Source organism: Micromonospora fulviviridis, from assembly GCF_014648395.1.
Classification (GTDB): domain Bacteria; phylum Actinomycetota; class Actinomycetes; order Mycobacteriales; family Micromonosporaceae; genus Micromonospora; species Micromonospora fulviviridis.
In genome coordinates this window covers 236676-292137 of the sequence record NZ_BMRA01000008.1, presented here as the reverse complement: position 1 = coordinate 292137, position 55462 = coordinate 236676, and the positions used below count along the sequence as shown (strand labels likewise).

Sequence of the window (55462 nt, the reverse complement as noted above, 5' to 3'; positions counted from 1 at the left end):
GCCGGATCGTCGACGGCGCCGCGGAACTGGACGAGTCGATGATCACGGGGGAGTCGCGGCCGGTGCCGCGCGCCGTCGGGGACCGGGTGGTCGCCGGCACGGTGGCCACCGACTCGGCTCTGCGGGTACGCGTCGACGCCGTGGGCGAGGACACCGCGCTCGCGGGCATCGGCCGCCTCGTCGCCCAGGCGCAGGCGTCCGGCGGACGCGCCCAGGTGCTCGCCGACCGGTTCGCGGCGCTGCTGTTCTACGTGGCGGCCCTCGCCGGCCTGGCCACGTTCGTGGCCTGGCTGGTGCTCGGCAACACCGACCAGGCCGTGATCCGGACCGTGACGGTGCTGGTGATCGCCTGCCCGCACGCCCTCGGGCTGGCCATCCCGCTCGTCGTGGCGCTCTCCACGGCGCTCTCCGCCCGCGCCGGCATCCTGGTGAAGGACCGGCTGGCCCTGGAGCGGATGCGCACCGTCGACGCGGTGCTGTTCGACAAGACCGGCACCCTCACCAAGGGGCGGCACACCCTCACCGGGGTGGCCGCCACGGGCGGGCTGGACTCCGACGGCGCGCTGCGCCTCGCCGGCGCGGTCGAGGCGGACAGCGAGCACCCGCTCGCCCGGGCGCTGGTCACCGCCGCCCAGGACCGGGGCCTGCGGGCGGCGGCCCGGGACTTCCGCTCGCTGACCGGCCGGGGCGTACGCGCCACGGTGGACGGCGCCGACTGGGCGGTGGGCGGCCCGGCTCTGCTGCGTGAGTTGGGCGCCGACGTCCCCGCCGAGCTGGCCCGGGCGGCCGAGGGCTGGTCCCGGCGGGGCGCCGGGGTGCTGCACCTGGTCCGGCTTCCCGAAGGCGGCCACCCGGAGGTGGTCGGCGCGTTCGCCCTGGAGGACGAGGTCCGTCCGGAGGCGCGCGCGGCCATCGCCGAACTGCGCGAGCAGGGGGTGAAGAAGATCGTCATGATCACCGGGGACGCCCGGCCGGTGGCCGAGGCGGTCGCCGCCGACCTGGGCTTCCGCCCCGGCGTGGACGAGGTCTTCGCCGAGGTCCTCCCGGCCGACAAGGACAAGGCCGTCACCGAACTCCAGTCCCGCGGGCTGACCGTGGCGATGGTCGGCGACGGGGTCAACGACGCCCCGGCCCTCGCCCGCGCCGACGTGGGCGTGGCCATCGGCGCCGGCACCGACGTGGCGATCGAGTCCGCCGGGGTGGTGCTGGCCAGCTCCGATCCGCGCGGGGTCACCGGCGTGATCCGGCTGTCCCGGGCGTCGTACCGGAAGATGCGGCAGAACCTGGCCTGGGCGGCCGGCTACAACGTGGTGGCCATCCCGCTCGCGGCCGGCGTGCTGGCCTGGGCGGGGGTCGCGCTCAGTCCGGCGGTGGCCGCGGTGCTGATGTCCGCCTCCACCATCGTGGTGGCGCTCAACGCCCAGCTGCTCCGCCGGGTCCAGCTCGCCCCGGCAGACTGACGCGCCGCAGCTACGACCGGCCCGGCCCCTCGCTCCTGGCGGATGCGAGGGGCTGGGCCGCTTCACACCCGCACCTGCGGGCCGCTAGGGTGGCCGTCGTGACCGTGTTCCGGATCGGCGAGGCCGCCGAACTGCTCGGGGTCAGCGCGGACACGGTCCGCCGCTGGATCGACGCCGGGCGCCTGCCCGCCACCCGCGACGAGCACGGCCACCGGGTGCTCGACGGGGCCGACCTAGCCGCGTTCGTCCGCGCCCCGGGCCACCCCGAGCTCTCCTCGGCCCGCAACCGGCTGCGCGGCATCGTGACCGCCGTCGTCAAGGACACCGTGATGGCCCAGGTCGACATCCAGGCCGGGCCGTTCCGGATCGTGTCGCTGATGAGCCGCGAGGCGGTCGACGACCTCGACCTCCAGGTCGGCTCGGTCGCCGTCGCCGTGATCAAGTCCACCACCGTCGTGGTGGAGCGCGCGCCCGCGCCGAAGGGAAGGACCAACCCGTGACCGTACGGTGGATCCGCGCCGTCCTGGCCGGGGCGGCCGCGCTGAGCCTGTCCCTGACCGCCTGCGGCGGCGCGGGCGACGGGTCGAGCGCCGACACGGGCGGCACGGTGACCGTGTTCGCCGCCGCCTCGCTCACCGAGACCTTCACGCAGCTCGGCAGGGACTTCGAGTCCGCACACCCCGGCACCCGGGTCGTCCTCAACTTCGCCGGCAGCTCGGCGCTCGCCACCCAGATCACCCAGGGCGCGCCGGCCGACGTGTTCGCGGCCGCCTCGCCGGCCACCATGAAGACCGTCACCGACGCGGGTGACGCCGCCGGGGCGCCGGCCGTCCTGGTCCGCAACCAGCTCGTCGTCGCCGTGCCCGAGGGCAACCCCGACCGCGTCGGTGGCCTGGCCGACCTGGCCCGCCCCGGGGTGAAGGTGGCGCTCTGCGCCGAGCAGGTGCCGTGCGGCGCGGCAGCGAGATCCGCCCTCGACGCGGCCGGCGTGCGGCTCACCCCGGCCACCCTGGAGCAGGACGTCAAGGGCGCGCTGGCCAAGGTGAAGCTCGGCGAGGTCGACGCGGCGCTGGTCTACCGCACCGACGTGCGCGCCGCCGACGGGCTGGCCGCCGTCGAGTTCCCCGAGTCCGCCCGGACGGTCAACGACTACCCGATCGTGGTGCTGAAGCACGCCGGCAACCCGGACGGCGCCCGCGCCTTCGTCGACCACGTCCGCTCCGACGCCGGCCTGGCCGTGCTCACCGCGGCCGGGTTCCAGGCCCCGCCGAGCCGGTGACCCGACCCGCGCGCCGCCGGCAGCGGGTGCCGCTGCCCCTGCTGCTCCCCGCCGGTCTCGGGCTGCTCTTCCTCGTCCTGCCGCTGGCCGGGTTGCTGGTGCGGACGCCCTGGACCACGCTGCCCCGGCGGCTGGCCCAGCCCGGCGTGCTCACCGCGCTGCGGCTGTCCCTGGAGACCGCCACGGCCGCCACGCTGCTCTGCGTCGCGCTCGGCGTACCCCTGGCCTGGCTGCTGGCCCGGGTCGAGTTCCCGGGCCGGCGGCTGGTCCGCGCGCTGGTCACCGTGCCGCTCGTGCTGCCGCCGGTGGTCGGCGGGGTGGCGCTGCTGCTGGTCTTCGGCCGGCGCGGGCTGCTCGGGTCGTGGCTGGACGCCACCTTCGGGGTGACCCTGCCGTTCACCACCGCCGGGGTGGTGCTGGCCGAGGCGTTCGTCGCCATGCCCTTCCTGGTGATCGCCGTCGAGGGCGCCCTGCGCGGCGCCGACGCCCGCTACGAGGAGGCGGCGGCCACCCTCGGCGCCGGGCGCTGGACCACCTTCACCCGGGTCACCCTGCCGCTGGTCGCCCCCGGGGTGGCGGCCGGCGCGGTGCTCTGCTGGGCCCGCGCGCTCGGCGAGTTCGGCGCCACCATCACCTTCGCCGGCAACTATCCGGGACGGACCCAGACCATGCCGCTCGCCGTCTACCTGGCCCTGGAGACCGACGTGCAGGCCGCCATCGTGCTCAGTCTCGTCCTGCTCACCGTCTCCGTGGCCATCCTGGCCGGGCTGCGCGACCGCTGGGTCGGTGTGACGTGACCGCCCCGCCCCTGCTCGACGCGCACCTGGTCGCCGACCGGGGCGCCTTCCACCTCGACGCGCGGCTGCGCATCGGGGCCGGGGAGGTGGTGGCGCTGCTCGGCCCGAACGGGGCCGGCAAGACCACCGCCCTACGGGCCCTCGCCGGGCTGCACCCGCTCAGCGCCGGGCACCTCACCCTCGACGGCGTCGACCTCGACCGCCCCGACCGGCGGGTGTGGACCCCGCCCGAGCGGCGCCCGGTCGGCGTGGTGTTCCAGGACTACCTGCTCTTCCCGCACCTCAGCGCGCTGGACAACGTGGCGTTCGGGCCGCGCCGGCGGGGCGCCGACCGGCGGGCCGCCCGGGCCCGGGCGCGGGGCTGGCTGGACCGGGTCGGCCTGGGCGGGCAGGCCCGGCACAAGCCGCGCCAGCTCTCCGGCGGGCAGGCCCAGCGGGTCGCGCTGGCCCGCGCGCTCGCCGTCGAGCCCACCCTGCTGCTGCTCGACGAGCCGCTCGCCGCGCTCGACGCCCGGACCCGGCTCGACACCCGCGCCGAACTCCAGCGGCACCTCGGCGCGCACCCCGGCGCCACCCTGCTGGTCACCCACGACCCCCTGGACGCCCTGGTGCTCGCCGACCGGCTGGTCATCGTCGAGCAGGGGCGGGTGGTCCAGGAGGGCGACGCGGCGACCGTCACGGCCCGCCCCCGTACCGACTACGTGGCCCGGCTGGTCGGGCTCAACCTGCACCGCGGGCACGCCGACGGGCACGCCGTCACGGTCGGCGGGCTCACCCTCACCACGGCGGACACCGTACGCGGGGACGCGTTCGTCGCCTTCCCGCCGGCCGCCGTCGCGCTGCACCCGACCCGCCCCGACGGCAGCCCGCGCAACGTCTGGCCGGCCACCGTGACCGGGGTGCAGCGGCACGGGGACAACCTGCGGGTCCAGCTCGCCGGGCCGGTCGCCGTGGCCGCCGACGTCACCCCCGCCGCGGCGGCCCACCTCGGGCTGCGCCCGGGCCAGCCGGTCTGGGCGGCGGTCAAGGCCGCGGAGACCCGCGCGTATCCGGCGTGACGCACGCCGCTGGCCGGCCCACCGTCCCCGGTGGGAGGTTTGATCCCGGGCCACCCGGTCACTGAACAGGGGAGCCACCACGAAGGGGGGAGCGGGGTGCCCGACACGACACCATTCCGGTCCAGTCAGGACGCCGTCCTGCCGGACGACGTCACCGATCCGCTGCTGTGGCGGGCCGCGTACGACGTGGCCGCCGCCCACCAGCCCGACGCCACGGGACGCTGTCCCAGCCTGCTCTGCGCCGGGCGGAGCGCGCCGTGCGAGCCGATGGTCAACGCGCGGCGGGCGATGCGGCTGGCGCGGGGCGGCGCGCGGCGCGCCGGGTTCCGGGAGACCACCGGCCGGACGGCCCGGGGCCGGCGCCGGGCGGCCTGAGCCCGTCGGGGACGCGGCCCGCGTGCCGCGTCCCCGGTCCGTCGGGTCGGCTCAGTGGGTGGGGGAGAAGGCGACGAGGAAGCGGTCCCGGAAGGTGTCCATCCGCCACACCGGGGCCTGCGGGCCGGGGCGCAGCCCGTCCTGCCAGCCCCAGCCGGCGACCCGGTCCAGCACGGCCGGATCCTTCGCCACGATGGTGATCGGCACGTCCCGGCCGGCGCCCTCGCCGGTCACCGAGGACGTCGGCTGGTGGTCGCCCAGGAAGACCAGCACGAGGTCGTCCCCGCCGTAGGTCAGCACGTACGACACGAGCGTGCCGAGGCTGTACTCGATGGAGTGCCGGTAGTCGTCGCGGACCTGGGCGGCGTCCCGCTGCACCACGTCCCGGCTGCCGCCCGTGCTGGTGGACTCGGTGTGGAAGATGCTGCCGTCACCCACCGCGTCCCAGGGCACCGGCTTCGGGATCGCCGACCAGGGGGAGTGGCTGGAGACCAGCGGGATCTCCGCCATGAGCGGGGCGTGCGGCCGGTCCCGCTCCAGCCGCTGGAAGGTGGCCAGGGTGTACTGGTCCGGCATGGGCGCGTAGCTGAACTTCGGGCCCTGGTAGGCCAGCCGCTCCGCGTCGTAGTACCGGTCGTAGCCGAAGAACTTCCCCTCCGGCCAGGGCTGGGTGGCGGCGGGCAGCACCCCGACGGTCTGCCAGCCGGCCCGGTGGAACGCGCCGTTGAGGGTGAGCCGGTCCCCGGCCAGCAGGTCCCGGTGGCGCTGGTCGTTGTCGATCCACAGGCCGGAGAGCAGGGTGGCGTGGGCCAGCCAGCTGCCGCCGCCGAAGGTGGGCGAGGTGAGGAAGCCGCTGCGGGCGTCGAAGCCGGCCACGCGCAGCCGCCGGTAGCCGTCGTCCAGGACCTCGTTCACGCCCGGCGCCAGCGCGGGGTCCTCCACCGCGTCCCGTCCGTAGCTCTCCACGAATGTGACCAGCACGTCCTTGCCGCGCAGCCCGGTCAGCAGCCGGTCGCCCGGCACGTCCCGGTACGCGTCGGCCGTCATCTCCCCGGCGAACGCGGCGCGGTCGCGCAGGCCGGCCCGGACCTGGCCGACGTGCGCCGCGACCAGGCCGGACGTCGTCCGGTCGGCGACCGGCACGCCGGCGGCCAGGCGCACCCCGAACAGGGCGCAGCCCAGCCAGAGCACGGCCAGCGCGGCGACCACGCGGACGGCCCCGGTGCGGTGCCGCGCCAGGAGCCGGTCCAGCCGCCGCACGGCGAGCGCCACCAGCACCGGCAGGCCGACCACGAGCAGCACCACCCCGACCGCCGCGGCGACGGCGCCGGCCCGGCCGACCGAGTCGGTCAGGTAGCCGAAGCCGTCGTCGAACAGCCCCCAGTCGAGCAGCACGTCGAAGGGCCGGTCCCGGGCCACCCGGAAGCCCGTGTCCAGCAGCTTGACCACGGCCAGCAGACCCAGCACGAGACCGAGCGCCACGGCGACCGGCCGGCGGGCCCGGGCCGGCAGGACGAGCAGCAGCGCCGCCGCGACCAGGGCCTCCACCGGGATCCGCAGCACGGCGCCGGGCCCGACCTCGGCCAGCCGGTCCGGCGCGACCAGCGCCGCCACCACCAGCAGCGCGGCCAGCCCGGTGAGGACCCCGGCGGCGACCCGACGGGTACGCGACCGCGCCGTCGGCGGCGCGGCGTCGCCCGCCGGGTCCGGGCGGTCCGGGTCGGTGGCGGCCGGCCGGTGGAGACGGATACGCAGTGACACGGCGGCGTCCTTCGTCGAGGGGGAGGGGTCAGACCGGCTGGTGGGCGACGATCCGGACGGCCACGGGCACCGGACGCGCGGGCGGGTCCAGCGGTCGCGCGCCGGCCGGACCGTTCGCGCCGACGGTCGCGCGCCGGACCGCACCGGCCGGGGCGGGTCCGGCCACGTGGGCGGGGAGGTCCGCCGGGCCGGTGCCGGCGGACCAGGACGGGACGGCGCCCGTGCCGGACGTGACGCCCAGCGCGGGGAGTGCGGTCGCGGCGGGCCCGATGCCCAGCACGGGGAGCGCGGTCACGCCGGGCACGGCGGGCCCGACCGCCGGGACGAGCGCGACGGCCGGGGTGGGCCGGGCCGCCGGGGCGGCCGGGCGGTGCCGCCACAGCCAGGCCACGTCGCGGCCGAACGACTCGACCAGCAGGGCCAGCGCGCCCGCGACCAGCGCCACGGTCGCCGCCGGCGGCAGCAGCCCGCTCGCGGCCGCCGCGAGCACCACGCCCTGCGCCGCCGCCACCACCTTGCGCCAGTACCGGGGCGGCAGCGTGCCGCGCATCCAGGGCAGCGGCCAGGCCGCCGCCACGAAGGCGTACCGCATCCCGCCGATGACCAGCACCCAGGCCCCGACCGACGGGGCCAGGTGGACGCTGAGCACCAGGAGCAGGAACGAGTCGACCTCCATGTCGAAGCGGGCGCCCAACGCGCTCACCGTGCCGGTGCGCCGGGCCACCTGGCCGTCCACCGCGTCCAGCGCCAGCGCCACCACGGTGAGCGGGACCAGCACGGCCACCGGCGCCGGCCCGCCGTCCACGACCAGGGCGAGCACCCCGCCGACCAGCAGCGCCCGGGCCAGCGTCACCCGGTCGGCCGGCCCGAGCCGCTCCGCGCCGGCCGCCCGCAGGCCGCGCCGGAGCAGCCCGCAGAGCACCCCGGCGTACGCCAGGCCGGCGAGCCAGCCCGCCACGCCGACGCCCACCGTGCCGGCGAGCGCGGCCAGCAGGACGAACTGCACGATCAGCCCGACCAACGGGCCATTTCGAACGGTGGACACCCTGCCTCCGTGTCTATGATCGACAACCCTGCCAGTCATCACGGGAAATTCGGCCGTCCGGTTCGGTCCGGATGCGGAAAAGAGGAGATTTCGTGACCGGTGAGGCCCGCGCCTTCTGGCTCCGCGCCCCAGGCGAGGGTGAGCTCCGCCCGGTCGCGCTCGCCCCGCCCGGCCCCGGCGAGGTGCTGGTCCGCGCCCGCTACTCCGGCGTCAGCCGGGGCACCGAGACCCTGGTCTTCACCGGTCGGGTCCCCGCCGACCAGCACGCCTCGATGCGCGCCCCGTTCCAGGAGGGCGACTTCCCGGCCCCGGTGAAGTACGGCTACCTGAGTGTCGGCACCGTCGAGGAGGGGCCGGCGGAGCTGCGCGGGCGTACCGTCTTCTGCCTGCACCCGCACCAGACCGCGTACGTGGTGCCGGCCGGCGCCGTGGTGGTCGTACCCGATCGGGTGCCGGCGGCCCGCGCGGTGCTGGCCGGGACCGTGGAGACCGCGGTGAACGCGCTCTGGGACGCCGCGCCGCTGGTCGGCGACCGGGTCACCGTGGTCGGCGGTGGCATGGTCGGGTGCTGCGTGGCCGCCGTGCTGGCCCGCTTCCCGGGGGTGCGCGTCGAGCTGGTCGACGCCGACCCGGCCCGGGCCGGGGTGGCCGCGGCGCTCGGCGTCGACTTCGCGCTGCCCGCCGACGCCGCCGGCGACCGGGACCTCGTGGTGCACGCCAGCGCCACCGCAGAGGGGCTGCAACGCGCCCTGGAGCTGCTCCGCCCGGAACGCACCGTGCTGGAGCTGAGCTGGTACGGCGACCGGCCGGTCACCCTCGCCCTGGGCGGGGCGTTCCACTCGAAACGGCTCGGCATCCGTAGCAGCCAGGTCGGCACCGTGTCGCCCCGGCGCGCCGACCGGAGCTACGCCGACCGGCTGGCGCTGGCCCTGGACCTGCTCGCCGACCCGGCGTTCGACGCGCTGATCACCGGCCGGTCCCGCTTCGCCGACCTGCCCGACGTGCTGGACCGGCTCGCCTCGGGCCGCCTCCCCGCGCTCTGCCACCTCATCACCTACGACGAGGAGTGACCATGTTCAGCGTCACCGTCCGCGACCACATGATGGTCGCCCACAGCTTCCGCGGCGAGGTGTTCGGTCCGGCCCAGCGGCTGCACGGCGCGACCTTCGTCGTCGACGCCACCTTCCGCCGGCCGGAGCTGGACGCCGACGGGATCGTGGTCGACATCGGGCTGGCCACCGAGCAGCTCAAGGCCGTGCTCGGCGCGCTCACCTACCGCAACCTGGACGACGAGCCGGACTTCGCCGGGGTGAACACCACCACCGAGGTGCTGGCCCGGTCGGTGGCCGACCGGCTGGCCGAGGCGGTGCACGCCGGGCGGCTCGGCGAGGGGGCGCGCGGCCTGGCCGGGATCACGGTCACCCTGCACGAGTCGCACGTCGCCTGGGCCAGCTACGAGCGGTCGCTGTGACCGGATGACCGTCGTGCACGTGGTGCTGCCGGGCGACATCGACGACCCGGCGAGCCCCAGCGGCGGCAACGGGTACGACCGCCGGGCCTGCCACGAGCTGGCCGCGCTCGGCTGGACCGTGCGGGAACACCCGGTGCCGGGCGGCTGGCCGAACCCGGGTGCGGCGGACCGGGCTGCGCTGGCCGGCGTGCTCGCCGCGCTGCCCGACGGCGCGACCGTGCTGCTCGACGGGCTGGTCGCCTCGACCGTGCCGGAGGTGCTGGCCCCGCACGCCCGGCGGCTGCGCCTCGTCGTGCTGGTGCACCTGCCGCTGGAGGACGACGTCGAGGCCCGCGCGCTGGCCGCCGCGACCGCCGTGGTCACCACCAGCGAGTGGACCCGCCGCCGGCTGCTCGATCGCTACCCGCTCGCCGCCGACCGGGTGACGGTCGCCCCGCCCGGGGTGGACCCGGCGCCGGTCACGCCCGGCTCGCCGGCCGGCGCCCGGCTGCTCTGCGTCGCGGCGGTCACCCCGCTCAAGGGGCACGACGTGCTCGCCGCCGCCCTCGCACGGGTCGCCGACCTGCCCTGGACCTGCGACCTGGTCGGCCCGCTCACCCGCGACCCGGACTTCGTGGCGCGGCTGCGCCGGCAGCTCGCCGACACCGGCCTCGTCGACCGTGTCCGGCTGGCCGGCCCGCGCACCGGCGCCGACCTGGCCGCCGCGTACGCGGCCGCCGACCTGCTGGTGCTGCCGTCCCGCCGGGAGACCTACGGGATGGTGGTCACCGAGGCGCTCGCGCGGGGCGTACCGGTGCTGGCCAGCGACACCGGCGGCCTGCCCGGGACGCTCGGTCGCGGCCCGGACGGCGAGCGGCCCGGCCTGCTGGTCCCCCCGGCGGACCCGGCCGCGCTGGCCGGCGCGCTCCGCCGCTGGCTCACCGACCCGGACCTGCGGGACCGGCTGCGCCGCGCCGCCCGGCAGCGGCGGGACACCCTCACCGGCTGGCCGGTCACCGCGCACCGGCTGGCGGCAGCCCTCAAGGAGGCCACGGCGGCATGACCACCTCACTGCTACCCCCCGACTTCGCGGACTGGCTGCGGCGGCGCGAACCCGCCGACGCGGCCGCCCGCTCCGCCGAGCTGCTCGACGCGGTCCGCCGCCGGCTGCCCCCCGACCGCCCGCTCGTCGTGCACGACCTGGGCAGCGGCACCGGGTCGATGGCCCGATGGCTCGCCCCGCGGCTGCCCGGCCCGCAGTGCTGGGTGCTGCACGAGCGGGACCCCGACCTGCGCGCCCGGGCCGCCGCCGAGCCGGTCGTGGCCGCCGACGGCAGCCCGGTCACCGTGCTGGTCCGGGGCTCCGACATCACCCGGTTGGGTGCCGCCGACCTGGCCGACGCCCACCTCGTCACCGCCTCGGCGCTGCTGGACATGCTCACCGCCGAGGAGGTCGAGCGGACGGTGGCGGCCTGCGCCGGCCACCTCACCCTCTTCGCGATCACCGTGGTTGGCCGGGTGCGGTTCACCCCCGCCGACCCGCTCGACGCCGAGTTCGAGGCCGCGTTCAACGCCCACCAGCGGCGTACGGCCGGCGGGCGCGCCCTGCTCGGCCCGGACGCCGTGGACGCCACCGTGGCGGCCTTCCGCCGCCGGGGCGTCGAGGTGGCGGTCCGGCCCAGCCCGTGGCGCCTCGGCCCGGAGTACGCCGCGCTGACCGCGGAGTGGCTGGTCGGCTGGCTCGACGCGGCCGTCGAGGAGCGGCCGGAGCTGGCCGGGGTGGTCGACGCGTACCGGGAGCGGCGGCTCGCCGAGGTGGCCGACGGCCGGCTGCGGGTGGTGCTGGAGCACGCCGACCTGCTCGCCGGATGAACCGTAGCGGCCGCTCGTACGTGACAACGGGTGGACCGAGGGAGGACCGCTCTTGTCACACGCCGCCGTCGCCGGGCCCGTCCCGGCCGCCGCGCCCGCGCCGCCCCGGTCGTTCTGGACCTGGGCCCGCCCGCTCGCCGGCCTCGCCGTGCTCGCGGCGCTGGTCTGGTCGGTGGGCACCGGCCCGTTCCTGGCCGGGCTGCGGCTGATCGACGCGCCGGCGCTCGCCGCCGCGCTCGGCATCGGCGCGGTCACCACGGTCTGCTGCGCCTGGCGCTGGTCGCTGGTCGCCGGCGGGCTGGGCGTACGGCTGCCGCTGCGGGCCGCGGTCGCGCACTGCTACCGGGCGGTCTTCCTCAACTCCACCCTGCCCGGCGGGGTGCTTGGCGACGTGCACCGGGCGGTCCGGCACGGCCGGGACGCCGGGGACGTGGCCCGGGGCGTCCGCGCCGTGGTCTGGGAGCGCGCCGCCGGACAGGTGGTGCAGCTGGTCATCGCGGTGGCCGTGCTGGCGGCGCTGCCGTCCCCGGTCCGGCCGTACCTGCCGGCGGTGGCCGCCGGGCTGGCCGCGGTCGCGCTGGCGCTGGCGCTGCTGGCCCGGGCCGTGCCCCGCTCCGGGGCGTCCCGCTGGGCCCGGGCGGTGCGCACCGCCGTCGCCGACGTCCGGGCCGGGCTGCTCGCCCGGCGCACCTGGCTCGGCGTGGTGGCGGCCTCGGCCGTCGTGGTCGCCGGCCACCTGGCCACCTTCGTGGTGGCGGCGCGCACCGCGGGCGCCGACGCGCCGCTGTCCCGGTTGGTGCCGCTGACCCTGCTGGCCCTGCTTGCCATGGGGCTGCCGGTGAACGTGGGCGGTTTCGGGCCGCGCGAGGGGGTGGCCGCCTGGGCGTTCGCCGCGGCCGGCCTGACCGCCGCGCAGGGCGTCGCCACCGGCACGGTCTACGGGGCGCTGGTCCTGGTGGCCAGCCTGCCGGGCGCCGCCGTGCTGCTGGTCCGCCGGCGTGCGGCTCGGGAGCCCGGCGACTGTCGGTGATCCCGCCTACGGTGAGGGTGCGAGGTGTGCGTTGCCGGCGCGTCCGGCAGCCGGGACTGAGGAGAAGCATGGACGAAACGCTGCCCGCCGCGACGGTCCGGACCCAGGTCACGGTCCCGCTGCGGTTCCCCGACGGGTATGTGACCACCGCCCGTGTGCACTCCTTCCACGGCCTGGTCGACGGCCGCGAGCACCTCGCCATCGGGCTCGGCGAGCGGCGGGACCCGGACGCCTCGCCACCGCTGGTCCGCCCGCACAGCGAGTGCCTGACCGGGGACGTCTTCGGCAGCCAGCGCTGCGACTGCGGCCCGCAACTGCGCGAGGCGGTCGAGCGGATCGCCGACGCCGGCGGCTACCTGCTCTACCTGCGCCAGGAGGGCCGGGGAATCGGCCTCTACGCCAAGCTGGACGCGTACGCCCTCCAGGACGGCGGGCTGGACACCTACGAGGCGAATGTGGCGCTGGGCCGGGGCGCCGACGAGCGCGACTACACGGTGGCCGCGCAGATGCTCGCGGCACTGGGCGTGACCCGGGTGGCCCTGCTCAGCAACAACCCCGACAAGGCCGCGCAGCTGGAGCGGCTGGGCGTCACGGTGGTCGACCGGGTGCTCACCGGGGTGCACCTGTCCCCGACCAACGCGGGCTACCTGGCCGCCAAGGTGACCCGCGCCGACCATGCCCTCGACCTGCCCTTCGTGCCGTGACCGGCCGGCCGTACGTGCTGCTCAGCTGTGCCATGTCGATCGACGGCTACATCGACGACGCCACCGCCGAGCGGCTGCTGCTGTCCAACGACGTGGACCTCGACCGGGTCGACGCTGTCCGGGCCGCCGCCGACGCGATCATGGTGGGCGCCGCCACGGTCCGCCGCGACGACCCCCGGCTGCTGGTGCGCAGCGAGCGGCGGCGGGCCGAGCGGGTGGCCCGCGGCCTGCCCCCGTCCCCGGTGAAGGTCACCGTCACGGCCAGCGGCGACCTCGACCCGACCGCCCGGTTCTTCACCACGGGCGACGGGCCGAAGCTGGTCTACTGCCCGAGCGGCGTGGTGGAGAAGGCCCGGGAGCAGGTGGGCGCGGTGGCCACCGTGGTCGACGCGGGCGAACCCGTCACCCCCCACGCGGTCCTCGCCGACCTGGCCGGGCGCGGGGTCGGCCGGCTCATGGTGGAGGGTGGCGGCACCGTGCACTGCCAGTTCCTCACCGCCGGTGTCGCCGACGAGCTGCACCTGGTGGTGGCGCCGTTCTTCGTGGGCGACCGCCGGGCGCCCCGGTTCGTCGGGGACGGCCGCTTCCCGTGGCACCCGGGCCGCCGCGCCCGGGTGGTCGAGGTACGCCAGATCGGCGACGTGGTGCTCACCCGATACGCCCTCTCCGACCGCTGCGAGGTGTAGCAGCGCGCGTCCGGTGGCCTGGTCCGGGGCGCCGGGACAGCTCGTCGATGCGCGGCCGGACGGGCCGCCGGCCGGTCAGGACGCCGGTGTCGGCAGGCCGAGCGCCTCGTCGACCCGGTTGAGCACCGCCCCGCCATCCTCGCCGACCCCGCGCAGCAGGTCGATCGCGGTGGCCCGGATCTGCCCGACGATCATGACGACGGGCAGCGGCGGGCCGGACTCCAGCAGCTCCGCGCCGATGCGCACCGCGGCCAGCGCGGCCTCCTCGGCCCGTCCCGCGTGCCGGTCGGCGTCCTGGCCGGTCAGGTCGGTGGCCAGGGCCGCGCCGGCGGCGCGTACCGCCTCGGCGAGGGAGCGGATCGCCGCGCCCAGCTCGGGCGGGCTGGCGGTGTGCAGCCGGGCCAGGGTGGCCCCGTTGCGGGCCAGCACCCGGATGTTGCGTACCGCGTAGTCGAGTTGCCGGGCGGTGGCCTCGACCTGTTCGAGCTGGCTGAGGTGCCGCCGCCGGCGGACCCGCAGCCGCAGCGTCTCGGCGCACGCCCGCACCGCGGACCGCAGGCGTTCCACGCAGCCGTCCACCTCCCGGGCCCGGTCCAGCGCCGCCTGGGCGGCCTCGGCGTCGCAGCGGTCCAGCGCGGCGTTCACCCGGTCGAGCAGGTCGGCGAGGTCGGCGTACGTCTGCCGGGCCTCGGCCACCAGCGGGGCCAGCGGGTCCCGGGCCACCACGAGCTGGCTCGCGGCGAGGGCGACCGCCCCGCCGATCAGCGCGTCGACGAACCGGAACGGGGTGAACTCGCCCTTCGGTGCGGCCACCACCACGAGGTAGAGCGCGGAGACCGTGGTCTGGATGACCAGGGTGCTGCTGGCCCCGGCCGCCACCGTGACGCCGAGGGTGAGCAGCAGGACGAGGAGCATGGTCGCCGTGCCGGGGCCGAGGGCGTGCACCACCAGGTCGGCGACGAGCACCCCGCCGGCCACCCCGAGCACCAGCTCGATGGTCTGCCGTACCCGCTGGCCCCGCGACTCGCCGAGCACGATCAGCGCCGCGCTCGGCGCGAAGAACGGGTCCGGATGGCCGATCAGCCGCGCGGCGATCAGCCAGGCCACGGTCGCGGCGAGCGCGGCCTCCACCACGGGCACCCACGCCTGCCGCAGCCGCCCCACGGCGGCCTTCCACCAGTTGCGCACCGGCGCCGTCCTCCCCTGACGACCGGCGCACCCACGGAATCTCCGTTCCGGCCGTAGGGGCTCCTACCCTTGAAGTTGATCGTCGTAACCCGACCGTCCACGCCGATGACGACCTCGGCTTGTCGGGCGCCGCTACCGTCGCCGCATGTCGCTGCACCACAACGGGGTCCTGCGGATCTATCCCGCGGTCCCGCTCGCCTTCCTGCTGCCGTGCGCGGCGATGGCGCTGCTGGGGCCGTTCATGGACCCGGAGCCCCACCCGCCGGCACCGGCCGGCGTGCTGGCCCCGGCGCAGGTCCTGGAGGTCCAACGGGACGGGGCGGGGCGGGCGACCGGCGTGCTGCTGCGGGTGGACTCGCCCGACGGCCCGGTGATCTGCGGCATCCCGAGGGCGTCCTTCGCCGACGGGAGGCTGCCCGACCGGCACGAGCGGATCACGGTCGACTACACGCCGACCGACTGCGCGCCGCCGCCGTCCGCTCCCGACCGGTTGCCGCCCTGGGGGGTGAGCGCCCTGGGCGCCGCCGGCCTGGCGCTGGCGATCTACTGGCTGTGGGCCGGCTCGGACCGGGCCGCCCGTCCCCGCTACCGGAGGACGAGGGAGCGGGGCCGGGCCGCCGGGGTCAGAGCACCTGGGACAGGAACCGCCGCAGTCGCGGGTGCTCCGGCGCCTCGAACACGGCGGACGGCGGGCCGGCCTCCAGCACGACGCCGGCGTCCATGAAGGCCACCGTGTCGGCCACCTCGCGGGCGAAGCCCATCTCGTGGGTGACCACGACCATGGTCATGCCGGCGGACGCGAGGTCGGCCATCACCCCGAGCACCCCCTTGACCAGCTCCGGGTCGAGCGCCGAGGTGGCCTCGTCGAAGAGCATCACCTGCGGTCGCAGCGCGAGGGCGCGGGCGATGGCCACCCGCTGCTGCTGGCCGCCGGAGAGCTGCGCCGGCCGGACGTCGGCCTTGTGGGCCAGCCCGACCAGGTCGAGCTGGGCCCGGGCGACCTGCACCGCCTCGTCCTCGGGGAGTTTCTTGAGCTTGCGCAGCGCGAGGGTGAGGTTGCGCAGCACCGTCATGTGCGGGAAGAGGTTGAACTGCTGGAACACCATGCCGATCCGCTGGCGCAGCGCGTCCGGGTCGTCGCCGAGCACGCTGCGCCCGTCCAGCAGCACGTCGCCCCGGTCCGGCTCGATGAGCCGGTTGATCGTCCGCAGCAGCGTCGACTTGCCGGAGCCGGACGGGCCGATGACGCAGGCGGTACCACCCCGGGCCACCTCCACGTCGGCGCCGCGCAGCACCTGGTGCCGCCCGAAGGCCAGGTGCACGTCGCGGACGGCCAGGCTCACCGAGGTGCCGGTCGCGGTGGCGGTGCTCATCGCGGGTCCTTTCCGGTCGGGGCCGGCGCGCCGGCGGGGTCGAGCTCGACGTCGAGATCGGGGGCGGCCACCGCCCGGCCCTGCCGCAGCCGCCGGTCGATCCAGTTGACCGCGTGGGTCAGCGGCACGGTCAGCACCAGGTAGAACAGGCCGGCCAGCAGCAGCGCCGACTCGTTGCCGGTGGTGGCCGCGTAGTCCTGGCCGATCCGGAACAGCTCCCGCTGGCTGGCCACCAGGCCGAGGAAGTAGACCAGGCTGGAGTCCTTGATCAGCGCGATGAGCTGGTTGACCCAGGCCGGCAGCACCCGGCGTACGCCCTGCGGGACGATGACCAGGCGCATGGCCTCGCCCCAGGAGAAGCCGAGCGCCCGGGCTCCCTCCAGCTGGGCGGCCTCCACGCTCTGGATGCCGGCGCGGAAGATCTCTCCGATGTAGGCGGCGGCGATCAGCGACAGCGCCAGCACGCCCAGCGGGTAGGGGTTCGGGCCCCACACCTGCATCCCCAGTGGCGCCAGGCCGACGCCGATGAGCAGGATGGTCGCCGCCGCCGGCAGGCCGCGGAACACGTCGGTGTAGACCCGTGCCGGCCACCGCAACCATCGGGTGCGCGAGATGCCCGCGACGGCCAGCAGCATGCCCAGCACCGAGCCGAGCAGGGCGGCGGAGACCGCCAGGATCAGCGTGTTGGGCAGCCCGACGGTCAGCATCTCGGGCAGCGCCTCGCGCATGGCGTCCCAGTCGAAGAAGGTCTCCCACAGGGTGCTCAGTGGATCCATGTCTCCGTCCGCCCCGCTCGTCTCGATCGTTCGTCAGGAAGCCGCCGACGGCGACGGCACGGCGACGGTGCCGCTGCCCGGCTTGAAGTCGGCCGGGATCGGCCGGCCCGGGTAGTACTGCGCCTGGAGCCTGCTCCAGGTGCCGTCGGCGATCACCTCGTCGAGGCCCTTGTTCAGCGCCTCGCGCAGCTTGTCGTTGCCCTTGGCCACCGCGTACGCGGTCGGGGCCGGGCTGAGCTGCTTCGCGGCCACCGTGATCTTGCCGTTGCTGTCCGCGGCGGACTTGTCGCCGATCTCGGCCGGGGCGATCCAGGCGTCGGCCGTGCCGGCCTTGAGCTGGTTGACCGCGCCGTTGTAGTCCGGCACCCGGACCGGGTTCAGGTTCTCCCGCGTGGCGTAGTCGTCCTGCACGGTGCCCTGCACGACCACGACCCGCTTGCCGGCGAGCTGGTCGAAGCCGGTGATCGGGGAGCCGGCCGGCACGTCCAGCCCGAAGTAGCCGAAGTCGTAGCCGTTGCCGAAGTCGACGGTCTTCTTCCGGGCCTCGGTGATGGTGATGGAGGAGCTGCCGACGTCGAACTTGTGGTTGTTGACCTGGGCGAGCAGGGCGGAGAAGTCGGTGCCCACGAACTCCACCTTCAGGCCGGCCTTCGCGGCGACCGCGGTGAGCAGGTCGTTGTCGAAGCCGGTGAACTTGCCGTCCTTCAGGTACACGTTCGGCGGGGCGTCGGTGAGCGTGCCGGCCCGCAGCACGCCGGCCTGGAGCAGGCCGTACGGGTTGGCGGCCTCGCTGGTGGCGCCGTCGTCGCCGCAGGCGGTGAGGGCGGTGGCGGCGAGCACGGCGGCGGCGCCGAGCGCGGCGGCGCGGGTCAGGGCGGAACGGATTCGCACAGGTGTCTCCAGGGTCCGGGGCGGCGTGGGCGCACGCCGCCGACGGCGCGCCCGGGGCGGGCGAGCCGGAAGGGATGGTGCGGAAGTGGGGGAGTGGCCCTCAGCGCGCGTCGGAGCGGCGACAGGCGTCGCTGCACACCCGCATCAGGTCGACGTGCCGCCGCTTGACCAGCGCGAAACGCGCCGGATAGGCGATGCCGTCGGCGGGCGGGGTGCGGAGCTGAGCAGACATGGTTCCCTCTGGTCGGTGATGACCTGGGTGCCAGGCCACGCTTGCACCGGCGGCTGCCGGTGCCTGGTCCTCACCCGGGGCACCCCACCGCGGAGGAGGGTTGCCGGCCAGCGAGCCGGGGCTTGACGCTGGCGCTCATGACCTGCCGAGAAGGCTAGCAGGAGGGCGGCCCGGGCCGTCCAGCCGTTATGACCACCCTCACGCCGGGGCCTTACCGCCGGGCGGGCATGACCGGGGCGTCCCGGCCGGTGCCGTGCCGCGACGGCGTCCGCTGCTCGTGGTAGTCCTGCTCGACGTTTACCGTCCAGACGTCGTGGTCGGCGCCGTGGGCGATGTTCTCGGCGGCCAGCATCGCGGTGAGCATCGAGTGGTCGGCGTTGTTGTAGCGGTGCATCCCGTTGCGCCCCACCGGGTGCACGTTCGGCACCTCCCGGGCCAGCCAGCCGCGGATCACGTCCACGTTGTGCTGGTAGCGCTCGTCGTAGACCGGGTACGCCTTCGGCATCCGGACCACATAGCCGGCCTCCACGCAGCCGGGCCGGACCAGGCCCAGCCGCTCCAGTTCGGCGGTGGCGAAGGCGACCAGGTCCGCGTCCGGCGTCCGCCACATCTCGTCGTCCTCGAAGACGAAGTACTCCAGGCCCAGACAGGTCCGCCCGTCCTTGACCAGGTACGGCGACCACGAGCCGAAGTTCTGGATCCGGCCCACCTTGGCGGCCGGGTCGTGCACGTAGATCCAGTTGTCCGGGAAGGAGAACTCCTCCGGCACCACCAGCGCGACGGTCAGGAAGTCCCGGTAGCGCAGGTCGTCGGCGGCGGCCCGTACCTCCGGCGGGGCCTCCGGCCGCATGGCCCGCACCAGCGCGGAGATCGGCATCGAGGAGATCACGTGGTCGGCCGGTTCGGTGCGCTCGCCCCCGACGTCGACCACCGTGACGGCGGTGGCCCTCCGCTGCGCCGGGTCCCGGTGCACCTCGGTCACCCACGTGTTGGTGCGGACCGTGCCGCCCCGCTTCTCCACCTCCTCGGTGCAGCGCTCCCACATCATCCCGGGGCCGTGCTTCGGGTACTGGAACTCCTCGATGAGGCTGGTCACGTCCTTGCGGTTGCGCCGGGGCAGCAGCGCGTTGAGCACCGCGGTGGACAGCGACAGGTTCTTGATCCGCTGGGCGGCCCAGTCGGCCTGCAACTGGTCGGCCGGCATCCCCCAGACCTTCTCCGTGTAGGTCTTGAAGAAGATCGAGTAGAGCCGCCAGCCGAACCGGGCCGACACCCAGCCCTCGAAGTGCGACTGGTCCTTCGGCGGGCGCAGGCGGGCCCGCCCGTACGAGCCGACGCAGCGCAGCGCCTCCAGCAGGCCGAGGTTGCGCAGCGCGTTCCCGGCGTTGAGCGGGTAGTCGTAGAGCGCGCCCCGGTAGTAGATCCGGCTCATCCGCGGCCGGAGGAGGAAGTCCTCGGCCGGCAGGATCTCGTGCCAGAAGTCCTCCACCCGGGAGACCTTGGTGAAGAACCGGTGCCCGCCGATGTCGAACCGCCAGCCGTCCCGCTCCACCGTGCGGCTGATCCCACCGACCACGTCGTCGGCCTCGTACACCCGGACCGGCTCGCCGTGGCGCAGCAGCTCGTACGCGGCGGTCAGCCCCGCGGGCCCCGCCCCGATGATCACGGTCCCGTTGCCGTCACCCATGCCGTCCGCGCCCCCCGCCGCCAGCCTGCCGATGCGGCAGCGCCCTTACCCGTCCTGCCGCCCGACTCACCTGCTCCCGCGATCCGCGACGCCGGGTCACCCGTTCGGGGTCGGGCGGGTGTGAACCGGGGCGGAACGGGGATGCCGGGCCGGTTTCCCGGTCCGGGGGTCGGTCGCGGGGCGACCGGTGGGAGCGGGATGGCGGAGGAGCGGCGGGCCGGGACGGCGGACGTACCCGGCCCCGACCTGCGCCCGAGCAGACGCGCCCGGCTGGTGTCGACGGGCCGGCTGCTGGCCGCCCGGATCCCGGCGCCCTGGGGCTTCGTGCTCGCCGTCTTCGCCGGCTCGAAGCTGGTGCTCAGCCTGGTCGGCGTGCTGGTGCTGACCGCCTGGGACGGGGTGCCCGGCGCGCCGCCCGCCGACGAGACGATGATGCGGCTCCAGCAGGACCGGATCTCGTCGCACCGCTGGGTCTCGCTCTGGTTCGCCTGGGACTCGTTCCTCTACGACCACCTGGCCCGGCTGCCGCTGGACCGGCCGTGGAAGGACTTCGGCTTCCCGCTGCTCTACCCGTTCCTGGCCCGGCCCCTCGCGCCGCTGCTCGGCGGGCACACCGCCTGGGCGCTGCTGCTGGTCGCCAACGTGGCGCTGCTGTTCCAGCTCTGGTTCGCGTACCGGCTCGGCGCCCGGCTGCTCGGCGCCGGCGACCCGGGCGACGCCGCGGCCGACGGCCGCCGATCCGTGCGGTACCTGCTCCTCCTGCCGACCGCGTTCCTGTTCCAGGCCGCGCTGACCGAGTCGCTCTTCGTCTGCCTCGCCCTGGCCGCGTTCTGGTACGCCGAGCAGCGCCGCTGGCTGGTGGTCGGGATCGTCGGCTACTTCCTGGCGATGAGCCGCTCGGTCGGCTTCGTGGTGGTGGTCCCGCTGGCCCTCGTGCTGCTGCGCCAGCACGGCTGGCGCCTGGGTCTGCGCAGCCTGCCGCGCTACCTGCGGGAGGGCTGGCCGCTGCTGCTGGTCCCGGCCGGCTGGCTGACCTTCATGGCGTTCTGTCGCTGGCAGAGCGGCGACTGGTTCGCCTACCAGCACGCCCAGGAGAAGGGCTGGGGGATCAAGGTGCAGAACCCGCTCGGGGTGGCCGGGTCGGCGCTCGTCGGCGACAACTCGGCGAACGCGCTGCGGGTCTGGATCGCCGTGGCGATGCTGCTCGTGGCGGCCGTCGGCCTGCGCCGGCGGGCCGACTGGCCGTACCTGGCCTACACGCTGATCGTGGTGCTGGTGCCGCTGTCGATGGGCCCGCCGGTCTACAAGAGCCTGCTGCGCTACCTGCTGGCCGCGTTCCCGGTGGCGCTGGTGCTGGCCCGCTGGGCCCGCCGGCCCGGCCTCGACCCGTGGCTCACCGCCGGGCTGGCGCTGCTCCAGGGCGCGCTGTTCGCGGTCTGGCTCACCTACTGGACCCACCTCATCATCTGACTCTTGCTATGCAACGAGTTGCATAGCAAGATGGCCGGCATGTCGCTGGAGCACGCCATCCTCGTCTCGCTCCTGGAGCAGCCCGCCTCCGGCTACGAGCTGGCGCGGCGCTTCGACCGCTCGATCGGCCGCTTCTGGACCGCCACCCACCAGCAGATCTACCGGGTGCTCAAGCGGATGGAGAGCGACCACTGGCTCACCGCCGAGGAGATCGGCCAGGAGGGGCTGCCGGACAAGAAGATCTGGTCGGTCACCCCCACCGGGCGCTCCGCCCTGGTCACCTGGCTGCGCGCCCCCGTGCAGCCGGAGGCGGTCCGGCACGAGCTGGCCGTCAAGATCCGCGGCGCCGCGTTCGACGACGCGGCCGGCCGCGCCACCCTGGTCGCCGAGGTCGAGCGCTACCGCGCCGACCACGAGGCCACCCTCGCCGGCTACCTGGCCGGCGAGCGCCGCGACTTCCCCGACCCCGCCGCCCGGGACGCCCGCACGGCGCTCCAGCACGTCGTGCTGCGGGGCGGCATCGCGTACGAGCGGATGGTGCTGGCGTGGCTCGACGACGTCCTCGACACCCTCCGCGACCTCGACCCCTCCGCAGAAAGGCGACCGGCGTGACCGACCCGCTGCTGTTCCACCCCCACCGCTACGACCCGGCCCACCTCGACGAGACCTCCCGGCGGCTGCTGCGCGCCACCATCGACTGGTTCGAGTCCCGCGGCAAGCAGGCCCTGGTGGACAGCTACAACCACCACGAGTGGTACGCCGACTTCCTGGCCTTCGCCGCCAAGGAGGGGCTCTTCGCCACCTTCCTCACCCCGGCCGCCGACGGCGGCGGCGACCCGGACAAGCGCTGGGACACCGCCCGCAACGCGGCGCTCAGCGAGATCCTCGGCTTCTACGGCCTCGGCTACTGGTACACCTGGCAGGTCACCGTGCTCGGCCTCGGGCCGGTCTGGCAGAGCGGCAACGCGGCCGCCCGGGCCCGCGCCGCCGCGCTGCTCGACGAGGGGCACGTCATGGCGTTCGGCCTCTCCGAGCGGCCGCACGGCGCCGACATCTACTCCACCGACCTGCTGCTCACCCCCGACGGGGAGGGCGGCTTCCGGGCCACCGGCGGCAAGTACTACATCGGCAACGGCAACGTCGCCGGTCTGGTCTCCGTCTTCGGCCGCCGCGCCGACGTCGAGGGCCCCGAGGGGTACGTCTTCTTCGCCGCCGACAGCCGGCACCCGGCGTACCGGCTGGTCCGCAACGTGGTCAACGCGCAGATGTACGTCAGCGAGTTCCGCCTGGAGGACTACCCGGTGCGCGCCGAGGACGTGCTGCACACCGGCCCGGCCGCCTTCGACGCCGCGCTCAACACCGTCAACGTCGGCAAGTTCAACCTCTGCACCGCCTCCATCGGCATCTGCGAGCACGCCATGTACGAGGCGGTCACCCACGCCCACCAGCGGATCCTCTACGGCCGGCGGGTCACCGACTTCCCGCACGTCCGCCGCGAGCTGACCGACGCGTACGCCCGCCTGGTGGCCATGAAGCTGTTCAGCGACCGGGCGGTGGACTACTTCCGCTCGGCCGGCCCGGACGACCGGCGGTACCTGCTGTTCAACCCGATGACCAAGATGAAGGTCACCACCGAGGGCGAGAAGGTGATCGACCTGCTCTGGGACGTGATCGCCGCCAAGGGCTTCGAGGCCGACACCTACTTCGACAAGGCCGCCAAGGACATCCGCGGCCTGCCGAAGCTGGAGGGGACGGTGCACGTCAACCTGGCGCTGATCCTCAAGTTCATGCCCAACTACCTGTTCCGGCCGGCCGAGCACCCGCCCGTGCCGACCCGGCAGGACCCGGCCGACGACGAGTTCCTCTTCCGGCAGGGGCCGGCCCGCGGCCTCGGCGCGATCCGCTTCCACGACTGGCGCGCCGCGTACGACGCGCACGCCCACCTGCCCAACGTGGCCCGGTTCCGCGAGCAGGCCGACGGGCTGACCGCCCTGCTCGCCGCGCACGCCCCGGACGAGGCCCAGCAGCGGGACCTGGACTTCCTGCTCACCGTCGGCCAGCTCTTCGCCCTGGTCGTCTACGGCCAGCTGATCCTGGAGCAGGCCGAGCTGACCGGGCTCGACGCCGACCTGCTGGACGAGATCTTCGACCTGCTGGTCCGGGACTTCTCCGGGTACGCCACCGAACTGCACGGCAAGGCGGCCACCACCGAGGCGCAGGCCGCCTGGGCGCTCGCCCACCTCCGGCGCCCCGTCGTCGACGCCGACCGCGCCGCCCGGGTGTGGCAGCGGGTGGTCGCCCTCGCCGGCGCGTACGAGATGCACCCCTGACCTGATCGACCGGGCCGGCCCGCCCCGGGGCCGGCCCGATCCACCGCCCTGTCAGGCCAGTGCGGCGGCGAGCCGGCGGGCCTCGGTCACGAGGCGGCTGCCACCGCCCCGGGCCACCACGTCGGCCAGGCCCGGCACCTCGATCGGTACCCCGGTCGCCCGGGCCGTCTCGGCGGCGAGGGTGAGCAGGTCGGGGGTCCCCCGGGGCGGCGCCGGCGCGGCCAGCAGCGCCGGGAGGGCCCGGGCGAGCAGGCGCCAGGTGCTCAGCGGGGCGCCGGCCGCGACCGCGTCCCGCAGCGGGGTCGCCGCCCGGGACAGCGTCACCTGGCCGTCCGCGGCCAGCGCGCCCAGGTGCGCGCCCACGGCCGGCGCATCCAGGTCACCGGCGGCCGCCAGCGTCAGCAGGGCGTCGAGCGCGGCGACCCGGTCCACCTCGTGGCGGGCGCACAGCCCGTAGGCCAGCGCCAGGTCGAGCGCCGGGCCGCCCGGGCCGGCGCACTCGGCCAGTGCCGGCAGGACCGTGGCGGCCTCCCGGACGTCCTCCTGCGCGGCCCGGGCGATCCCGGGCAGCAGGTGCGCGGCGACCAGGCCCCGGTGCCCAGGCAGCAGCGCCGGCCACAGGTCGGTCCAGGAGCCGTGCCCGCGGCCGACCAGCTGCGCCGGCACGGTGAGCAGCCCGAGAGGGTCCGCCGCACCCTCGGGCGGGGCGCTCGCCACCACGGTGCGTCGAACGGGCAGCCGGTCGTAGCCGTAGTCGTAGCCGCCCACCCGGTCCCGCCGGCCGGCCGTCACGACCCGCTGGACCGGCGCGGGCAGGGCGTCCCCGCGCAGCCAGCCGGCGAGCTCGTCGCCGGCGGTCGTGCCGAGCGCCGCCGCCTTCGCCGCGAGCGCCTCGTCCACGCCGGCGGGCAGCCGCAGCAGCGCCTGCGCCAGATCCCACCGCCACACCGGGCGGTCGCCGAGGGCGGCCAGCCGCTCGTAGAGCGCGGTCGGGTCGACGGCGCCGGTGGCCGAGGTCGGCGCGGCCAGCAGCCCCGGGTCGTCCCGCCCGTCCAACCGCTGGCCGATCTCGGCGAGCCGGGAGCAGTAGACCAGCGTGAGGGCGGACCGGCGCGGTGCCTCGACGGCGCGACGGCGCCAGAACGGGCGCAGCTTGCGCGTCAGCGACTCGCTGAGGATCGCGACCCACTGGTCCCGGCGGGTGGCCGCCTCGTCGGCCGCGGCGGCGGCCAGCAGGACCCCGTGCAGCTGGACCGGCACGTTGAACACCGCCCACGGGTGGTCGTAGGCCCCGACCTGCTGGCGGCGCAACACCGGCGACAGGGCCGCCTGGAGCCGTTCCCGGTCGGTGCTGCCCAGCCGGACCAGGCCGTCGAGGACCCGCTCGAGCGCCGACGCCGGCCAACCCCGGCCGATCAGCGCCGACACCTCCTCGACCAGCTCGTCGACCTCGGTGATCGGGGGCAGGGCGGCGGCCGCCGGCGACGGGGGTGGCAGCTCGTCGCCGACCACCGTCACGGCGGCGGACCGGACGGGCCGGTGCCCGTGGCGTTCCGCCAGCGCCACCGCGCGGTCCCGGAGGTCCGCCGACGGGTGGTCGGCCCCCGCCGCGAGGACCGTCGCAATCTCGGCCGCCCGGTCCGGGCGCTGCCGGGCGAGCGCGTCCAACCAGGACAGCTGTGCCCGCACCAGGCCCTTCTCGGGCCGGGTCAGCACCGCCCGCGCGGCGTCCGCCAGGGCCTCCAGCTCCACGGCGTCGCCGAGCCCGCGCAGCGCCCGCTGCGCCGTCGTGGCGACCGGGCCGGGCGCGTCGGCGAGCAACCTCAGGTACGCGCCCGCCCGCGCCGCGACCTCATCCGGCGTCGGTGCCAGCAGGTCGTGCAGGGCGAGGAACGGGCGCAGCGCGGCCGCCCGGTCCCCGCGCAGCAGCCGCCCGAGGACCCCGTCCAACAGGGTGACCCGGTCGAGCCGGCCCTCCGCCGCGAGCGCGACCAGCGCGCGGGGCACCGCCTGCCCGTCACCGCCGACAGACAGGTCGGCGCCGACCCCGTCCACCTCGAACAGCCGGGGCAGCAACGCGTCCAGGAACGGATCGTGGCGCAGCCGGTCGAGCAGCGGCTGCTGCTGCCGGCCGTGCAGCGGCTGCCACCACATCGCGTTGGCCCAGCCGGCGACGAACGCGTCCCCCGTCGGCGGTGGTGCCTGCTCCGCCCGCAGCAGCGCCGCCGTGAAGTGCCAGCCCTCCCACGGCTCGCCCCGGCGCATCCGCTCGGCCAGCCGGTACGCCAGGTCCGCCAGCCAGGTCACGCCCCGCTGCCGCGCCGCGGCGACCACCGGCTCCGGGTCGGCGTCCCGCAGCCACACCGACCGCCGGCCGAGCAGCGCCGCGGCCTTGGTCGCGGTGCTCTGCGTGCCGACCGCGGCCACCGCCAGCGCGGTCGCCTCCTTCCCCCACCACCAGTTGTCGCGCCGCCGCCGGACGTGGGCGACCAGTTCCTCGCCGAGCGCCCGGCGGGCCGGCTCGTCAAGCGCGTGCAGCACCGACCGGACGGCGGTCACGTCGCCCCGGATCAGGGATTCGAAGAAGTCGGTCACGCCCCCACCTCTGCCGGCGCCGCGACCATCGACACGGCCAGGGCGTGCTTGCACGGCCCGCGCTCCCCGCGGTGCCGTGCCCACCAGCGGCAGGTGCAGGCGTACCCGCCGTCGGGCAGCCGGCGCACCCGGTAGACCTCATCGTCGCTGCCGACCGTGGCGTGCTCGCCCTCCCGGACGACGGCGCCCCGCTCGACCAGCACCCGGGCACCGACCAGGCGGGGGTTGTCCCGCTCGGCCCGGCCCGCGTCGTAGGGCATGACGCGGTGGAAGTAACCGGCGTCCGCCACGTCGTAGCCGACCCGCCCGGCGGTGCCGAGCTGGGCCAGCGCCGCGCGGACCCGGTCGTCGGGCAGCGCTGCCGCATCGGCGAGGGCGGCGACGTCGATCGTCGGGTCCCAGGAGAGCAGCGCCGCGACCAGCTCGGCGTCGTCGACCACCTCGTCACCGGCGAGCGCGAGCAGGGCCGCCCCCTCACCGGAGAAGCCCCGGTAGGGCTCGGGGGAGCAGGTCAGCGACAGTCGCAGCGCCCCGGTGTCGAGTTCCCAGGTGCTCGGCACGGCCGGCGAGCCGGGCCGCACGGCCGGCCCGTACACCCGCAGGACCCGCGCATGCCGGAGCAGTCCGCGCAGCGCCGCGAGCCGGCCCGCGCCGGCCAGGCAGACGGCGCCCGGGACGGGCCGCGAGGTGAGCCGGAGCGTCCGCCCGGCGGGCACCGCCCAGAGCACCGAGCGGTCGGTGCCGCCGGGCAGCCGGCGCAGGAAGGCGGCGGCCTCCACGGCCGGGATCTCGGCGCGCGGCTCGAACCCCGCGGTGAGCACCTGCACCTCCGCGAAGCCGCGCAGCCAGCGACCCGGCAGCGGGACCTTCTTCTCCACCACCGCGCCGTCCATCGTGGAGACGGTCAGGTCGTCCGGGCCCACGGCGGCGTGCAGCGGTTCGAGCCCGCCGACCCGGGCCAGTGCCTCCCGCAACGGCGGGTTCACGTCCACGTTGGTGGTGCCGTGCCCGACGATCTCGCCGTCGAAGCCGGCCGGCAGCACGTCCATGCGGGCGTACACGCCGCAGCAGCCGGAGAAGGACTCGAAGCGCAGCCGGTCGCGGCTGCCGGTCACCACCGGGTCCAGGCTGGCCGGGCTGACCGGCTGGTGATAGCGGGTGCGGGCCACCTCGGCGACGGCCAGCAGGCCGGCGGCCGCAGCCGCGGGGGTGGTGAGGAACCCGGAGAAGAACCGCGGATTCGCCGCCGGGCCACCGCAGGTCTGGAGGTCGAGACCGGCGGCGCCCAGCGCGGACGGCTGGAGGTATCGGTACGTCTGGACGGCGTTCACGGCGCACACGGTAGAGAGACCGACCGACATCCCGGTCCCGGGGAGTGGATCGCAGCGTCCCGAACGGCGGAGACGTCACGCCCCAACACCGGACCGTCACCACCCGGGAGGTCCGGCTCGTGGCCCGCTGACGGGCGGCCCGCAATTCCGGTGCGGCGCCACCGGCGATCGCACTAGGTTGCGGGGATGTTCACCCTTCCGCTGACCGACGACGCCGAGCTGCGACAGCTGATGCCGTGGCACGCCGACGAGTTCCTCGCCAACCTCGACCGCTGCCGGGAGCACATCGCCCCCTGGGTGGGCGCCTCCTTCGTGGCCACCGACGCCGAGTCCGCCCGCCGGGTCCTGCAGAACTACGCCGACCGGTGGGCCCGCGACGACGGCGGGATCTGGGGCATCTGGCAGCGCGGCACCCTGGTCGGCGGGGTGCTCTTCGTCTCGCTCAGCACCACCACCGGGGTCTGCGAGGCCGGCTGCTGGCTGGAGCAGGGCGCCGAGGGGCAGGGCCTGGTCACCCGCGCGGCCCGCGTCATCATCGACTGGGCGGTCCGGGAGCGCGGCATCCACCGCGTCGAGTGGGTCACCAAGGCCGGCAACGACCGCAGCATCGCGGTCGCCCGGCGGCTCGGCATGAGCCGCGACGGGGTGCTGCGCGGGGCCGCCGCCGCGCCGGAGGGCCGGGCCGACATGGAGGTCTGGTCGGTGCTGGCGCCGGAGTGGACGGCCGCCGGCTGACCCCGGGCCGGTCACCCGGCGCGGTTCTGTCGTACCCGGACGTCAATATGTGTCCATGGCTGTCCCCGCACTGGCCGACCGGTCCCCCCAGCCGCGCGCCCTGCCGCTGCGCGAGGTCCGCACCCGGCTCACCCAGCTCGTCTCCCTCGCCGAGCTGACCGACACCGTCACCGTCGTCACCCGCGACGGCGATCCGCGCCCGGTCGCCGCGATCGTGCCCGCCGCAGCGGCGCGCACCGCGGCGCAGGCCCGGGCCGACGCCGACCGGATCGCCGCCATCAGCGCCGGCTGGTCCCGGCGGCTGGAGGAGCTGCACCGGCAGAGCAGCCGGCGGCACGCCGCCGAGCTGCGCGCGCTCACCGACGCCCTCGCCGAGGTCTGGGCCGAGCTGGACCGCCGCGCCCCGGCCGGCGACCCGGCGCTCGCCCGGCTCCGCGCCGCCCACGCCGACCTGCTCCGCGGCTGACGCCCGCGGCCTCCGACCACCTCGGGCCGGAGGCCGCGGGCGTACGTCAGTCCCGGCCGCGCTGCCGGCGGTAGCGGCGGATCAGCGCGGCGGTGGAGGAGTCCACGTCGCCGAGGTCCGGCCCGCTCCCGGTGAGCTTCGGCGCGAGCTGGTTGGCCATCACCTTGCCCAGCTCCACGCCCCACTGGTCGAAGGCGTTGATGTCCCAGACCGCGGCCTCGGTGAAGACGATGTGCTCGTAGAGGGCGATGAGCTGGCCCAGCGTCGTCGGGGTCAGCTTCGGCGCGATGATCGACGTGGTCGGGTGGTTACCCGGCATGACCCGGTGCGGCACCACCTCCGCCGCGGTGCCCTCCGCCTCGACCTGCTCGCGCGTGCGGCCGAAGGCCAGCGCCGCGGTCTGCGCGAAGAAGTTCGACATGAACAGGTCGTGCATGTCGCCCAGGTCGTGGTTGGGCTGGCTGAACGCGATGAAGTCGGCCGGGATCAGCCGGGTGCCCTGGTGGATGAGCTGGTAGAAGGCGTGCTGCCCGTTGGTGCCCGGCTCGCCCCAGAAGATCTCCCCGGTCGGGTACGTGACCGGCCGGCCGTCCCGCGTCACCGACTTGCCGTTGCTCTCCATGGTGAGCTGCTGCAGGTAGGCCGGGAACCGGTGCAGGTACTGCGAGTAGGGCAGCACCGCGTGGGTCTCCGCGCCGAGGAAGTCGGTGTACCAGACGTTGAGCAGGCCGAGCAGCGCCGGCACGTTCCGCGCCACCGGCGTGGTCCGGAAGTGCTCGTCCACGGCGTGATAGCCGCCCAGCAGCTCCCGGAACCGGGCCGGCCCGACCGCCAGCATCACCGACAGCCCGACCGCGGAGGGCAGCGAGTAGCGCCCGCCCACCCAGTCCCAGAAGCCGAACATGTTCTCCGGGTCGATGCCGAAGTCGCGGACCCGCTGCTCGTTGGTGCTGACCGCGACGAAGTGCCGGGCCACGGCGTCGTCGTCGGCGTCCAGCCCGGCCAGCAGCCAGCGCCGGGCCTGGTCGGCGTTGGCCAGCGTCTCCTGGGTGGAGAAGGTCTTGGAGACCACCACGAACAGCGTGCTGGCCGGGTCCAGGTCGGTGGTCTTGTCGTGGATGTCGGTCGGGTCGATGTTGGACACGAACCGGCAGGTGATCCCGGCGTCCCGGTACGCCTTCAGCGCCTCGTACGCCATCACCGGCCCGAGGTCGGAGCCGCCGATGCCGATGTTGACCACGGTGCTGATCCGCTCGCCGGTGTGGCCCCGCCAGGCGCCGGAGCGGACCCGCTCGGCGAAGGCCGACATCCGGTCCAGCACGGCGTGCACGTCGGCGGCCACGTCCTGGCCGTCCACGGTGAGCGACGCGTCGCGGGGCAGCCGCAGGGCGGTGTGCAGCACGGCCCGGTCCTCGGTGGAGTTGATGTGCTCCCCGGCGAACATGGCGGCGATCCGGTCGGTCAGCCGGACCCGCTCGGCGAGCGCGGTCAGCAGGCTCAGCGTCTCGTCGGTGACGAGGTTCTTGCTGTAGTCCACGTGCAGGTCGGCGACCTCGCCGGTGAGCCGGTCACCCCGCTGCCCGTCCGCGGCGAACAGCTCCCGCAGGTGCGTGCCGCGCATCGCCTCGGCGTGCTTGCGCAGGGCCTGCCATTCGTCCGTGGTGGTGACGTCCACAGCCATCGGGTCGATCTTCTCCTCTACGACGGGTCTGCCAGCGGGCCGGCGTCGCCCCGCTGCCGGCGACCCCACCAGCCTGCCACCCGGGACGGGTACGCGCGACGCGACCCGACATCGCCCACCTCTCGGGAGCCGCGAACCGCCGGCTCGCGACATGTGTTTGGGACGGATGTTCGACACGCCGGTTACGGGCAGACAGCACGCGGCTGCGGAAAGTAAGCTCCGGTGCCACCCATCGGCTGAGGAGGTGCGATGACCAGGGTTGTCGGCCCGCGTGCCCCGTCCGACCGGGACGAGCCGGCCGAGGGCGCGGCGTTGCCGGAGCTGGCGGACCCGCACTGGATGCACCGGGCCACCGAGTTCGCCCACACGGGCTTCTGGGCGGTGGCTCGCCGGCTTCCCGTCCTGGTCCGGGAGGCCATCGCCCTGGCCTGGGCGACCAGCCGGCGGGACACGCTCGCCTCGATCGGGCTCAACGTCGCCGCCGGCGTGCTCACCACGCTGGGCCTGCTCGCCACGACGGGGGTGCTCCAGCAGCTCTTCGCCGCCGGCCCCACGCCCGACCGGATCCGCGCGGCGGTTCCCGCCCTGGTGCTGGCGGCAGCGGCGGTGACCGCCCGCGGCGCCCTGACCGTCGCCGCGGGTTGGGCGCAGGCGCGGCTCATCCCGCAGATCAACTACGCGGTGGAGTTGCGGCTGTTCGAGACCACTTCGGCGGTCGAGCTGGCCGCCTTCGACGATGCCGGGTTCGCCGAGGAGATGGTGCGGGCCCGGGACCGGGGCCTGGCCGAGGCCGGGTCGATCGTCAACGACACCGTCAACCTGGTCACCGGCGTGGTGGGCGTCGCGGCCACCGCGGCTGCCGTGACGGTGATCCATCCGCTGCTGTTGCCCTGCCTGCTGGCCGCTGCCGCGCCGGAGGCGGTGACCGCGGTGCGGATGGCCCGCCGCCAGCACCTCGACTGGCTGGCCCGGGTCACCCGGCAGCGCCGCAAGTGGATGCTCGGCGACCTGATGGCCCACCGGCACACCGCCGCCGAGATCCGCGCGTACCAGATGCGGGAGTTCCTGCTCGCGGAGTTTCACCGCATGATGAGCCTGGAGACCCGCGCCGAGCTGCGCCTGGCCCGGGCGCAGACGATGACCCGCGCGGTCGGCCTGTCGGTCACCGGGGTCGCCGCCTTCGGGCTCTACGCGGTCCTCGGCGGCCTGTTGCTCAACGGTGTGGTCGCCCTCGCCGCGGCGGCCACCGCCCTGCTGGCGTTGCAGTCGGCCCGGGCCGGCCTGCGCACCGCCGTGTTCGCCACCAACTCGCTCTACGAGGACGCGCTCTACTACCAGGACTACCGGGACTTCCTGGACCGCGCCCGGCACCGGGTGCCCGCCGGCGGCACCCGGCCCGTGGACGGCTTCGAGCGGATCGACCTCGACCGGGTGAGCCTCCACTACCCGGACACCGAGACGGCCGCCGTCGACGGGGTCAGCCTGACCGTCCGGCGCGGCGAGGTGATCGCGCTGGTGGGGGAGAACGGCTCCGGGAAGACCACCCTGGCCAAGCTCATCGCCGGCCTCTACCGGCCCACCGCCGGGGTGATCCGCTGGGACGGGGTGGACACCGCCGAACTGGACCCCCGGCAGACCGCCGCCCAGGTGGCGGTGATGAGCCAGGACTGGTGGCGGTTCCCGTTCACCGCCCGGCAGAACATCCGGATCGGCCGGCACGACCGGCCCGCAGACCGCCCCGGGCCGGAGGTCGAGGACGCCGCCCGGGACGCCGCCGCGCACGACATGATCACCGAGCTGCCGTTCGGCTACGACACGCTGCTGGACCGGCAGTTCAAGGACGGCCAGGACCTGTCCGGCGGGCAGTGGCAGCGGCTCGTGGCCGCCCGCGGTCTCTACCGGGACGCCCGGCTGCTGATCTGCGACGAGCCGTCGGCGGCCCTCGACGCGCGGGCCGAGCACGCCCTCTTCCAGCACCTGCGGCGCCACCCCGACCGGGCCGTCGTGCTGATCACCCACCGGCTGGCCAACGTCCGGCACGCCGACCGGATCTTCGTGATGGACCACGGCCGGCTCATCCAGCAGGGCAACCACGACGAGCTGATGGCCCAGGAGGGCCTCTACCGGGAGCTGTTCGAGCTGCAGGCGGCGGGCTACCTGGCGCAGGCCGGGGAGGCCGCGGCGGAGAGTTGACCTCGAGCGCGCTCGAACTCCTACGGTGACCGCACCGGCCGCCGCCCGGTCAGCGCGGCGTCATCCCAGGGAGCCCACATGCGTTACCGCGTCCTCGGCGGCACCGGCATCCAGGTCAGCGTCCACTGTCTCGGCACCATGATGTTCGGGTCGGTCGGCAACCCCGACCACGACGACTGCGCCCGGATCGTCCACACCGCCCTCGACCGGGGGATCAACTTCGTGGACACCGCCGACATGTACTCGGCGGGCGAGTCGGAGGTGATCGTCGGCAAGGCGCTGCGGGGCCGACGCGACGACGTGGTCCTGGCCACCAAGGTGCACTTCCCGATGGGGGAGGGGCCCAACCGGGGCGGGAACTCCCGACGCTGGATCGTCCGGGCGGTGGAGGACAGCCTGCGTCGCCTGGGCACCGACTGGATCGACCTCTACCAGGTGCACAGGCCCGACCACACCACCGACGTCGAGGAGACCCTCGGGGCGCTCACCGACCTGGTCCGGGCCGGCAAGATCCGGGCGTTCGGCTGCTCCACCTTCCCGGCGGAGGAGATCGTCGAGGCGCAGCACGTCGCGGAGCGGCGGGCCCTCGGCCGGTTCCGCACCGAGCAGCCGCCGTACTCGCTGCTGGCCCGTGGGATCGAGAGCGCGGTCCTTCCCGTCTGCCAGCGGTACGGGATGGGCGTGCTGGTCTGGAGCCCGCTGGCCTCCGGCTTCCTCTCCGGACGGTACCGGCAGGGCAGGGCCGTCGACCTCACCGCCGGCCGGCCGGCGCTCACCCCGGCCCGGTTCGACCCGGCGCTGCCCGGCAACGCCGCCAAGTACGCCGCCGTCGAGGAACTGGCCGCGCTCGCCGAGGAGATCGGCTGCTCGCTGCCGGAGCTGGCCGTCGCGTTCACCGTGGCGCACCGGGCGGTCACCTCGGCGATCATCGGGCCGCGCACCATGGCCCAGCTGGAGGGGCTGCTCAAGGGGGCGGCGCTGGCGCTCGACGACGCGGTGCTGGACCGGATCGACGAGATCGTCCCGCCCGGCACGAACCTCTACCAGCCCGACGGCGTGTGGTCCCCGCCCGTGCTCACCGACCCGGCACTCCGGCGCCGTCCGCCGGCCGAGCGCGCCGCCGCCTGACAGCGGAGGCCGCCGCCAAGCCGGCAGCCGGTCGGCCCGCACCGGCCCTGCTCGCCACGAGAGCGCGGCGGCGACGGCGGTGGGCGGACGGCGGCGGCGGGACGACCGGTTGCCGCCGGCCGCCGTCCTCCGGCAGGATGCCCGGAATGGCCCGCCCGTCCGCCCGCCGTGCCACCGCCGTCGCGGTCCTGGTCGCCGTCTGCGCCGCCGGCTGCTCCGAGCCGGCCACCTCGCCGTCCGCCGCGTCGACGCCCACCGGCGGGGTCAGCGCCACGGCGGCCCCGCCGGCCGGCCCGTCGCCCGTCCCGGCCGCGCGGGCCGGACTCGGCGGCCGGCCCAGCCCGAGCGCCCGGCCGTGCACGGTCTTCCCGGCGGACAACGTGTGGCACGCCGACGTGTCCCGGCTGCCCGTGCACCCGCGTTCCGCCGCGATGATCGGCGCGATCGGCGGCGGGGCCACGGTGCACGCCGACTTCGGCTCGGGCCGGTGGGAGGGCGCGCCGATCGGCATCCCGGTCACCGTCGTACCCGCCGGCCAGCGGCGGGTCCCGGTGACCTTCGGGTACGCCGACGAGAGCGACCCGGGGCCGTACCCGGTCCCGCCGGACGCGGCGGTCGAGGGCGGGCCCGACGGCACCGGCGACCGGCACGTGATCGTCTGGGACCGGGCGGCCTGCCGGGCGTACGAGCTGTTCGACGCGCACCGGTCGGGCGGCGGCTGGCGGGCCGGCTCGGGAGCGGTCTTCGACCTGCGGTCGAACCGGTTGCGCCGGGCGGGGTGGACCTCCGCCGACGCGGCCGGACTGTCCATCCTGGCCGGGCTGGTCCGCTACGACGAGGTGGCCGCCGGCCGGATCGACCACGCGATCCGGGTGACCGTGCCGCGCACCCGCACCGGCTGGACCTGGCCGGCCACCCACTCCGCCTCGTCGGCCACCGACCCGGCGCTGCCGCAGCTCGGCCAGCGGCTGCGACTCAAGCGCTCGGTGGACCTGTCCCGGCTGCCCCGGCAGGCCCGGATCGTCGCCGAGGCGATGCAACGGCACGGGTTGATCGTCGCCGACCACGGCTCGGCCTGGTTCCTCTCCGGCGCCCCCGACCCGCGGTGGGACAACGACGCGCTGCACGCTCTCGGCGGCCTGCGCGGCAGCGACTTCGAGGTGGTGGACGCCGCGGGGCTGATGGTGAGCGCGGGCTCGGGCGCCACCGGCTGATTCCCGTCGACCCGTCCTGGCCGCTGGGTCACACTGTCCGGGTGGATCATCGTGACCTGGTCCGGGTGAGCAAACGGATGTCGCTGGCCCTGCGCCACCGCCCCGACCGGTTCCACCTGACGCTCGACCGGGCCGGCTGGGTGCCGGTCGCCGACCTGCTCGCCGCGCTGGGGATCAGCCGCGCCGATCTCGACGCCGTGGTGGCCGGCAACGACAAGCAGCGCTTCGCCGTCGAGCGCGGAGCGGACGGGGTCGACCGGATCCGGGCCAGCCAGGGCCACTCCGTGCCGGTCGACCTCGGCCTGGACCCGGCGACCCCGCCGGACCGGCTCTTCCACGGCACCAGCGAGGCTGTCCTGCCGGCGATCCGGGCCGAGGGGCTGCACCGGGGGCGCCGGCACCACGTGCACCTCTCCCCGGACGTGGAGACCGCCCAGCGGGTGGGCACCCGGCGCGGCGGCGCCGTGGTGATCCTCGCCGTCGACGCCGCCGCCATGGCCGGCAACGGCTACGTCTTCTACCGCAGCGCCAACGGCGTCTGGCTCACCGACACAGTCCCGCCCGCCTACCTCACGATCCCAGCCGGTTGATCATGAGGTTGCGACCGCCGGTAACGGCGCGTCGGGACGGCAACTTCATGATCAACGGCGCGCCCCGGCAGGGGGTCAGAGGGCTCTCACCGGGTGGTGGACGATCCCGTCGAAGAGGTAGGCGAGGGTGTTGGGGGTGGCGCGGTCGGGTTGGGTCGCGCCGGTCGTGTCGGTGGCGCGGGCGCGCAGAGTGAAGCGGCCGGGGGCCGGGGGGCGCCAGCGCGTCGTCCAGCGCTGCCAGGGGCCGCCCCGGTCGGCGGCCACGAGTTCGGCCGGGCGCCAGCCGTCGCCGGTGTCCACCTCGACCCGGTCGATGGGGCCGTTGCCCGACCAGGACCGGCCGTGCAGCACCACCTCGGCGCCGGCCGGCACCCGGGCGTCCCAGGCCAGCTCGAACGCGCTCTTCACCGGCTGCGCGCCCAGCACCGTGCCCTCGGCCGGGTGCCCGGGGCCGAACATCCGGTAGAACCGGGTGTTCCACGGGGAGAACAGGGGGGTGGTGGAGACCTCGACGGGGCCCACCCACTTGATCGAGGAGATGCCGATCCAGCCGGGCACCACCACCCGGACCGGGAAGCCGTGGTCGGCGGGCAGCGGCTCGCCGTTCATCTCGTACGCCAGCAGCACGTCGTCGAGGGCCTTGGCGATCGGCAGCGGGCGGCGTACGCGGCCCAGGTTGATCCCGCCGGTCACGTAGTCCGGGTCCAGCCCCTCGGGCATCACGTCGACCGCGTCGTCCCGCAGCCCGGCGAGGCGCAGCACGGTGCCCAGCCGGACGCCCCGCCAGCGGGCCACGCCGACCCCGCCCAGCCCCCAGGCCACCCCCGGCGCCGGGTCGTCCTGCTGCTCGGCGAAGTAGCGCCGGCCGTTGCCGGCACACTCCAGCAGCGCGGCGTTCTCCTCGGCGGGCAGCCGGCGTAGCTCGTCGAGGCTGAACTCGACCGGGGCGTCCCGGGTGGGGGCGCCCCGCAGCCCGGTGCCGAACAGGCGCAGCCGCCAGGTGTCGGCGTCCAGGCGGGGCGTCACGGTGTGGTTGCGGACGAAGAAGCGGTCGTTCGGCACCACGTACCCCTGCCCGGCCAGCGCCGTCCAGCGCATCTCGGCGTTGGTGTCCAGCGGGCGCAGCAGTTCCGGCGGCAGTGGCTTGGCGATCGGCGTACCCGGGTCGACGCCGACCGGTGCCGGGGCCACGGCGACCGGCTCGCGCTCGTCCGCCGCGGCGGTCAGCGCGGCCATGGCCGCACCCAGCTCCAGCAGTCGGTCGCGGTCGACGCCCGCGCCGTGGGCCTCCCCGGCGAGCCACTGCCGGCTCCGGCGGGTGTCGTGGTCGGCTTCGGCGTGGGACACGGGTGACCTCCGGAGGCTCGGCGACGCTGCCTTTCCTATTCAATCAGTAGGACTTTTCGCCGGGGCGGCGCAGGTCCGGGTCAGGTCGCCCCGATCAGCGTCACCACGCCCGCGGCCACCAGCACGCCGGCCCAGAGCCGGTCGACGTTGAACCAGGCCCGGCGCAGCACGCCGACGCCCAGCACCTCGTACACGAGGAGGGCGACCGCCAGGGCGACGCCGAGCATGGCCCCGGTGTGCACGGCCGCGGCGGCCAGCCCGGTGAGCGCGCCGGCCGGCGCGGCGGCGACGTGCCCGGCGTGCGGGCCCGCGGTCACCGCCGGTTCGGCGAGCAGTACCGGCAGCAGCATCAGCCCTGCGCCGTGCGCCGCGGACATGAGGAACGACCAGCCGGCGAGCTGGGCCGCCGACAGCCGCATCCCGGCCCAGCGGAAGTGCCGCTCGGAGAGCAGCCGCCACAGCCCGAACCCGACCAGCAGCACCCCGCCGGTGACCGCCACGGCGGTGCCGGCCGCCACCGACCGGGTCGCGCTGACCAGCGCCGCGACCACCGCCACCGAGGCCAGGTGGCCGGCCGCGATCGGCGGCAGCGCCCGCAGGAGCGCCGCGCGGCGGCGCTCCTGGAGACCCCGGGCCACCGCGAAGAGCCAGCCCATCGCGGGGTTCAGACCGTGGAACGCGCCGAGACCGGCCAGCGCGGCCCAGGTCGCACCGGTCACGGGAAGCAGTACGAGTCGGAGGAGGCATCCCCGCCCTGCAACCGGGTCTGGTGCACCCGCAGCCCCCGGAAGTCGTCGCCACGGGGGAAGAACCGGGGGTCCGGGGTGAGCCCGCCGCGCTCCGGGTCGACGTCCAGCTTCGCCAGCCAGGCCCCCACCCCGTCCGGGTAGAACTGGTCGTCCCAGGAGCCGTAGAGGGAGTTGCTGACGTAGACCCGGCGGCCGTCCCGGCTGATCTCCACCATTTGCGGGCCACCGGCGAGCGGCTCGTCGGGGTACGCCGGGTGGGCGGTGCGGGCCACGATGCCGCCGAGCCGGACGGAGCCGGTCCGCACCGGGTGGAACGGGTCGGAGACATCGTACTGGAGCAGCTCGCCGGTGCCCCAGCAGGAGACGTACAGGAAGCGGTCGTCCACGGACAGGTCGATGTCGGTGACCAGCGGCGGGACCGCCCCGAACGGCTTGAGCAGCTCCGGCAGGTCGGCCGGATCGGCCGGCTCGGCGGGGATGTCGATCACCTTGGTCACCGCCCAGGCGTCGCCGTCGCGGTGCCAGAGCCAGATCGAGGCGGAGAGGTCCTCGACGCTGATCACCACGCCGACGAAGCCGTACGACTTCGTCGGGTCGTGCGCGGGGCGCAGTTCCAGAGGCATCTGGTACTGGTCGCCGAGGTCGATCCGCTGCACGTGCCGGCGCTTCGCCAGGTCCCAGAAATGGATGGCGTGGCCGTACCGCCGGCCCAGCAACAGCTCCCCGTCGATGCCGTCCTCGATCATCGACGGGGTGCCCCACTCGCTGGAGACCAGCACGTCCTGCGTGTAGTGCCACCAGAAGTCGTACGCCAGGAACTGCGGCCCACGGTCGGCCTCCCACGCCCCGCGCACCTCGAACGAGGTGTGGTCCAGCACGGCGATGCCGCCCGGCCCCTCCTGCCCGTCTGCGCCGCCCAGCGCCGACACGTAGATGCCGTCCGGCCCGCAGTGCACGGTGTGCGGGCGGGAGTAGCCCGCCCGCTTGCCCAGCTCCTCCGGACCGATCACCTTGACCAGCTCGGGCCGGCGCGGGTCCGGCTTGGTGTCCAGCACGTGGATCCGGGAGGAGCGCAGCCCGGGCACGATCAGGTAGCGCCGCTCCACGTGCGGGTGCGGCGCGGTGGGGCAGAGCGCACTGCTGCACGCGTTCCAGCCGAAGTGGTGCAGCTCGTCGCCGGTGAACGGCAGATCCGTCCACCCCACCACCCGCCCGTACGTGGCGGAGTCCGGGTCGGTGTCGAGCACCGCGACGGCATCCGGGCGCTGTCCGGCCCGGTCGAAGGCGGCGACGTACGCCAGCTTCTCGGCGGGTGCGGTGGTCGCCTGGGCGGGGGAGGGGTAGAAGGTCGGGTCGGGGGTCCAGCGGGTCATCGCGTCTCCGGTGGGGGTCAGGTGGTGGGGACGCCGAGGCGGTCGAGCAGTCGCCGCCGCAGCGCGCCGAGGGCGGGGTCGTCGGGGCGGGGGGCGGGGCCGAGGTGGACGGGAACCTCCTCGGCGATGACGCCCCCGTCGAGGAGCAGGACGCGGTCGGCGAGCAGCAGCGCCTCCTCCACGTCGTGGGTGACCAGCAGCGCGGCGAAGCCGTGCTCGGCGCGCAGCCGGCGCAGCAGGCCCTGCATGCGCAGCCGGGTGAGCGCGTCCAGAGCTCCGAACGGCTCGTCGAGCAGGAGCAGGTCGGGTTCGCGGACCAGGGCCCGGGCCACGGCGACCCGCTGCGCCTGCCCGCCCGAGAGCTCGGCCGGCCAGGCCCGGCCCCGGTCGGCCAGGCCGACCTCGGCCAGCGCGCGGTCGACCCGGGCCGCGACGCCGGCGCCGGTGAGCCCGAGGGCGACGTTGTCGGTCACCCGCTTCCAGGGCAGCAGCCGGTGTTCCTGGAACACCACGGCCGCGGTGCCGTGCAGGACGTGCTCGCCGGTCGCCTCGCCGTCCAGGCCGGCGAGGATGCGCAGCAGCGTGCTCTTGCCCGAGCCGCTGCCGCCGAGCAGCGCCACCGTCTCGCCGGCCGCGATGGTGAGGTCGACGCCGGCCAGCACCACCGTGGAGCCGAACGTGCGGGCCACCGCGCGGGCGGTGAGGACCGGCCGGGTCAGGTCGCCCGCAGTCCGCGCCGCCATGTCAACGTCCTCCTCTCCGCGTACCGGAGGGCGAGGTCGGAGAGGAGGCCCAGCAGGGCGTAGATGAGCAGGCCGAGCACCACCACGTCGGTCTGGCTGAACTCGCGGGCCTCCATCATGAGGAAGCCGACGCCGGTCTGGGCGTTCACCTGCTCGCCGACGACGAGACTGAGCCAGGCCGCGCCGATTGCCAGCCGCAGCCCGAGGAAGAGGGCGGGCAGCGCGCCGGGGAGGACCACGTGGCGCAGCCGGGCGGCCGGACCGAGACCGCAGGTGCGCGCCGCCTCCACCAGCCGCTCGTCGATGTCACGGATGCCGGCGTACGTGTTGAAGTAGATCGGGAAGAACGCGCCGAGCGCGACCAGGGTGACCTTCAGCGACTCGCCGATCCCCACCCAGATGATGAGCAGCGGCACGAGGCCCAGGTGGGGCAGCATGCGGGCCATCTGCACCGGCGGGTCGACCAGGTCGTCGCCGAGGCGCAGCAGCCCGGCGGCCGCCCCGAGCACGAGGGCCAGGCCGCCGCCGATCAGCAGGCCGAGCGCGGCCCGGGTGAGCGAGTCGACCAGGTGGACGGCGAGGATGCCGTCCCGGGCCAGTCGCCAACCGGTGGCGAGGACCGCGCTGGGGGCGGGCAGCTTCTCCGGGGAGAGCAGCCCGGCCCGGGCGGCGGCCTCCCAGCCGAGCACCAGCACGACCGGGCTGACCACCCGCCGCCAGCGCCGGGCCGCGCCGGCCCGGGAACGGGCGGGCGCCGGCCCGGCCGGTACGACGGGGGCCGGCGTCTCGACGACCGTGCTCACCGGAACACCTCGTTGAACCGCCCGTCCACCCGGCCGGCGATGTCGACCGGGCCGGGCACCAGTTCCAGCTGAACGAAGCTGTCCGCGATGGCCTGGAGTTCGGCGCCGATCTCGGGGGTTACCGGGGCGAGCGGCCGGGCGCTGCGGGCCAGCGCCCGGGTCGTCACGTCGAGCGGGATCTTGAGCTCGGGGGCGAGGGTGGCGGCGCGCTCCTGCGGGTGGCCGATGCCCCAGTCGGTCACCTGGCGGTAGGTCGTCAGAAAGGCCCGGACGTCGTCCGTCCGGTTCTTCACCGCCTGCGGCGCGGCCAGCACGTACTCCCGGTTGCCGGCCAGGCCCGTGGCGTCGGCGAGCACCCGCACGCCGGGCTGCTCGGCCAGGGCGAAGTAGGGGTCCCAGATGATCCAGGCGTCGACCTGGCCGTTGTCGAACGCGGGCCGCCCCTCGGCGGGCTTCAGGTACTTGACGTTGACGTCCTTCAGGGTCATCTTGTTCGCCTCCAGCAGCTTCACCAGCAGCCAGTGCACGTTGGAGCCCTTGTTCAGCGCGACGGTCTTCCCCCGCAGGTCGGCGAAGGTGCGGTAGGGACTGTTGGCCTTGACCAGCACCGCCTCGCCCTGCGGGATCGGGGCCGAGGTGCCGATGACGGCGAACGGGATCTTCCCGGCGGCGGCGAAGACCGGCGGCGCCTCGCCGACCTGGCCGATGTCGATCGAGCCGGCCTTGAGCGCCTCGGTCAGCGCCGGGCCGCTCTCGAACAGCGACCAGGTCACGTTCGGTGCGGCAGCGCGGGCCTTCACCAGGCTGAGGCCGCCGAAGCGCTGGTAGCCGATCCGCAGCGGGCCGCTGCCGCCACCACGGGCGTCGGCCGCGTCGCCGCCGCAGGCCGTCAGGGCCGTGGCGGCCAGCAGCGCCAGGGCCGTGAGCAGCGCGGGCAGCGCGCGGCGCCGCCGGGGGCGGGCGGTTCTCGACGGGGTACGCATGGCAGCTCCTCGGGAAAGGGGGATGCGCCGGCCATCGGCGGACGTGAGCAACCTACCAACCCGATAGGATTTGTGGGTAGGGTGTGGACCCGGTCGTCCCACCCCTCAGGAGGTATCCCATGCCGCTCACCTTTCACTGGTTCCTGCCGACCTACGGCGACAGCCGGGACATCGTGGGCGGCGGGCACGGCGTACCGGTCGGCACCGCCGGCGGCGCGCGGCCGGCCAGCATCGCCTACCTCGGCCAGATCGCCCGCAGCGCCGAGCAGCTCGGCTTCGCCGGCGCGCTCACCCCGACCGGCGCCTGGTGCGAGGACGCTTGGCTGAGCACCGCCATGCTGACCGAGGTGACCGAGCGGCTGAAGTTCCTCGTCGCGTTCCGCCCCGGGCTGCTCTCACCGACCCTCGCCGCCCAGATGGCCTCGACGTTCCAGCGGCTCTCCGGCGGCCGGCTGCTGCTCAACGTGGTCACCGGCGGCGAGTCCACCGAGCAGCGGGCGTACGGCGACTTCCTCGACAAGGACGCCCGCTACGCGCGCACCGACGAGTTCCTGCACGTGGTTCGCGCGCTGTGGCGCGGCGAGACGGTGGACCACGCGGGCGAGCACGTGAGGGTGGCGGGCGCCCGGCTGAGCCGGTTGCCCGATCCGGTGCCGCCGGTCTACTTCGGCGGGTCGTCCGCCGCGGCCGGCCCGGTGGCCATCCGGCACAGCGACGTCTACCTGACCTGGGGGGAGCCGCCGGCGCAGGTGGCCGGCAAGCTGGACTGGATCCGGGGGCTGGCCGCCGAGGCCGGCCGCGAGTTGCGGTTCGGCATCCGGCTGCACGTCATCACCCGGGACACCGCCGACGAGGCGTGGGCGCAGGCGCGCCGGCTGCTCGACGGCATCGCGGAGGCCGACATCCGGGCCGTCCAGGAGGGGCTGCGGCGCAGCGAGTCCGAGGGGCAGCGGCGGATGTTGGACCTGCACGGCGGCTCCCGCGACGGCCTGGAGGTGGCGCCGAACCTGTGGGCCGGGGTCGGGCTGGTCCGGGGCGGGGCGGGCACCGCGCTGGTCGGCAGCCACACCGAGGTCGCCGACCGGATCGCCGAATACCACGCGCTCGGCATCGACGAGTTCATCCTCTCCGGCCACCCGCACCTGGAGGAGGCGTACTGGTTCGGCGAGGGCGTGCTGCCGATCCTGCGCGGGCGCGGGCTGTGGCGGCACCCGGCCGGCGAGCCGGCTGCCGCCGTGCCGGCGGGCGTGCCGTTCACGCCGCAGCCGGTGCCGGCCGCGGCCCGGGGCTGAGCACCGGTCGGGTCAGTCGGCGGGCTGGCCGGCGAGGAAGTCGGCCAGCACCCGGGTGTGCGTGGAGAACGCCAGCTCGACCGGCTCGGTGAGGACCAGCCACTCGGTGGCCTCCTCGGTCGGCGCCGACGGGGGCAGGTCACCGACCGGTCGCTCGGGCAGCACGCCGAAGACCATCATGGTGCCGCCGGCCGGCGCCCCGTGCACCGCGAACAGCCGCGCCTCGTCGGCCTCGGCCAGCAGGCCGGTCTCCTCCCGAAGCTCGCGGACGAGCGCCTCGGACCACTCCTCGCCGTACTCGATGAAACCGCCCGGGAGGGCGAGCTGGCCGCGGGCCGGCTCGATGTCCCGGCGGACCACCACCACGCCGAGGCCGTCCGGGGTGCGGACCGGCAGCACGGCCACCGCGACGGGCAGCGGGTTGCGCCACACCGTCTCCCCGCAGGCCAGGCAGACGCGCGGCCACCCGGCCTCCGCCGGGTAGGCCGCGCCGCAGAACGAGCAGTGCGTGTACGGTGCGGCGGTCACGCCGCTGCACGTTACCCGCCCGGGCGCCGCGGCGCCCCTCACCCGTCCGTGCGGGGTGTCTCCGGGTGCTGCAGCCGCTCCGCGATCCGGCGGACGTCCGCCATGGTCATCCCGGTGCGCTGCGCCACCGCGAGCGGGTGGTCGGTCGGCTCCACCTCCACGAGCGGCCTCCGGCCGACCGGCTGGGTGTGCACGTGCGTCTTGAGTTCCAGGGTGCTCCGGCCGTAGACCGGCAGCTCGGTCGACAGCCAGCCGAAGTAGGGCGGCTCCGACTCCCGGCCCGGCGTCTCCCACAGCTCGACGGTGCGGCCGAAGTTCGCGGCGCTGAGCGACACCCAGACGCCCCAGGAGAAGGCGCCGTCCGCGTCGCGCAGCGGGATGTCGATGGTGCCCTGGACGAAGAAGTGCTCGCCCTGGATGACGCAGAGGTCCGGGGTCAGCTCGCTGCCGTCCGTTGCCGCCAGGTCGTCGGACCAGTAGGCCGGCGCGTGGGTGCGGTAGGACCGGGGTGGGTCCTCGTGGCGCGCGCCGCAGGTGCCGCAGGTGTAGCCGGGGGAGTCGTGCATCCGGGTGACCCTAGCCGAGGGCCCCGACAGCGTCTGATCAAGGAGTCCCATGGGGACACCCCCGGCCGGAATCCGCTCGCCGCGCTGGCGCCGCCGCCGGTAGCCTGCCCCGACCTGAGCGGAAGGAGGAGACGGTGGAGACCATCACGCTGTGGCGGCCGACCGGGCCGGAGGAGTTGGCCCTCGTCGAGGCGTCCGGCTGGCGGGAGTGGCCGCCCCGCCTCCCGGACCAGCCGATCTTCTACCCTGTGCTCACCGAGGAGTACGCGGTCCTGATCGCCCGGGACTGGAACGTCCCGGCGTCGGCTACGTGACCCGGTTCGCGGTGCGGCGCGACTTCGCCGACCGCTACCCGGTCCGGCAGGTCGGCGGCCGGGAGATCCGCGAACTCTGGATCCCCGCCGGGGACGTGCCCCTGCTCAACGCCAACCTCGTCGGCCGCATCGAGGTCGTGCACGAGTTCCACCCCGCCTGACCGCGCGATCGTGCCCGTGCCGTGTCGACGGCACGGGCACGATCGGCGGGGGAGTCAGGGAGTCGGGGCGCCCGTGTAGAAGGCGGTGACCCGCTTGCCCGCCGCGCGCGCCTCGTCGGCGGGGGTGCCGGCGGCGATGCTCGCCTCGGTCCAGCGGTCGCTGGCCTCCGCCATGAAGCGGCGGCCCTCGTCCGAGCCCATCCAGGCGACGGCCTCATCCGGGGTGATCCCGGAGCCGTCGGCCGCGAGGTGGGAGGCCAGCCCGAGCAGCGCACCGTCCCAGCCGACGCCGACCGCGCCCGGCCCGTACTCGGCCCACCGCGCGTCGTCGACGTGCGCGACGTGCTCCAGCTCGAAGCGGGTACGTCCGGCGCCCGCCTCGGTGAGCCGCACCTCGATCCAGCTCACCTCCCCGCCGAACTCCCAGGTCGCGGCGAAGCTGTGCGGCGGGTCGCAGCGCTCGACCGTGCCCCCGGCGTTGCCCTCCAGCTGGTAGCGCCCACCGAGCTTCAGCTCGCCGGAGACCGGCAGGAACCAGCGGGGGATCCGCTCGGCGCTGGTGCAGGCGTCCCAGACGTCCTCCACCGGCGCGTCGTACGTCTGGCTGATGGTCATCACCCGCGCCTCGCCGGCGGGGAGCGAGCGGGTGCCCAACCGGCGCTCGACGGCGCTGATCTGCCCGATTACGTCGATCATGGTGTGTTCCTCTCCTCGGAGTTGCCCTCGCGCAGCCGCCGCTCCCGCCGGCCCCGGGCCAGTTCGGTGGCGAGCGCCGCCAGCGGCGGCGTCCAGAACCGGCGGAAGCCCGCCAGCCACTCGTCCATCTCGCGCAGCGGGCCCGGGTCCACCGCGTAGAGGCGGCGGGTGCCCTGGGCGCGCACGGTCGCGAAGCCGTGCTCCCGCAGCACCTTGAGGTGCTGGGACACGGCGGGCTGGCTGATGCCGAACTCCCGCTGGACGGTCGCGCCGAGCGTGCCGGCCGGCTGCTCGCCCTCGGCGAGCAGCTCCAGGATCCGGCGACGGACCGGGTCCCCGAGGACGTCGAAGGCGTGCACGACCTCTTTCTATCAGACTCAACTTATATAAGCGAGCGCTGAAACGCCGAGATCCTGGACAGGTTCCGGGGGACGGAACTGTCCAGGATCCGCGGAGGAGGTGTCTCCGGTCAGGCGCCGAGGCGGGCGGCGACGGTGCTGCGCAACTCGGGGAGCCGGTCGTGCAGCAGGCCCGGGCACTGCGTGTTGTTGAAGTCCTTGTGCCCGTAGATCTCGGTCGGGGGGATGCCGTACTGCTGGCAGGTGAAGGCGCAGAACCACACCAGGCTGTTCCAGAGCGCCTGCGGGGGCTGCACGTCGAGATAGATGCCGTCGTTCTCGATGCCGATGGCCTGGCTGTTCTGCCCGACGCAGTGCGCGCCCTGCACCATGGTCTCGCCGTGCAGCAGCCCGTACAGGCTGCCGTGCCGGCCCTCCGTGAGGTAGCCGCCGCGGCTGTTGGTGAAGTGCTGCCCGGAGTCGAGCCAGCCGTTGGTGTCCATGTGCAGGTTCTGGATGTCGCGCGAGTTCCGGTAGGCCTGCGCGAGGCTGTAGTCGGTGGTGTTCGGGAACGCGGTGTGATGAATGATGATCTTGTTGGGTCGGCTCTGCACCACGCTCACCGCCGACGACGGCGGGCGGGCGCCCCAGGTCGCGCAGTTGGCGATGGTCGGCTGGTCGATCCGGGTGGCGAAGGCCCGGGCATCGCGGCCGGCGCCGAACTGGGTCAGTGCGGTGGCGCCGGCGGCGGCGCCGAGCAGGACCGCGCCGCGCAGCACGGCCCGCCGGGGAACGGGGACGGACATCGGGGCCTCCTCGTCGGGGGGACGGACGGCGCCGGTGGCGGGCGGCTGCTCCGGGAGCGGCGTGGCGGGCACGCCGAGCCGGAGGGCCGGCCCGCCACCGGAGCGGGTCAGCAGGGTCCGTTGCAGGCCAGCACCTTGAGCCGGTCCAGGGTGCCGTTCCAGACGTTCTGGTCACCCGGGAAGACGCCCGAGGAGGCCCACTGCCAGAAGGAGTACGTCCCCCAGCCGGCCGGCAGGGTGCCGACGCTGCTGGAGTAGCGCGCGATCCACAGCGGGTTGTTCGCGGCGAACTGCGAGGTGTTGCCGGTGCAGGTGCTCCACCAGTCCGTGGTGGTGTAGATGGTGGCCCACCGGCCCGTCCGCGCGTAGTACTGGTTGACGAACGAGGCGATCCAGCTGCGCATCGAGGCCTGGCTCAGGCCGTAGCAGGTGGCGCCGTACGGGTTGTACTCGATGTCGAGCGCGCCGGGCAGGGTCTTGCCGTCCTTGGACCAGCCGCCGCCGTGGTCGACGAAGTAGTTGGCCTGGGTGGCGCCGCTCGTGGTGTCGGGGCGGGCGAAGTGGTACGACCCGCGGATCATCCCGACGTTGTAGGAGCCGTTGTACTGCTGGGCGAAGTACGGGTTGGTGTAGTACGTGCCCTCGGTCGCCTTCACGTACGCGAACCGGGCGCCGTTGCTCCAGGCGGCGGACCAGTTCACGTTGCCCTGGTGGCTGGAGACGTCCATGCCGGGCAGGCCGGCCGGCGCGGCGCTGGCGGGAGTCGCGCCGACGACGGCCGAGGCGGCCAGGGTGACGGTGGCGAGCAGGGCCGTGGCGGCCGTACGCAGCGCCGTTCGCAGGGGACGGTTCATCTTTCCTCCCTGGGGGTGGGGGAGACTGACGAAAGGAACTGTCAGTATTAGGTCACACAGCGAAGAATTCTTGCAATAGATGTATGGAAGATTTTCGCTGTATGTGGGTAGGGTGATGGGCGTGACCCGGTGACGGGCGGTGGCTCAGCCCAGGCGGCGGAGGAAGGCGCGGACCTGCTCGCGGGCCCGGTCGGTGAGCTCGGGACCGTGGGTGAAGGCGGCCACGTCGTAGTCCAGCTCGCCCAGCACGTGCGCGGTCCGCTGGGTCATCTGGAAGTCGGTGCAGAACGACCGCACCGGCCAGCGCACGCCGGCAACGTTGAACAGCGCGTCCCCGGTGACCAGCACCCGCGTCGGCTCGTGCAGCAGCGACACGTGCCCCGGGGAATGGCCCGGGGTGTGCACCACCCGCAGGCCGCCGCCGACAGGGAGCACGTCGCCGTCGGCAAGCGGCCGGGCCACCGCGACCGCCGGGAACCGGCCGCCCGCCAGGCGGGTGAGGAAACGCCCGACCGTGTTCCCGCCGCCCTGCGGCGGCACCCGGCCGGACTCGGCGTACGGCATGTCGGCCCGATGCGCGGCGACCGGTGCGCCGGTGCGCCGGGCCAGCTCCGCGGCTCCGCCGGCGTGGTCCGCGTGCGCGTGGGTCAGGACGATCCGGGTCACGTCGGCGGGGGTCTTGCCGATGGCCGCCAGCCCGCGCACGATTCGGGCCGGGGCCCGTCGCGCCCCGCAGTCGACAAGCGTGACCGAGCCGTCGTCGTCGACGAAGGCGTAGGAGTTGACCATGGCGCGACCGACGGTGGGGATGCGCCAGACGCCGGGGGCGAGCGGAACCGCCACGGTTCGTGCCATGCCCCGAGTGTCGGGCGCTGGCGACGGTCGATCAACACCTGGGTCCGGGAAATCTGTCGGGCCGGCGTGTCGATCCGCGGGGTCCCGGTTCGTGTGGAGGGTGGAGGGGCCGGGAGGGACCGGCCGCCGGACGAGGAGGCAGCCCGTGAAGCAGTACCTGATCAGCCTTTACCAGCCGGCCGGCAGCGGCGTGCCGGACCCGGAGTTCCTGGCCGGGGTGATGCGCGAGGTCGACGCCATCGGCCGGGAGCTTCGGGAGGCCGGCCACTGGGTGTTCGGCAACGGCCTGCACGCCCCGGAGACCGCCACCGTGCTCCGCCCGAAGGGCGACGAGGTGCTCGTCACCGACGGCCCGTTCGCCGAGGGCAAGGAGTACCTGGGCGGCTTCACCATCATCACGGCGCCCGACCTCGACGCCGCGCTCGACTGGGGCCGCCGGTACGCCCTGGCCACCACCCTGCCGGTGGAGGTGCGCCCGTTCCAGGGCGAGGGATGACCGGGCCGACCGACGTCGAACGCGCCTTCCGCGCGGAGTACGGCCGCGCGGTAGCCGTCCTGGTCCGCCTCCTCGGCGACATCGACCTCGCCGAGGAGGCGGTGCAGGAGGCGTTCGCCATCGCGGTCGACCGGTGGGCCGTCGACGGGCCGCCGCCCAGCCCGGCCGGCTGGATCATCACCACGGCCCGGAACCGGGCGATCGACCGGCGGCGCCGCGAGGCGTCCCGTGCCGCCCGGCAGGCCGAGGCCGCCCTGCTGTACGCCCCCGAGCCGCCCGCCGAGGAGGGGCCCGTGCGTGACGACCGGCTCCGCCTGATCTTCACCTGCTGCCACCCGGCGCTCGGCCCGGCGGCCCGGGTCGCGCTGACCCTGCGCCTGCTCGGCGGCCTGAGCACCGCCGAGATCGCCCGCGCCTTCCTCGTGCCGGAGCCGACCATGGCGCAGCGCCTGGTCCGGGCCAAGGCGAAGATCCGGGACGCGGGCATCCCGTACCGGGTGCCCCGGGACGCCGACCTGCCCGACCGGCTGCGTGCCGTGCTCGCCGTGGTCTACCTGATCTTCACCGAGGGGCACACCGCCAGCACGGGGGACCGGCTGGTCCGCGACGAGCTGTGCGCCGAGGCGATCCGCCTGGGCCGGTTGCTGGCTAAGTTGATGCCGGACGAGCCGGAGGTGCTCGGGCTGCTCGCCCTGATGCTGCTCACCGACGCGCGGCGGGGCGCGCGGACCGGGCCGGACGGCACGCTCGTGCCGCTGGGCGCGCAGGACCGCGGCCGGTGGGACCCGGCGCTGATCGCCGAGGGGCAGGCCCTCGTGCGGCGCTGCCTGCGGCGGGGCCGGCCCGGCCCGTACCAGATCCAGGCCGCCATCAACGCGGTGCACAGCGACGCGGCGACCGCCGCCGACACCGACTGGCGGCAGATCCTCGCCCTCTACGACCAGCTCGTGGCGTACGCGCCCGGGCCGGTCGTGGCGCTGAACCGGGCCGTCGCGCTGGCCGAGGTGGCCGGTCTCGCCGCCGCCCTCGCCGAGGTCGACCGGCTGGACCTGGCCGGCTACCACGTGCTGCACGCGGTCCGCGCCGACCTGCTGCGCCGCCTCGACCGGCCCACCGAGGCCGCGGCCGCGTACGACGCGGCGATCGCACGCACCGACAACGCCGCCGAACGGGAGTTCCTCCGCCGCTCCCGCGACCTGCTGAGGAGCCACCCGTGAGCGCACCGGAGATCCTGGTCGACGGGCTCGCCTTCGGCGAGTCGCCCCGCTGGCACGACGGGCGGCTCTGGCTGGCCGACTGGGGCGCCGGGGAGGTCCTCACCGTCGACGCGGCGGGCCGGACCGAGGTGGTCGCGCGGGTCGACGGGCTGCCGATCTGCTTCGACTGGCTGCCCGACGGGCGGCTGCTGCTGGTCGCCGGGAGCGCCGGACGGCTGCTGCGCCGGGAACCCGACGGGACGCTGCGTACCCACGCCGACCTGGCCGCGCTGGTCCCGCACCCGTGGAACGAGGTGGTCACCGACGCCCGGGGCAACGCGTACGTCAACACCATCGGCTTCGACTTCCCCGGCGGAGACTTCCGGCCGGGGCTGGTGGCCCTGGTCGCGCCGGACGGCGGTGTCCGGCCGGTCGCCGACGACCTGGCCTTCCCCAACGGCATGGCGCTCACCCCGGACGGGCGCACCCTGATCGTCGCCGAGTCGTACGCCGGCCGGCTGACCGCGTACGACGTGGCGGCCGACGGAACGCTCGGCGGTCGGCGGGTGTGGGCGGCGGTGCCGGACTCCGCGCCGGACGGCATCTGCCTCGACGCCACCGGCGCCGTCTGGTACGGCGACGTGCCGAACCGGTGCGCCGTACGGGTCGCCGAGGGTGGCCGCGTGCTCGACCGGATCGAGCTGGACCGGGGCTGCTTCGCCTGCGCGCTCGGCGGCCCGGACGGGCGCACCCTCCACCTCGTCACCACACAGTGGAGCCCGGCGGCGCTCTCCGGCGGGCCGCGCACCGGGCAGGTCCGCACCCTGCGGGCGCCGGCCCCGGCCGCCGGCTGAGCCGGGCCGACCCTGCACGGCGCGTGCAACTCCGTGCGCCCGGTGAATCGTGATCCCGTCGATATCGCCGCGGCCCGCGGGAGGCATTGACGAACCCTCGCCGAAAAGTACACTCCCGGTGTAATAAGTTTCCCGCTTCGCCCGAGCCGCACCGCGCACCCCCGACGCCGCGTCCTCTCCCGAGGTGAAGATGAGCCCACCCCCCACCCCCGCGGACGGCATCGAGCTGGCGCTGCACGGTGTCGGCGTCCGGTTCGGCGGGCTGGTCGCCCTCGACGACGTCTCGCTGCGGGTTCCGCCCGGCCGGATCGTCGGCGTGATCGGCCCCAACGGCGCCGGGAAGACCACCCTGTTCAACGTGGTCTGCGGCTTCGTCCCGCCGACCAGCGGATCGCTCACCCTGGACGGTCGGCCGTTCCGGCCCCGCCCGCACCGGCTGACCCGGCTCGGCATCGCCCGCACGCTCCAGGGCGTCGGCCTGTTCCCCGGGCTCACCGTGCTGGAGAACGTGGTGGCCGGCGCCAGCCACGCGGCCCGGGCCGGCTTCGCCACCGCCCTGTTCGGCCTGCCGCCCAGCGACCGCGACGAGCGCCGGCTGCGCCGGGAGGCCCTCGACCTCCTCGCCGAGCTGGGTGTGGCGGCACACGCCGGCGCGGCCCCGGCCACCCTGCCGTACGCGGTGCGCAAGCGCGTCGCCCTGGCCCGCGCCCTGATCGCCCGGCCCCGGCTGCTCCTGCTCGACGAGCCGGCCGGCGGGCTGGGCGCCGACGACGTCGCCGAGCTGGGCGAGCTGGTCCGCACCCTGCCCGAGCGGGCCGGCGGCGCCTGCTCGGTGATGCTCGTCGAGCACCACATGGACCTCGTCATGGCCGTCTGCCAGGAGCTGGTGGTGCTCGACTTCGGCCGGGTCATCGCCGCCGGCACCCCCGACCAGGTGCGCGACGACCCGCTGGTCACCGAGGCGTACCTCGGCGCCGACGTGCCGGCCGAGGCGGCGGGGGCCGGCTCGTGACCGCGGTGCTGGAGGTCGAGGCGGTCAGCGCCGGCTACGGTCCCGTGCCGGTGCTGCGGGACGTGACGTTCGCGGTGCCGGCCGGGACCATCGCCGCTGTCCTCGGCGCCAACGGGGCCGGCAAGACCACCCTGCTGCGTACCCTGTCCGGCCTGCTGCGGCCCACCGGCGGCCGGGTCCGCTTCGACGGCGCCGACCTGCGCGGCGTCCGCGTCGAACGGCTGGTCCGGCGCGGCCTCGCGCACGTCCCCGAGGGCCGGGGCGTGGTGGCCGAGCTGACCGTCGAGGAGAACCTGCGCCTCGGCGGGCTCTGGCGCGGCGACCGGGCCGACGCCCGGCGGGCCCAGGACGAGGTGTACGAGCTGTTCCCGGCCCTGGCCCGCCGGCGCCGGCACGCCGGGCACCAGCTCTCCGGCGGGGAGCGGCAGATGCTCGCGCTCGGCCGGGCGCTGATCGCGCGTCCCCGGCTGCTGCTGCTCGACGAGCCGTCGCTCGGCCTGGCCCCCAAGGTGACGGCGCAGATCATGGCGCTGCTGCGCCGGCTCTGCGACGACCGGGGGCTGACCGTCCTGCTGGTCGAGCAGAACGTGCGCAGCGCCCTCTCCGTCGCCGACCAGGGCGTGGTGATGTCGCTGGGCCGGGTGGTGACCGCCGCGCCGGCGGCCCGGCTGCGCGACGACGCCCAGCTCCGGCACGCGTACCTCGGGTTCTGACGGCCCGGCGAGCAGGAAGGATCCGCGATTGGACCGGTTCTTGTTCCTCACCTTCGGCGGGCTGTCCACGGGCGCGGTCTACGCCGCGTTCGCCCTCGCCCTGGTGCTCATCTGGCGGGCCGCCCGGCTGGTCAACTTCGCCCAGGGCGCGATGGCCGTGGCCACCGCGTACGTCGGCTACGCGGTGGCCGCAGCGACCGGCTCCTACTGGGTGGGCCTGGGCGCCGCCGTGCTCGCCGGCCTGCTGCTGGGCGCGCTGGTGGAACGCGTGCTGATGCGCTTCGTCGGGCACGCCAACCCGCTCAACGAGGTGATCGTGGCGCTCGGCCTGGTGCTGCTCATCCAGGCCGTGCTCGGCGTGGTCTTCGGCAACGGCTACCGGCCGGCGCCCGCCCCGTTCGACACCGACGCGCTCACCGTCCGCGGGGTCGCCGCGCTGTCCCCGTACGACCTGTGGGTGCTCGGCGCGGTGCTCGTGGTGGTGGTCCTGCTCGCGCTGCTGTTCACCCGCACGCCGATCGGCCTGCGGATGCGGGCCGCCGCGTTCGCCCCCGAGGTGTCCCGGCTGCTCGGCGTCGACGTCGGCCGGATGCTCACCCTCGGCTGGGCCCTCGCCGCCGCGGTCGGCGCGCTCGCCGGCATGCTGGTCGTCCCCACCGGGCTGGGGCTGCACCCGCACGCCATGGACCTGGTCTTCGTCGTCGCGTTCACCGCCGCCGTGGTCGGCGGCCTGGACAGCCCGGCCGGTGCGGTGGTCGGCGGCCTGCTGGTCGGCCTGATCCTCTCGTACGTCACCGGCTACCTGGGCCCGGACACCACCCCGCTGGCCGTCCTGGTGCTGCTGCTGGCCGTCCTCCTGGTCCGCCCCGGCGGGCTCTTCTCCAGCGCGAGAGCGAGGCACGTGTGACCGCCACCCGCCCCTCCGCCCGGTCCGGGGTGGACCGGCCTGCCGGGCCGTCCCCGCTGCGCCGGCTGCTGCCCGGCGCGCCCGCCACCGCCGGCCCTCGCGGGTCGACCCTGCTGCGCCACCTGGCCGTCGCGGTGCTCGCCGGCACCCTGGTCGTGCTGCTCACCAACCAGCTCGCGCCCTACCAGAACCTCCAGGTGGCCCGCGTCTGCGCGTTCCTCTGCGTCACCGCCGGCTACACCGTGCTGGTCGGGCTCAACGGCCAACTCTCCCTCGGGCACGGGGCGCTGATGGCCACCGGCGCGTACACCGTGGCGCTGGTGCAGCGGGGGTTCGACGAGCGGGGGACGCAGGGGCGGTGGATCCTGCCGCTGTCGCTGGTGGCCGCCGTCGCGGTGACCGCGCTGGCCGGTCTGGTCATCGGGCTGGCGGCGGCCCGGCTGCGGGGGCCGTACCTGGCCGGCGTGACCCTGGCCGTGGCGACGCTGGTGCCAGCCGTCAGCACGATCTTCACCGGGGTGTTCAACGGCGAGCAGGGGCTGCGCTTTCCGGCGGAGACCCCGCCGGCGTTCCTCGGCGCGTACTTCCAGCCGGAACGGTGGCTGGCCTGGATCGCGCTGCTCGCCGCGCTGCTGACCGTGCTGCTCCTGGCCAACCTGGTCCGCAGCCGGTTCGGCCGGTCGCTGCGCGCCGTACGGGACGACGAGGTGGCCGCCCGGCTCGCCGGCATCCACGTCGCCCGCACCCAGGTGCTCGCCTTCGTGGTCAGCGCCGGCTGCGCCGGCCTCGGCGGCGGCGTGTACGCCGTGCTCACCGCCACCGTCGCGCCGGGCAAGTTCCCCCTGGAGCTGTCGCTGTTCCTGCTCATGGCGATCGTGATCGGCGGGCTGGGCAGCCTCGCCGGCGCGGTCTGGGGCGCGGTGCTGCTGGTCGCGCTCCAGGACCTGCCGAGCCTGCTCACCGAGACGTTCAGCCTGCCGTCCGGCCTGGCCCAGCGGCTGGAGGGCAACCTCGCGCTGGCCGTGTTCGGCCTGATCCTCATCGTCGTCATGCTCGTCGCCCCGGGCGGCCTGCACGGCGCCTTCCGCACCCTCGCCGCCCGGCTGCGGGCCCGCCGCCGCGCGCCGGAGCACTGACCACCTTCGGTTCCACCCGCCCGTTCGCACCGCCGCACCGGAATGGAGAACCATGCGCCCCACCACCCGCCGCATACTCGCGGCCGCCACCGGCCTCGCCCTGCTGGCCGCCGTGCCGGCCTGCGCCGACGACGAGAAGCAGGCCGCCGAGAACGTCCCCGGGGTCACCGACACCGAGATCGTCATCGGCACCCACCAGCCGCTCACCGGCCCCGCCGCACCCGGCTACTCGAAGATCTCCGCCGCCACCAAGGCGTACTTCGAACACGTCAACAGCAAGGGCGGCGTGAACGGCCGGAAGATCGTCTACAAGGTCATGGACGACGGCTACAACCCCGCCAACACCGAGAACGTGGTCCGCAAGCTGGTGCTCGACGACAAGGTCTTCGCGCTCCTCGGCGGGCTGGGCACCCCCACGCACACCAACGTGCTGGAGTTCGTCAAGACCCAGAAGGTGCCCGACCTCTTCGTCTCCTCCGGCAGCCGGAACTGGAACCAGCCCGACAAGTACCCGACCACCTTCGGCTGGCAGCCCGACTACACGGTCGAGGGCAAGATCCTCGCCACCTGGGTCAAGCAGCAGTTCCCCGGCGCGAAGGTCTGCCACTTCGGCCAGAACGACGACTTCGGCAGGGACTCCCTGGCGGGGGTCGAGAAGGTCCTCGGCGCGGTGGCGGCGAAGCAGACGTACACCACCACCAACCAGCAGGTCGGACCGGCGATCGGAGCGCTCAAGGCGGCCGGCTGCCAGGTGGTGATCTCGGCGAGCATCCCGGGCTTCACGGCGCTGGCCATGGGGCAGGCCGCCGGGCAGGGGTTCCGGGCCCAGTGGGTGGTGTCCAACGTGGGCGCCGACTACACCACGCTCTCCAACCAGCTCGGCGACAAGAAGGTGATCCTCGAGGGCATGGTGGCCGACAACTACCTGCCGATGGTGGGCGACACGGCCAACCCGTGGATCCAGGAGTTCACCAAGATCCACCAGAAGTACAACTCGGCCAACCCCGTCGACGGCAACGCGATCTACGGCTACTCGATGGCGTACACCTTCGTGCAGGCGCTGCTCGCCGCCGGCAAGGACCCGACCCGGGAGAAGCTGGTCGAGGCGGTGCGCAAGGGTGGCTTCCGGGGGCCGGGGCTGACCCCGTTCCGGTACAGCGACGACGTGCACGCCGGATACAGCGGGGTGCGGCTGAACAAGGTCCAGAACGGCGCGCAGGCGTACTTCGGCCCGACGTACACCACCGACGACGGCGAGGCTGCCGTCGCCGAATTCGCCGAGCCGCCGGCCACTCCGCCGGCGGACGCCATCCCGACGACCTGACCAGCACGACGGGCCGGGC

The 55462-nt window shown here is 75.1% G+C and carries 55 protein-coding genes, 2 pseudogenes and 1 riboswitch (1 of these 58 running past the window's edge); of the genes and pseudogenes, 33 read left to right on the top strand and 24 right to left on the bottom strand.

The genetic code is table 11. The annotated features are described in order from the left end of the window. The 6 genes from IEY96_RS22480 to IEY96_RS22455 form a co-directional block, all read left to right on the top strand. Positions 1-1460: the 3' portion of a heavy metal translocating P-type ATPase gene (locus IEY96_RS22480; RefSeq protein ID WP_189196778.1), read on the top strand. It extends 631 nt beyond the left edge of the window; the window shows 1460 of its 2091 coding nt (coding positions 632-2091); its start codon lies beyond the left edge, outside the window; the stop codon is at positions 1458-1460. A gap of 98 nt (positions 1461-1558) precedes the next feature. Then, positions 1559-1960, top strand: coding sequence for a TOBE domain-containing protein (locus tag IEY96_RS22475; protein ID WP_091259071.1), 402 nt, complete (start codon positions 1559-1561; stop codon positions 1958-1960). Further along, entirely contained in the window at positions 1957-2739 is a 783-nt protein-coding gene (gene modA / locus IEY96_RS22470; protein WP_189196777.1) for a molybdate ABC transporter substrate-binding protein, read from the top strand. Before IEY96_RS22475 ends, modA begins: the two co-directional genes overlap by 4 nt. Further along, positions 2736-3536 (top strand): ABC transporter permease, encoded by an 801-nt coding sequence (locus IEY96_RS22465; protein ID WP_189196776.1) that lies wholly within the window; start codon positions 2736-2738, stop codon positions 3534-3536. Before modA ends, IEY96_RS22465 begins: the two co-directional genes overlap by 4 nt. Continuing rightward, positions 3533-4594 (top strand): ABC transporter ATP-binding protein, encoded by a 1062-nt coding sequence (locus IEY96_RS22460; protein WP_373293626.1) that lies wholly within the window; start codon positions 3533-3535, stop codon positions 4592-4594. Before IEY96_RS22465 ends, IEY96_RS22460 begins: the two co-directional genes overlap by 4 nt. 96 nt (positions 4595-4690) lie before the next feature. Further along, positions 4691-4969 carry a hypothetical protein gene (locus tag IEY96_RS22455; protein WP_189196775.1) on the top strand — a complete coding sequence of 93 codons (279 nt, stop codon included), beginning with the start codon at positions 4691-4693 and terminating at the stop codon, positions 4967-4969. A gap of 51 nt (positions 4970-5020) precedes the next feature. On the opposite strand, the gene IEY96_RS22450 is transcribed toward IEY96_RS22455, so the two are convergent. Together IEY96_RS22450 and IEY96_RS22445 are read right to left on the bottom strand one after the other, a co-directional pair. Continuing rightward, entirely contained in the window at positions 5021-6730 is a 1710-nt protein-coding gene (locus tag IEY96_RS22450; protein ID WP_189196774.1) for an alkaline phosphatase family protein, read from the bottom strand. A gap of 310 nt (positions 6731-7040) precedes the next feature. Then, a pseudogene (locus IEY96_RS22445) lies at positions 7041-7814 on the bottom strand (CDP-alcohol phosphatidyltransferase family protein); the annotation flags it as partial. 53 nt (positions 7815-7867) lie between these two features. Here IEY96_RS22445 and IEY96_RS22440 point away from each other — a divergent pair. The 7 genes from IEY96_RS22440 to IEY96_RS22410 all read left to right on the top strand — a co-directional run bounded on the left by IEY96_RS22440 (position 7868) and on the right by IEY96_RS22410 (position 13517). Continuing rightward, entirely contained in the window at positions 7868-8845 is a 978-nt protein-coding gene (locus IEY96_RS22440) for a zinc-dependent alcohol dehydrogenase (protein ID WP_189196772.1), read from the top strand. Positions 8846-8847: 2 nt separating this feature from the next. Beyond that, entirely contained in the window at positions 8848-9246 is a 399-nt protein-coding gene (locus tag IEY96_RS22435; protein WP_189196771.1) for a 6-pyruvoyl trahydropterin synthase family protein, read from the top strand. A 4-nt stretch (positions 9247-9250) separates the two neighbouring features. Continuing rightward, on the top strand, positions 9251-10288 hold the full coding sequence (locus IEY96_RS22430) for a glycosyltransferase family 4 protein (RefSeq protein ID WP_189196770.1): 1038 nt from the start codon (positions 9251-9253) through the stop codon (positions 10286-10288). After that, complete coding sequence (locus IEY96_RS22425; RefSeq protein WP_189196769.1) at positions 10285-11097, top strand: class I SAM-dependent methyltransferase; 813 nt, start codon at positions 10285-10287, stop codon at positions 11095-11097. Before IEY96_RS22430 ends, IEY96_RS22425 begins: the two co-directional genes overlap by 4 nt. Before the next feature lie 52 nt (positions 11098-11149). Then, the gene (locus tag IEY96_RS22420) at positions 11150-12127 is read left to right on the top strand and encodes a lysylphosphatidylglycerol synthase domain-containing protein (protein ID WP_189196768.1); all 978 of its coding nucleotides are present in this window, start codon (positions 11150-11152) and stop codon (positions 12125-12127) included. Between the two features lie 68 nt (positions 12128-12195). Further along, on the top strand, positions 12196-12831 hold the full coding sequence (locus tag IEY96_RS22415) for a GTP cyclohydrolase II (RefSeq protein WP_189196767.1): 636 nt from the start codon (positions 12196-12198) through the stop codon (positions 12829-12831). Further along, positions 12828-13517, top strand: a complete 690-nt coding sequence (locus IEY96_RS22410) for a RibD family protein (protein ID WP_189196766.1) — start codon at positions 12828-12830, stop codon at positions 13515-13517. Before IEY96_RS22415 ends, IEY96_RS22410 begins: the two co-directional genes overlap by 4 nt. A 75-nt stretch (positions 13518-13592) precedes the next feature. Here the strand turns inward: IEY96_RS22410 and IEY96_RS22405 are convergent, their stop codons facing one another. Continuing rightward, positions 13593-14705 (bottom strand): FUSC family protein, encoded by a 1113-nt coding sequence (locus tag IEY96_RS22405; protein WP_189196765.1) that lies wholly within the window; start codon positions 14703-14705, stop codon positions 13593-13595. Between the two features lie 145 nt (positions 14706-14850). Here IEY96_RS22405 and IEY96_RS22400 point away from each other — a divergent pair, with 145 nt between their 5' ends. Further along, entirely contained in the window at positions 14851-15429 is a 579-nt protein-coding gene (locus tag IEY96_RS22400) for a hypothetical protein (protein WP_189196764.1), read from the top strand. On the opposite strand, the gene IEY96_RS22395 is transcribed toward IEY96_RS22400, so the two are convergent. The 5 genes from IEY96_RS22395 to IEY96_RS22380 all read right to left on the bottom strand — a co-directional run bounded on the left by IEY96_RS22395 (position 15329) and on the right by IEY96_RS22380 (position 19664). Continuing rightward, positions 15329-16078 (bottom strand): amino acid ABC transporter ATP-binding protein, encoded by a 750-nt coding sequence (locus tag IEY96_RS22395; protein WP_189196763.1) that lies wholly within the window; start codon positions 16076-16078, stop codon positions 15329-15331. The genes IEY96_RS22400 and IEY96_RS22395 overlap by 101 nt on opposite strands. Further along, a complete protein-coding gene (locus IEY96_RS22390; protein WP_107078063.1) occupies positions 16075-16854 on the bottom strand; it encodes an amino acid ABC transporter permease in 780 nt (259 codons plus the stop codon). The genes IEY96_RS22395 and IEY96_RS22390 overlap by 4 nt, the downstream gene beginning before the upstream one ends. A gap of 33 nt (positions 16855-16887) precedes the next feature. Then, entirely contained in the window at positions 16888-17745 is an 858-nt protein-coding gene (locus tag IEY96_RS22385; RefSeq protein WP_189196762.1) for an ABC transporter substrate-binding protein, read from the bottom strand. 100 nt (positions 17746-17845) lie between these two features. Beyond that, positions 17846-17977 carry a hypothetical protein gene (locus tag IEY96_RS33195; protein WP_268247162.1) on the bottom strand — a complete coding sequence of 44 codons (132 nt, stop codon included), beginning with the start codon at positions 17975-17977 and terminating at the stop codon, positions 17846-17848. A 32-nt stretch (positions 17978-18009) separates the two neighbouring features. Further along, positions 18010-18120, bottom strand: a riboswitch (SAM riboswitch). Between the two features lie 68 nt (positions 18121-18188). Next, on the bottom strand, positions 18189-19664 hold the full coding sequence (locus IEY96_RS22380) for an NAD(P)/FAD-dependent oxidoreductase (protein WP_189196761.1): 1476 nt from the start codon (positions 19662-19664) through the stop codon (positions 18189-18191). 198 nt (positions 19665-19862) lie between these two features. Between IEY96_RS22380 and IEY96_RS22375 the strand changes: the two genes are divergently transcribed. Genes IEY96_RS22375 through IEY96_RS22365 form a run of 3 tightly spaced genes read left to right on the top strand, consistent with a single transcriptional unit; the run spans position 19863 to position 23464 of the window. Beyond that, positions 19863-21134 carry a hypothetical protein gene (locus tag IEY96_RS22375; protein ID WP_189196760.1) on the top strand — a complete coding sequence of 424 codons (1272 nt, stop codon included), beginning with the start codon at positions 19863-19865 and terminating at the stop codon, positions 21132-21134. Between the two features lie 39 nt (positions 21135-21173). Beyond that, the gene (locus IEY96_RS22370; RefSeq protein ID WP_189196759.1) at positions 21174-21746 is read left to right on the top strand and encodes a PadR family transcriptional regulator; all 573 of its coding nucleotides are present in this window, start codon (positions 21174-21176) and stop codon (positions 21744-21746) included. Continuing rightward, entirely contained in the window at positions 21743-23464 is a 1722-nt protein-coding gene (locus tag IEY96_RS22365; protein WP_189196758.1) for an acyl-CoA dehydrogenase family protein, read from the top strand. The genes IEY96_RS22370 and IEY96_RS22365 overlap by 4 nt, the downstream gene beginning before the upstream one ends. A 51-nt stretch (positions 23465-23515) precedes the next feature. Here the strand turns inward: IEY96_RS22365 and IEY96_RS22360 are convergent, their stop codons facing one another. Both IEY96_RS22360 and IEY96_RS22355 read right to left on the bottom strand, forming a co-directional pair. After that, positions 23516-26059, bottom strand: a complete 2544-nt coding sequence (locus IEY96_RS22360) for a hypothetical protein (RefSeq protein WP_189196757.1) — start codon at positions 26057-26059, stop codon at positions 23516-23518. Continuing rightward, positions 26056-27390, bottom strand: coding sequence for an SWIM zinc finger family protein (locus IEY96_RS22355; RefSeq protein ID WP_189196756.1), 1335 nt, complete (start codon positions 27388-27390; stop codon positions 26056-26058). The genes IEY96_RS22360 and IEY96_RS22355 overlap by 4 nt, the downstream gene beginning before the upstream one ends. Before the next feature lie 186 nt (positions 27391-27576). On the opposite strand from IEY96_RS22355, the gene IEY96_RS22350 reads away from it, so the two are divergent. Together IEY96_RS22350 and IEY96_RS22345 are read left to right on the top strand one after the other, a co-directional pair. Further along, positions 27577-28125 carry a GNAT family N-acetyltransferase gene (locus IEY96_RS22350; RefSeq protein ID WP_189196755.1) on the top strand — a complete coding sequence of 183 codons (549 nt, stop codon included), beginning with the start codon at positions 27577-27579 and terminating at the stop codon, positions 28123-28125. A 55-nt stretch (positions 28126-28180) separates the two neighbouring features. Continuing rightward, positions 28181-28591 (top strand): type II toxin-antitoxin system Phd/YefM family antitoxin, encoded by a 411-nt coding sequence (locus IEY96_RS22345; protein WP_189196754.1) that lies wholly within the window; start codon positions 28181-28183, stop codon positions 28589-28591. A 46-nt stretch (positions 28592-28637) separates the two neighbouring features. Here IEY96_RS22345 and pgi read toward each other — a convergent pair whose 3' ends face one another. Continuing rightward, positions 28638-30272, bottom strand: coding sequence for a glucose-6-phosphate isomerase (gene pgi, locus IEY96_RS22340; protein ID WP_189196753.1), 1635 nt, complete (start codon positions 30270-30272; stop codon positions 28638-28640). Positions 30273-30521: 249 nt separating this feature from the next. On the opposite strand from pgi, the gene IEY96_RS22335 reads away from it, so the two are divergent. The 4 genes from IEY96_RS22335 (at position 30522) to IEY96_RS22320 (ending at position 35397) form a co-directional block, all read left to right on the top strand. Further along, complete coding sequence (locus IEY96_RS22335; protein WP_189196752.1) at positions 30522-32465, top strand: ABC transporter ATP-binding protein; 1944 nt, start codon at positions 30522-30524, stop codon at positions 32463-32465. A 78-nt stretch (positions 32466-32543) separates the two neighbouring features. Continuing rightward, on the top strand, positions 32544-33593 hold the full coding sequence (locus tag IEY96_RS22330; RefSeq protein ID WP_189196751.1) for an aldo/keto reductase: 1050 nt from the start codon (positions 32544-32546) through the stop codon (positions 33591-33593). Positions 33594-33739: 146 nt separating this feature from the next. After that, entirely contained in the window at positions 33740-34807 is a 1068-nt protein-coding gene (locus IEY96_RS22325; protein WP_189196750.1) for a hypothetical protein, read from the top strand. Between the two features lie 41 nt (positions 34808-34848). Beyond that, a complete protein-coding gene (locus IEY96_RS22320; RefSeq protein WP_189196749.1) occupies positions 34849-35397 on the top strand; it encodes an RNA 2'-phosphotransferase in 549 nt (182 codons plus the stop codon). Positions 35398-35472: 75 nt separating this feature from the next. Here IEY96_RS22320 and IEY96_RS22315 read toward each other — a convergent pair whose 3' ends face one another. The 6 genes from IEY96_RS22315 to IEY96_RS22290 form a co-directional block, all read right to left on the bottom strand. Then, positions 35473-36744, bottom strand: coding sequence for a sulfite oxidase (locus IEY96_RS22315; RefSeq protein ID WP_229791793.1), 1272 nt, complete (start codon positions 36742-36744; stop codon positions 35473-35475). 80 nt (positions 36745-36824) lie between these two features. Beyond that, a complete protein-coding gene (locus IEY96_RS22310) occupies positions 36825-37463 on the bottom strand; it encodes a hypothetical protein (RefSeq protein ID WP_189196748.1) in 639 nt (212 codons plus the stop codon). Beyond that, positions 37460-38866 (bottom strand): selenium-binding family protein, encoded by a 1407-nt coding sequence (locus IEY96_RS22305; protein ID WP_189196747.1) that lies wholly within the window; start codon positions 38864-38866, stop codon positions 37460-37462. Before IEY96_RS22305 ends, IEY96_RS22310 begins: the two co-directional genes overlap by 4 nt. Positions 38867-38883: 17 nt before the next feature. Continuing rightward, on the bottom strand, positions 38884-39609 hold the full coding sequence (locus IEY96_RS22300) for an ABC transporter ATP-binding protein (RefSeq protein ID WP_189196746.1): 726 nt from the start codon (positions 39607-39609) through the stop codon (positions 38884-38886). After that, positions 39582-40412 carry an ABC transporter permease gene (locus tag IEY96_RS22295; RefSeq protein WP_189196745.1) on the bottom strand — a complete coding sequence of 277 codons (831 nt, stop codon included), beginning with the start codon at positions 40410-40412 and terminating at the stop codon, positions 39582-39584. The genes IEY96_RS22300 and IEY96_RS22295 overlap by 28 nt, the downstream gene beginning before the upstream one ends. Further along, a complete protein-coding gene (locus tag IEY96_RS22290; protein ID WP_189196744.1) occupies positions 40409-41395 on the bottom strand; it encodes an aliphatic sulfonate ABC transporter substrate-binding protein in 987 nt (328 codons plus the stop codon). Before IEY96_RS22290 ends, IEY96_RS22295 begins: the two co-directional genes overlap by 4 nt. 119 nt (positions 41396-41514) lie before the next feature. Between IEY96_RS22290 and IEY96_RS22285 the strand changes: the two genes are divergently transcribed. Next, the gene (locus tag IEY96_RS22285; protein WP_189196743.1) at positions 41515-42687 is read left to right on the top strand and encodes an LLM class flavin-dependent oxidoreductase; all 1173 of its coding nucleotides are present in this window, start codon (positions 41515-41517) and stop codon (positions 42685-42687) included. A 12-nt stretch (positions 42688-42699) separates the two neighbouring features. On the opposite strand, the gene IEY96_RS22280 is transcribed toward IEY96_RS22285, so the two are convergent. Beyond that, positions 42700-43215 (bottom strand): NUDIX domain-containing protein, encoded by a 516-nt coding sequence (locus tag IEY96_RS22280; RefSeq protein ID WP_189196742.1) that lies wholly within the window; start codon positions 43213-43215, stop codon positions 42700-42702. A gap of 38 nt (positions 43216-43253) precedes the next feature. Further along, the gene (locus IEY96_RS22275; RefSeq protein ID WP_189196741.1) at positions 43254-43781 is read right to left on the bottom strand and encodes a DUF2199 domain-containing protein; all 528 of its coding nucleotides are present in this window, start codon (positions 43779-43781) and stop codon (positions 43254-43256) included. A 134-nt stretch (positions 43782-43915) separates the two neighbouring features. Between IEY96_RS22275 and IEY96_RS22270 the strand changes: the two are divergent. Next, positions 43916-44256, top strand: a pseudogene (locus tag IEY96_RS22270) (ADP-ribosylation/crystallin J1). A gap of 54 nt (positions 44257-44310) precedes the next feature. Here the strand turns inward: IEY96_RS22270 and IEY96_RS22265 are convergent. From IEY96_RS22265 to IEY96_RS22245, 5 genes are all read right to left on the bottom strand, one after another. Then, complete coding sequence (locus IEY96_RS22265; RefSeq protein ID WP_189196740.1) at positions 44311-44952, bottom strand: SRPBCC family protein; 642 nt, start codon at positions 44950-44952, stop codon at positions 44311-44313. Further along, positions 44949-45311, bottom strand: a complete 363-nt coding sequence (locus IEY96_RS22260) for an ArsR/SmtB family transcription factor (RefSeq protein WP_189196739.1) — start codon at positions 45309-45311, stop codon at positions 44949-44951. The genes IEY96_RS22265 and IEY96_RS22260 overlap by 4 nt, the downstream gene beginning before the upstream one ends. A 110-nt stretch (positions 45312-45421) precedes the next feature. Continuing rightward, positions 45422-46096 carry a peptidoglycan recognition protein family protein gene (locus tag IEY96_RS22255; protein ID WP_189196738.1) on the bottom strand — a complete coding sequence of 225 codons (675 nt, stop codon included), beginning with the start codon at positions 46094-46096 and terminating at the stop codon, positions 45422-45424. 107 nt (positions 46097-46203) lie between these two features. Beyond that, positions 46204-46950 (bottom strand): lysozyme, encoded by a 747-nt coding sequence (locus IEY96_RS22250; RefSeq protein WP_189196737.1) that lies wholly within the window; start codon positions 46948-46950, stop codon positions 46204-46206. Between the two features lie 144 nt (positions 46951-47094). Then, positions 47095-47805: an MBL fold metallo-hydrolase gene (locus IEY96_RS22245; RefSeq protein WP_189196736.1), complete on the bottom strand. Its 711-nt coding sequence runs from the start codon at positions 47803-47805 to the stop codon at positions 47095-47097. 145 nt (positions 47806-47950) lie between these two features. Here IEY96_RS22245 and IEY96_RS22240 point away from each other — a divergent pair, with 145 nt between their 5' ends. The 8 genes from IEY96_RS22240 (at position 47951) to IEY96_RS22205 (ending at position 55443) form a co-directional block, all read left to right on the top strand. Next, positions 47951-48301, top strand: coding sequence for a YciI family protein (locus IEY96_RS22240; protein ID WP_189196735.1), 351 nt, complete (start codon positions 47951-47953; stop codon positions 48299-48301). After that, positions 48298-49518: an RNA polymerase sigma factor gene (locus IEY96_RS22235; RefSeq protein ID WP_189196734.1), complete on the top strand. Its 1221-nt coding sequence runs from the start codon at positions 48298-48300 to the stop codon at positions 49516-49518. The genes IEY96_RS22240 and IEY96_RS22235 overlap by 4 nt, the downstream gene beginning before the upstream one ends. After that, positions 49515-50351, top strand: a complete 837-nt coding sequence (locus tag IEY96_RS22230) for an SMP-30/gluconolactonase/LRE family protein (RefSeq protein WP_189196733.1) — start codon at positions 49515-49517, stop codon at positions 50349-50351. The genes IEY96_RS22235 and IEY96_RS22230 overlap by 4 nt, the downstream gene beginning before the upstream one ends. Before the next feature lie 190 nt (positions 50352-50541). Beyond that, positions 50542-51363: an ABC transporter ATP-binding protein gene (locus tag IEY96_RS22225; protein ID WP_189196732.1), complete on the top strand. Its 822-nt coding sequence runs from the start codon at positions 50542-50544 to the stop codon at positions 51361-51363. Further along, positions 51360-52076 (top strand): ABC transporter ATP-binding protein, encoded by a 717-nt coding sequence (locus IEY96_RS22220; protein WP_189196731.1) that lies wholly within the window; start codon positions 51360-51362, stop codon positions 52074-52076. The genes IEY96_RS22225 and IEY96_RS22220 overlap by 4 nt, the downstream gene beginning before the upstream one ends. 28 nt (positions 52077-52104) lie before the next feature. Then, complete coding sequence (locus IEY96_RS22215; protein WP_189196730.1) at positions 52105-52983, top strand: branched-chain amino acid ABC transporter permease; 879 nt, start codon at positions 52105-52107, stop codon at positions 52981-52983. After that, positions 52980-54119, top strand: coding sequence for a branched-chain amino acid ABC transporter permease (locus tag IEY96_RS22210; protein ID WP_229791792.1), 1140 nt, complete (start codon positions 52980-52982; stop codon positions 54117-54119). The genes IEY96_RS22215 and IEY96_RS22210 overlap by 4 nt, the downstream gene beginning before the upstream one ends. Positions 54120-54171: 52 nt before the next feature. Then, entirely contained in the window at positions 54172-55443 is a 1272-nt protein-coding gene (locus IEY96_RS22205) for an ABC transporter substrate-binding protein (protein WP_189196729.1), read from the top strand. The last annotated feature ends 19 nt before the right edge of the window (positions 55444-55462 follow it).

Bases quoted from the DNA above. Each gene is read 5' to 3' on its own strand.
- IEY96_RS22415 (WP_189196767.1), top strand. From the start codon at position 12,196: ATGGACGAAACGCTGCCCGCCGCGACGGTCCGGACCCAGGTCACGGTC.
- IEY96_RS22275 (WP_189196741.1), bottom strand. From the start codon at position 43,781: ATGCACGACTCCCCCGGCTACACCTGCGGCACCTGCGGCGCGCGCCAC.
- IEY96_RS22430 (WP_189196770.1), top strand. From the start codon at position 9,251: ATGACCGTCGTGCACGTGGTGCTGCCGGGCGACATCGACGACCCGGCG.
- IEY96_RS22290 (WP_189196744.1), bottom strand. From the start codon at position 41,395: ATGCGTACCCCGTCGAGAACCGCCCGCCCCCGGCGGCGCCGCGCGCTG.
- IEY96_RS22245 (WP_189196736.1), bottom strand. From the start codon at position 47,805: ATGGCACGAACCGTGGCGGTTCCGCTCGCCCCCGGCGTCTGGCGCATC.
- IEY96_RS22400 (WP_189196764.1), top strand. From the start codon at position 14,851: ATGTCGCTGCACCACAACGGGGTCCTGCGGATCTATCCCGCGGTCCCG.
- pgi (WP_189196753.1), bottom strand. From the start codon at position 30,272: ATGGCTGTGGACGTCACCACCACGGACGAATGGCAGGCCCTGCGCAAG.
- IEY96_RS22345 (WP_189196754.1), top strand. From the start codon at position 28,181: ATGGCTGTCCCCGCACTGGCCGACCGGTCCCCCCAGCCGCGCGCCCTG.
- IEY96_RS22435 (WP_189196771.1), top strand. From the start codon at position 8,848: ATGTTCAGCGTCACCGTCCGCGACCACATGATGGTCGCCCACAGCTTC.
- IEY96_RS22285 (WP_189196743.1), top strand. From the start codon at position 41,515: ATGCCGCTCACCTTTCACTGGTTCCTGCCGACCTACGGCGACAGCCGG.
- IEY96_RS22350 (WP_189196755.1), top strand. From the start codon at position 27,577: ATGTTCACCCTTCCGCTGACCGACGACGCCGAGCTGCGACAGCTGATG.
- IEY96_RS22325 (WP_189196750.1), top strand. From the start codon at position 33,740: ATGGCCCGCCCGTCCGCCCGCCGTGCCACCGCCGTCGCGGTCCTGGTC.
- IEY96_RS22250 (WP_189196737.1), bottom strand. From the start codon at position 46,950: ATGAACCGTCCCCTGCGAACGGCGCTGCGTACGGCCGCCACGGCCCTG.
- IEY96_RS22395 (WP_189196763.1), bottom strand. From the start codon at position 16,078: ATGAGCACCGCCACCGCGACCGGCACCTCGGTGAGCCTGGCCGTCCGC.
- IEY96_RS22390 (WP_107078063.1), bottom strand. From the start codon at position 16,854: ATGGATCCACTGAGCACCCTGTGGGAGACCTTCTTCGACTGGGACGCC.
- IEY96_RS22235 (WP_189196734.1), top strand. From the start codon at position 48,298: ATGACCGGGCCGACCGACGTCGAACGCGCCTTCCGCGCGGAGTACGGC.
- IEY96_RS22300 (WP_189196746.1), bottom strand. From the start codon at position 39,609: ATGGCGGCGCGGACTGCGGGCGACCTGACCCGGCCGGTCCTCACCGCC.
- IEY96_RS33195 (WP_268247162.1), bottom strand. From the start codon at position 17,977: ATGTCTGCTCAGCTCCGCACCCCGCCCGCCGACGGCATCGCCTATCCG.
- IEY96_RS22265 (WP_189196740.1), bottom strand. From the start codon at position 44,952: ATGATCGACGTAATCGGGCAGATCAGCGCCGTCGAGCGCCGGTTGGGC.
- IEY96_RS22425 (WP_189196769.1), top strand. From the start codon at position 10,285: ATGACCACCTCACTGCTACCCCCCGACTTCGCGGACTGGCTGCGGCGG.
- IEY96_RS22305 (WP_189196747.1), bottom strand. From the start codon at position 38,866: ATGACCCGCTGGACCCCCGACCCGACCTTCTACCCCTCCCCCGCCCAG.
- IEY96_RS22375 (WP_189196760.1), top strand. From the start codon at position 19,863: ATGGCGGAGGAGCGGCGGGCCGGGACGGCGGACGTACCCGGCCCCGAC.
- IEY96_RS22225 (WP_189196732.1), top strand. From the start codon at position 50,542: ATGAGCCCACCCCCCACCCCCGCGGACGGCATCGAGCTGGCGCTGCAC.
- IEY96_RS22335 (WP_189196752.1), top strand. From the start codon at position 30,522: ATGACCAGGGTTGTCGGCCCGCGTGCCCCGTCCGACCGGGACGAGCCG.
- IEY96_RS22255 (WP_189196738.1), bottom strand. From the start codon at position 46,096: ATGTCCGTCCCCGTTCCCCGGCGGGCCGTGCTGCGCGGCGCGGTCCTG.
- IEY96_RS22205 (WP_189196729.1), top strand. From the start codon at position 54,172: ATGCGCCCCACCACCCGCCGCATACTCGCGGCCGCCACCGGCCTCGCC.
- IEY96_RS22370 (WP_189196759.1), top strand. From the start codon at position 21,174: ATGTCGCTGGAGCACGCCATCCTCGTCTCGCTCCTGGAGCAGCCCGCC.
- IEY96_RS22330 (WP_189196751.1), top strand. From the start codon at position 32,544: ATGCGTTACCGCGTCCTCGGCGGCACCGGCATCCAGGTCAGCGTCCAC.
- IEY96_RS22380 (WP_189196761.1), bottom strand. From the start codon at position 19,664: ATGGGTGACGGCAACGGGACCGTGATCATCGGGGCGGGGCCCGCGGGG.